General features: G+C 59.5%; 52 protein-coding genes (1 of these 52 running past the window's edge). 27 read left to right on the top strand and 25 right to left on the bottom strand.

The window, feature by feature from the left end; genetic code table 11:
• A protein-coding gene (locus tag CKW14_RS14920; RefSeq protein ID WP_095125546.1) for a retention module-containing protein crosses the window boundary here: on the top strand, positions 1–2,930 show its final stretch. It extends 5,674 nt beyond the left edge of the window; only the last 2,930 of its 8,604 coding nucleotides appear in the window; its start codon lies beyond the left edge, outside the window; it ends in the stop codon at positions 2,928–2,930.
• A gap of 139 nt (positions 2,931–3,069) precedes the next feature.
• Here CKW14_RS14920 and CKW14_RS14915 read toward each other — a convergent pair whose 3' ends face one another.
• From CKW14_RS14915 to CKW14_RS14905, 3 genes are all read right to left on the bottom strand, one after another.
• Positions 3,070–3,429: a DUF6124 family protein gene (locus tag CKW14_RS14915; RefSeq protein WP_095049306.1), complete on the bottom strand. Its 360-nt coding sequence runs from the start codon at positions 3,427–3,429 to the stop codon at positions 3,070–3,072.
• 407 nt (positions 3,430–3,836) lie between these two features.
• On the bottom strand, positions 3,837–4,232 hold the full coding sequence (locus CKW14_RS14910) for a YbaN family protein (RefSeq protein ID WP_095125545.1): 396 nt from the start codon (positions 4,230–4,232) through the stop codon (positions 3,837–3,839).
• A 10-nt stretch (positions 4,233–4,242) separates the two neighbouring features.
• Positions 4,243–4,830 (bottom strand): YecA family protein, encoded by a 588-nt coding sequence (locus CKW14_RS14905; protein ID WP_016984205.1) that lies wholly within the window; start codon positions 4,828–4,830, stop codon positions 4,243–4,245.
• Between the two features lie 377 nt (positions 4,831–5,207).
• Between CKW14_RS14905 and recQ the strand changes: the two genes are divergently transcribed.
• The 3 genes from recQ to CKW14_RS14890 all read left to right on the top strand — a co-directional run bounded on the left by recQ (position 5,208) and on the right by CKW14_RS14890 (position 10,175).
• Complete coding sequence (gene recQ / locus CKW14_RS14900; protein ID WP_093442610.1) at positions 5,208–7,337, top strand: DNA helicase RecQ; 2,130 nt, start codon at positions 5,208–5,210, stop codon at positions 7,335–7,337.
• Between the two features lie 506 nt (positions 7,338–7,843).
• The gene (locus CKW14_RS14895) at positions 7,844–8,278 is read left to right on the top strand and encodes a MarR family transcriptional regulator (RefSeq protein WP_007919713.1); all 435 of its coding nucleotides are present in this window, start codon (positions 7,844–7,846) and stop codon (positions 8,276–8,278) included.
• A gap of 127 nt (positions 8,279–8,405) precedes the next feature.
• On the top strand, positions 8,406–10,175 hold the full coding sequence (locus tag CKW14_RS14890; RefSeq protein ID WP_095125544.1) for a FimV/HubP family polar landmark protein: 1,770 nt from the start codon (positions 8,406–8,408) through the stop codon (positions 10,173–10,175).
• A gap of 141 nt (positions 10,176–10,316) precedes the next feature.
• Here the strand turns inward: CKW14_RS14890 and CKW14_RS14885 are convergent, their stop codons facing one another.
• Complete coding sequence (locus tag CKW14_RS14885) at positions 10,317–12,506, bottom strand: patatin-like phospholipase family protein (RefSeq protein WP_095050134.1); 2,190 nt, start codon at positions 12,504–12,506, stop codon at positions 10,317–10,319.
• 71 nt (positions 12,507–12,577) lie between these two features.
• Between CKW14_RS14885 and CKW14_RS14880 the strand changes: the two genes are divergently transcribed.
• Positions 12,578–12,865: a SelT/SelW/SelH family protein gene (locus CKW14_RS14880; protein WP_095050135.1), complete on the top strand. Its 288-nt coding sequence runs from the start codon at positions 12,578–12,580 to the stop codon at positions 12,863–12,865.
• Here CKW14_RS14880 and CKW14_RS14875 read toward each other — a convergent pair.
• Together CKW14_RS14875 and CKW14_RS14870 are read right to left on the bottom strand one after the other, a co-directional pair.
• Positions 12,859–13,752 (bottom strand): DMT family transporter, encoded by an 894-nt coding sequence (locus tag CKW14_RS14875; RefSeq protein ID WP_095050136.1) that lies wholly within the window; start codon positions 13,750–13,752, stop codon positions 12,859–12,861. The genes CKW14_RS14880 and CKW14_RS14875 overlap by 7 nt on opposite strands.
• Positions 13,753–13,933: 181 nt before the next feature.
• Positions 13,934–14,698, bottom strand: a complete 765-nt coding sequence (locus CKW14_RS14870) for an AraC family transcriptional regulator (protein ID WP_095125543.1) — start codon at positions 14,696–14,698, stop codon at positions 13,934–13,936.
• Between the two features lie 135 nt (positions 14,699–14,833).
• On the opposite strand from CKW14_RS14870, the gene CKW14_RS14865 reads away from it, so the two are divergent.
• Positions 14,834–15,649 carry a UDP-2,3-diacylglucosamine diphosphatase gene (locus tag CKW14_RS14865; protein WP_007919701.1) on the top strand — a complete coding sequence of 272 codons (816 nt, stop codon included), beginning with the start codon at positions 14,834–14,836 and terminating at the stop codon, positions 15,647–15,649.
• Positions 15,650–15,765: 116 nt separating this feature from the next.
• On the opposite strand, the gene CKW14_RS14860 is transcribed toward CKW14_RS14865, so the two are convergent.
• Together CKW14_RS14860 and CKW14_RS14855 are read right to left on the bottom strand one after the other, a co-directional pair.
• Positions 15,766–16,356: an HD domain-containing protein gene (locus CKW14_RS14860; protein ID WP_095125542.1), complete on the bottom strand. Its 591-nt coding sequence runs from the start codon at positions 16,354–16,356 to the stop codon at positions 15,766–15,768.
• A gap of 14 nt (positions 16,357–16,370) precedes the next feature.
• The gene (locus tag CKW14_RS14855) at positions 16,371–16,682 is read right to left on the bottom strand and encodes a DUF962 domain-containing protein (protein WP_095125541.1); all 312 of its coding nucleotides are present in this window, start codon (positions 16,680–16,682) and stop codon (positions 16,371–16,373) included.
• Positions 16,683–16,846: 164 nt separating this feature from the next.
• Here CKW14_RS14855 and CKW14_RS14850 point away from each other — a divergent pair, with 164 nt between their 5' ends.
• Positions 16,847–17,908: an AraC family transcriptional regulator gene (locus tag CKW14_RS14850; RefSeq protein ID WP_218233165.1), complete on the top strand. Its 1,062-nt coding sequence runs from the start codon at positions 16,847–16,849 to the stop codon at positions 17,906–17,908.
• Here CKW14_RS14850 and CKW14_RS14845 read toward each other — a convergent pair.
• Positions 17,865–19,319: a TrkH family potassium uptake protein gene (locus CKW14_RS14845; protein ID WP_095125539.1), complete on the bottom strand. Its 1,455-nt coding sequence runs from the start codon at positions 19,317–19,319 to the stop codon at positions 17,865–17,867. The genes CKW14_RS14850 and CKW14_RS14845 overlap by 44 nt on opposite strands.
• Before the next feature lie 121 nt (positions 19,320–19,440).
• On the opposite strand from CKW14_RS14845, the gene CKW14_RS14840 reads away from it, so the two are divergent.
• Positions 19,441–20,007 carry a nitroreductase family protein gene (locus CKW14_RS14840; RefSeq protein ID WP_095050141.1) on the top strand — a complete coding sequence of 189 codons (567 nt, stop codon included), beginning with the start codon at positions 19,441–19,443 and terminating at the stop codon, positions 20,005–20,007.
• A gap of 337 nt (positions 20,008–20,344) precedes the next feature.
• Here CKW14_RS14840 and CKW14_RS14835 read toward each other — a convergent pair whose 3' ends face one another.
• The 6 genes from CKW14_RS14835 to CKW14_RS14810 form a co-directional block, all read right to left on the bottom strand.
• Entirely contained in the window at positions 20,345–21,685 is a 1,341-nt protein-coding gene (locus CKW14_RS14835) for a cell wall metabolism sensor histidine kinase WalK (protein WP_095050142.1), read from the bottom strand.
• A gap of 175 nt (positions 21,686–21,860) precedes the next feature.
• Positions 21,861–22,310 (bottom strand): Spy/CpxP family protein refolding chaperone, encoded by a 450-nt coding sequence (locus CKW14_RS14830; RefSeq protein WP_007919681.1) that lies wholly within the window; start codon positions 22,308–22,310, stop codon positions 21,861–21,863.
• Between the two features lie 287 nt (positions 22,311–22,597).
• The gene (locus CKW14_RS14825; protein WP_095050143.1) at positions 22,598–23,275 is read right to left on the bottom strand and encodes a response regulator transcription factor; all 678 of its coding nucleotides are present in this window, start codon (positions 23,273–23,275) and stop codon (positions 22,598–22,600) included.
• 7 nt (positions 23,276–23,282) lie between these two features.
• Positions 23,283–23,693 carry a translation initiation factor 2 gene (locus tag CKW14_RS14820; RefSeq protein ID WP_095125538.1) on the bottom strand — a complete coding sequence of 137 codons (411 nt, stop codon included), beginning with the start codon at positions 23,691–23,693 and terminating at the stop codon, positions 23,283–23,285.
• A gap of 149 nt (positions 23,694–23,842) precedes the next feature.
• Complete coding sequence (locus CKW14_RS14815; RefSeq protein WP_095050144.1) at positions 23,843–24,142, bottom strand: YciI family protein; 300 nt, start codon at positions 24,140–24,142, stop codon at positions 23,843–23,845.
• Between the two features lies 1 nt (position 24,143).
• Complete coding sequence (locus tag CKW14_RS14810) at positions 24,144–24,743, bottom strand: septation protein A (RefSeq protein WP_093439529.1); 600 nt, start codon at positions 24,741–24,743, stop codon at positions 24,144–24,146.
• Positions 24,744–24,830: 87 nt separating this feature from the next.
• On the opposite strand from CKW14_RS14810, the gene CKW14_RS14805 reads away from it, so the two are divergent.
• The 6 genes from CKW14_RS14805 to rluB all read left to right on the top strand — a co-directional run bounded on the left by CKW14_RS14805 (position 24,831) and on the right by rluB (position 29,856).
• A complete protein-coding gene (locus CKW14_RS14805) occupies positions 24,831–25,694 on the top strand; it encodes a PHP domain-containing protein (protein ID WP_095125537.1) in 864 nt (287 codons plus the stop codon).
• Between the two features lie 13 nt (positions 25,695–25,707).
• Positions 25,708–26,337: an L-threonylcarbamoyladenylate synthase gene (locus tag CKW14_RS14800; RefSeq protein WP_093440143.1), complete on the top strand. Its 630-nt coding sequence runs from the start codon at positions 25,708–25,710 to the stop codon at positions 26,335–26,337.
• 123 nt (positions 26,338–26,460) lie between these two features.
• On the top strand, positions 26,461–27,159 hold the full coding sequence (locus tag CKW14_RS14795; RefSeq protein WP_172828192.1) for a ScpA family protein: 699 nt from the start codon (positions 26,461–26,463) through the stop codon (positions 27,157–27,159).
• An 11-nt stretch (positions 27,160–27,170) separates the two neighbouring features.
• Positions 27,171–28,157 (top strand): SMC-Scp complex subunit ScpB, encoded by a 987-nt coding sequence (scpB, locus tag CKW14_RS14790; protein WP_095125536.1) that lies wholly within the window; start codon positions 27,171–27,173, stop codon positions 28,155–28,157.
• Positions 28,158–28,300: 143 nt separating this feature from the next.
• Complete coding sequence (locus CKW14_RS14785; RefSeq protein ID WP_034153249.1) at positions 28,301–28,492, top strand: DUF1289 domain-containing protein; 192 nt, start codon at positions 28,301–28,303, stop codon at positions 28,490–28,492.
• Positions 28,493–28,635: 143 nt separating this feature from the next.
• Positions 28,636–29,856 (top strand): 23S rRNA pseudouridine(2605) synthase RluB, encoded by a 1,221-nt coding sequence (rluB, locus tag CKW14_RS14780; protein ID WP_095050147.1) that lies wholly within the window; start codon positions 28,636–28,638, stop codon positions 29,854–29,856.
• Between the two features lie 189 nt (positions 29,857–30,045).
• On the opposite strand, the gene CKW14_RS14775 is transcribed toward rluB, so the two are convergent.
• Together CKW14_RS14775 and CKW14_RS29955 are read right to left on the bottom strand one after the other, a co-directional pair.
• Positions 30,046–31,011 (bottom strand): leucyl aminopeptidase, encoded by a 966-nt coding sequence (locus CKW14_RS14775; RefSeq protein WP_095125535.1) that lies wholly within the window; start codon positions 31,009–31,011, stop codon positions 30,046–30,048.
• A 71-nt stretch (positions 31,012–31,082) separates the two neighbouring features.
• Positions 31,083–31,220 (bottom strand): hypothetical protein, encoded by a 138-nt coding sequence (locus CKW14_RS29955; RefSeq protein WP_003222780.1) that lies wholly within the window; start codon positions 31,218–31,220, stop codon positions 31,083–31,085.
• Positions 31,221–32,113: 893 nt separating this feature from the next.
• On the opposite strand from CKW14_RS29955, the gene CKW14_RS14770 reads away from it, so the two are divergent.
• Entirely contained in the window at positions 32,114–33,532 is a 1,419-nt protein-coding gene (locus tag CKW14_RS14770) for an amino acid permease (protein WP_095050149.1), read from the top strand.
• 67 nt (positions 33,533–33,599) lie between these two features.
• Here CKW14_RS14770 and glyA read toward each other — a convergent pair whose 3' ends face one another.
• On the bottom strand, positions 33,600–34,949 hold the full coding sequence (gene glyA, locus CKW14_RS14765) for a serine hydroxymethyltransferase (RefSeq protein ID WP_095125534.1): 1,350 nt from the start codon (positions 34,947–34,949) through the stop codon (positions 33,600–33,602).
• Positions 34,950–35,464: 515 nt separating this feature from the next.
• On the opposite strand from glyA, the gene CKW14_RS14760 reads away from it, so the two are divergent.
• Entirely contained in the window at positions 35,465–36,088 is a 624-nt protein-coding gene (locus tag CKW14_RS14760) for a helix-turn-helix transcriptional regulator (RefSeq protein ID WP_176471290.1), read from the top strand.
• Entirely contained in the window at positions 36,072–36,947 is an 876-nt protein-coding gene (locus CKW14_RS14755; protein ID WP_093439557.1) for a queuosine precursor transporter, read from the top strand. The genes CKW14_RS14760 and CKW14_RS14755 overlap by 17 nt, the downstream gene beginning before the upstream one ends.
• A gap of 54 nt (positions 36,948–37,001) precedes the next feature.
• On the opposite strand, the gene queC is transcribed toward CKW14_RS14755, so the two are convergent.
• Positions 37,002–37,700, bottom strand: coding sequence for a 7-cyano-7-deazaguanine synthase QueC (queC, locus tag CKW14_RS14750; RefSeq protein WP_095050151.1), 699 nt, complete (start codon positions 37,698–37,700; stop codon positions 37,002–37,004).
• A gap of 157 nt (positions 37,701–37,857) precedes the next feature.
• On the opposite strand from queC, the gene arfB reads away from it, so the two are divergent.
• Positions 37,858–38,271 carry an alternative ribosome rescue aminoacyl-tRNA hydrolase ArfB gene (gene arfB / locus CKW14_RS14745; RefSeq protein ID WP_095050152.1) on the top strand — a complete coding sequence of 138 codons (414 nt, stop codon included), beginning with the start codon at positions 37,858–37,860 and terminating at the stop codon, positions 38,269–38,271.
• On the opposite strand, the gene CKW14_RS14740 is transcribed toward arfB, so the two are convergent.
• The 6 genes from CKW14_RS14740 to phhA all read right to left on the bottom strand — a co-directional run bounded on the left by CKW14_RS14740 (position 38,268) and on the right by phhA (position 42,684).
• A complete protein-coding gene (locus tag CKW14_RS14740) occupies positions 38,268–39,455 on the bottom strand; it encodes an MFS transporter (RefSeq protein WP_176471293.1) in 1,188 nt (395 codons plus the stop codon). The two genes, arfB and CKW14_RS14740, sit on opposite strands and share 4 nt — an antisense overlap.
• A gap of 114 nt (positions 39,456–39,569) precedes the next feature.
• Positions 39,570–39,788, bottom strand: coding sequence for a hypothetical protein (locus CKW14_RS14735; protein ID WP_256579948.1), 219 nt, complete (start codon positions 39,786–39,788; stop codon positions 39,570–39,572).
• Positions 39,789–39,823: 35 nt separating this feature from the next.
• Positions 39,824–39,955, bottom strand: coding sequence for a hypothetical protein (locus tag CKW14_RS30190; RefSeq protein WP_256573958.1), 132 nt, complete (start codon positions 39,953–39,955; stop codon positions 39,824–39,826).
• A gap of 271 nt (positions 39,956–40,226) precedes the next feature.
• Entirely contained in the window at positions 40,227–41,420 is a 1,194-nt protein-coding gene (locus CKW14_RS14730) for an amino acid aminotransferase (RefSeq protein WP_095125533.1), read from the bottom strand.
• The gene (locus CKW14_RS14725; RefSeq protein ID WP_003222798.1) at positions 41,420–41,776 is read right to left on the bottom strand and encodes a 4a-hydroxytetrahydrobiopterin dehydratase; all 357 of its coding nucleotides are present in this window, start codon (positions 41,774–41,776) and stop codon (positions 41,420–41,422) included. The genes CKW14_RS14730 and CKW14_RS14725 overlap by 1 nt, the downstream gene beginning before the upstream one ends.
• Positions 41,777–41,892: 116 nt before the next feature.
• Entirely contained in the window at positions 41,893–42,684 is a 792-nt protein-coding gene (gene phhA, locus CKW14_RS14720; protein WP_007965510.1) for a phenylalanine 4-monooxygenase, read from the bottom strand.
• A 374-nt stretch (positions 42,685–43,058) separates the two neighbouring features.
• Between phhA and CKW14_RS14715 the strand changes: the two genes are divergently transcribed.
• The 9 genes from CKW14_RS14715 (at position 43,059) to CKW14_RS14675 (ending at position 57,017) form a co-directional block, all read left to right on the top strand.
• Positions 43,059–44,624 carry a sigma-54-dependent transcriptional regulator gene (locus CKW14_RS14715; RefSeq protein ID WP_095050155.1) on the top strand — a complete coding sequence of 522 codons (1,566 nt, stop codon included), beginning with the start codon at positions 43,059–43,061 and terminating at the stop codon, positions 44,622–44,624.
• 299 nt (positions 44,625–44,923) lie between these two features.
• On the top strand, positions 44,924–45,664 hold the full coding sequence (locus CKW14_RS14710) for a flagellar basal body rod protein FlgF (RefSeq protein WP_093439577.1): 741 nt from the start codon (positions 44,924–44,926) through the stop codon (positions 45,662–45,664).
• Between the two features lie 45 nt (positions 45,665–45,709).
• Positions 45,710–46,495: a flagellar basal-body rod protein FlgG gene (flgG, locus tag CKW14_RS14705; protein ID WP_095050156.1), complete on the top strand. Its 786-nt coding sequence runs from the start codon at positions 45,710–45,712 to the stop codon at positions 46,493–46,495.
• A 52-nt stretch (positions 46,496–46,547) separates the two neighbouring features.
• Positions 46,548–47,243 carry a flagellar basal body L-ring protein FlgH gene (gene flgH / locus CKW14_RS14700; RefSeq protein WP_038363773.1) on the top strand — a complete coding sequence of 232 codons (696 nt, stop codon included), beginning with the start codon at positions 46,548–46,550 and terminating at the stop codon, positions 47,241–47,243.
• 27 nt (positions 47,244–47,270) lie between these two features.
• Positions 47,271–48,359: a flagellar basal body P-ring protein FlgI gene (locus CKW14_RS14695; RefSeq protein WP_176091703.1), complete on the top strand. Its 1,089-nt coding sequence runs from the start codon at positions 47,271–47,273 to the stop codon at positions 48,357–48,359.
• Positions 48,360–48,370: 11 nt separating this feature from the next.
• Positions 48,371–49,663, top strand: coding sequence for a flagellar assembly peptidoglycan hydrolase FlgJ (flgJ, locus tag CKW14_RS14690; protein WP_095050157.1), 1,293 nt, complete (start codon positions 48,371–48,373; stop codon positions 49,661–49,663).
• Positions 49,664–49,687: 24 nt separating this feature from the next.
• Positions 49,688–51,733: a flagellar hook-associated protein FlgK gene (flgK, locus tag CKW14_RS14685; protein ID WP_095050158.1), complete on the top strand. Its 2,046-nt coding sequence runs from the start codon at positions 49,688–49,690 to the stop codon at positions 51,731–51,733.
• Positions 51,734–51,746: 13 nt separating this feature from the next.
• Positions 51,747–53,315, top strand: coding sequence for a flagellar hook-associated protein 3 (locus tag CKW14_RS14680; RefSeq protein ID WP_095050159.1), 1,569 nt, complete (start codon positions 51,747–51,749; stop codon positions 53,313–53,315).
• A 108-nt stretch (positions 53,316–53,423) separates the two neighbouring features.
• Complete coding sequence (locus CKW14_RS14675) at positions 53,424–57,017, top strand: glycosyltransferase (RefSeq protein WP_095125532.1); 3,594 nt, start codon at positions 53,424–53,426, stop codon at positions 57,015–57,017.
• The last annotated feature ends 654 nt before the right edge of the window (positions 57,018–57,671 follow it).

The raw sequence follows: 57,671 nt of genomic DNA, 5'->3' as shown, positions 1-57,671 counted from the left end.
ACACCGTCCGCGACAGCGACGGCGATGAAAGCACCACGACCATCACCATCAACGTCGCCGACAGCAAACTGGTGGCCTCGGTCGATCAGGACGTCACGGTCTATGAGAAAGCTCTCGATCTGAGCAAGGACGGCGCGGATCTGGCCCCCGGTACGGTCACCGGCAGCGACCCGAGCAACACCGGTGAAACCACCACCGGCACGCTGGTCGGCGCAGTCACTGGCGGCACCGGCGCGATCACCTACACCCTGGTCGGCAGCGCAACCGGCAGCTACGGGCAGATCCAGCTCAACGCCGACGGCACTTACACCTACACGCTGACATCGGCGCCGAAAACCTCGCCGAGCGCCAACGACGGGGCGAACACTCTCAGCGAAAGCTTCACCTACAAAGCCACCGATGCACTGGGCAACAGCACCACCAGCACCCTTGTGGTGAACATCGTCGATGACGTACCAAAAGCCGTGGCCTCGGATCGTTCGGTGGCGGCAGTGGAGATCGATTCGAACCTGCTCATCGTTCTCGACATCTCCGGCAGTATGGCTGACGCCTCCGGTGTGCCGGGCCTGTCGCGACTGGCGCTGGCCAAGCAGGCAATCAGTGCCTTGCTCGACAAGTACGACGACCTCGGCGACGTCAAAGTCCAGCTCGTCACCTTCAGCAGCAACGCCACCGACCGAACCTCGGTATGGGTCGATGTGGCGACCGCGAAGACGATTCTCGCCGGCCTGACGGCGGGTGGCGGCACCAACTACGACGCCGCGGTGGCGGTCATGCAAACCGCGTTCAATACCTCGGGCAAACTCACCGGGGCACAGAACGTCGGTTACTTCTTCTCCGACGGCAAACCCAACGAAGGCGACATCAACGCCGCTGACGAAGCCGCGCTGAAAAACTTCCTCGATGCCAACAACATCAAGAACTACGCGATCGGCCTCGGCAGCGGCGTGAGCAACGCCAACCTCGACCCGCTGGCCTATGACGGCATCAGTCACACCAACACCAATGCGGTGGTGGTCACCGATCTCAACCAGCTCAATTCGGTACTGTCGGGCACCGTACAGGGCGCGCCGGTCACCGGTTCGTTACTGGGCGAGGGCGGCACCTTCGGCGCCGATGGCGGCTTCATCAAATCCATCGTGGTTGACGGCACCACTTACACCTACGATCCGAAAGCTCTCAGCGGCCAAGGCTCGCTGACGCCAAGCGGCGGCACCAATCACGGGACGTTCAACACCGTGAACAACACGCTGAGCATCGCCACCAATAACGGCGGCACACTGCTGATCAACCTCGATACCGGCGACTACACCTACACCTCGCAGAAAACCACCGCTGTGGTCATCACCGAGAACATCGGCTTTACCGTCAGCGACAACGACGGCGATCTCGCCAGTTCGACGCTGACCGTGAAAGTCATCCCCAACGCGCCGCCGGTGGCGGTGGACGACCACGTCATCACCAACGTGCTGTCGGGCAACATTGTGGTGCCGGGCGAACTGCTGCTGGCCAATGACACCGATCCGAACGGCGATACGCTCAATGCCACGCCCACCAGTTTCAACACCGGCTGGGTCTCGAAAGCGGCGGACTTCACCGGCACCGGGGCGATCAACTTCACCGGCACCAACGTCAACACCGCCGCCAACCAGAACCTGGCCAACGTGCGTAATTCGTTCAGTGCCAACGCCGCGACCATGACTGCCGTACTGGTGGTCAGTGGCTATCTCGGTGCGGTGACCAACAGCAACGCCAACGATGAAGACCGCATCACCGTCAACCTGCGCCAGGGCGAAACCCTCAACCTCGATCACAACCTGGCGGCCGGTCACGTCACCATGGAGTACTCGATCAACGGTGGCGCCTACACAACCCTGGCGGACGGGCAAACCCTCACCGCGTCGGCCGATGGCGTCTATCAGATCCACATCACCAACATCGCCAATCCCAGCGGCGGCGGTAACCCCAACGCGGCGGAAAACTATCAGCTGACCATGACCCTCAACTACGCCGGGGCGCATGACATTACCCCGGACTTCCACGGCAGCTACACCGCCAACGACAACCACGGCGGCAGCGACACGGCCAATGTGAGCATCAGCTATCAGGACGGCCACACCCTCACCGGTACCTCGGGGGATGACGTGCTGGTGGCCGGCAGTGGCGACAACATCATCAACGCCGGCGACGGCAACGATGTGCTCACCGCAGGCTCGGGCAACAACGAGCTGCATGGCGGCGCCGGCAACGACTTGCTCTACAGCGGCCCGGGCAATGATCTGCTCGACGGCGGCACGGGCAGCGACACCGCCAGTTATGCCCATGCCACGGCCGGGGTCACGGTCAACCTCGGCCTGCTCGGTGCGCAAAACACCCTCGGCGCCGGCACCGACACCCTGACCGGGATCGAGAACCTCGTCGGCTCGAACTTCAACGACACCCTGACCGGCGATAACAATAACAACGTGATCAACGGCGGCCTGGGTAACGACATCCTCAACGGTGGTGGCGGTGATGACCTGCTGATCGGCGGCCTGGGCAACAACACGATGACGGGCGGGGCAGGGGCCGACACCTTCCAGTGGCTCAAGGGCAACAGCGGCCACGACCTCATCACCGACTTCACCCCCGGCACTGACAAGCTCGATTTGTCACAACTGCTGCAAGGTGAAAACGGCACCACCGCCTCACTGGATGACTACCTGCACTTCACCGTCACCGGCAGCGGCGCCTCGGTGCTCACCAGCATCGACGTCAGCGCCATGGCCGGTGCAACGCCGAACCAGACCATTGACCTGGCCGGCGTCAATCTGGCCAGCCACTACGGCGTCACGCCGGGCGCGGGCGGGGTGGTGGCCGGCGGGCATGACACGGCGACGATCATCAGCGGCATGCTGAATGATCATTCGTTGAAGGTGGATACGGTGTAAGCGGCTTTTGATTCGGGCCTGAAACGAAAAAACCCGCCGTCCCGGTTGATGGGGCGGCGGGTTTTTTCTGTCTGATGGTATGGCGTTGCTCATTCGTGATCGTTCCCACGCAGAGCGTGGGAACGATCGGTTGTCTGGCCTACTGCGGCAACTCCAGATCATCCATCACCCGATTCACCGCCAACTCCCCGAGCATGATCAATTGCGCGATCCCCAACAGCGTCCTGCGCTGCGACGCGGGTATGAGGTGGGCGAAGTCATGGGCGATGGTTCTGGCTGAGGCGAGTGTTTCGCTGGCATCGGCCAGCAGTTCTTCATTTTTGAAGTCTGCGGTCACGGCGTACATCCGGCGGGTTTTTCGGGGCGGAGGGGGGGAGCCGGGTGGGCAGAGGTAATGATCGAGGGCGCGTTCGGCGGCGTCGTTGAGCTTTTTTGAATCGAGGGATTCGTAGGGTGAGGCGAGATCGGTTTCGGGCGGGTTGGGTGTTGGTTTGATCATGGTTAAAGCCTCTAGAGTAGTGAAGCTGCCACCGTTCGCTGCTAACGAAGGAGGTGGCGGCTGTACGCGGGTTAGCAGACCAGGACTCTAGAACCCGGCGCACCGAAGTGCCCCACGCAAAGCCGCCATAACGGCGACGGACTTTGTGCGTCTAGAGAAAACCCGGGCTGCTAAACCCGATCACTGAAAAGTCAGCGACCGAACCACAATAGAACCCGCCCCCAAGGCGCACAAGCCGGCGGATTCTGGCGTAGCTGTAGGTAATTACGCAAGGCCGTGTAGCTTCGGAGAGTGTTTGCAGGTCTGGTTTAAACGTTGGTGTTTAAAGTCAAAAGATCGCAGCCTGCGGCAGCTTCTACAGAAGATCTTCATGTAGGAGCTGCCGCAGGCTGCGATCTTTTAGCGTTTCAGGATTTGCGCAGGGTCTTCTGCCGCAAAATATAAACCGTCACCAACACCGCACTGGTCAACATAAACCCCCGCGCCCACGGCAACGGCACCAGGTAGCAGGAAAACAGAATGCTCGCCCACATCAGCCCGATCGCGTAGACCTTGCCCTTGAGCGGAATGCCGTTGCCATCGAGATAATCGCGGATCCACGGGCCGAGTCGGGGATGCTCGACCAGCCATTGATAGAAACGCGCAGAGCTGCGCGCGAAGCACGCCGCGGCGAGCAGAAGGAAAGGGGTAGTGGGCAGGACGGGCAGGAAAATCCCGATCACCCCCAATGCCACGCTGAGCCAGCCGATGGCCAGCAGGAAGTAGCGCAACATCAGGGGGCGGTTGCCTATGGGGTTGTCCATAGGCCGGATCTTAGTGGTGACGTGGCTTGAGGATCGCCGGTTTTTCGTCTGGCGCCTGGCACAGCAGGTACAGCGCGGTCAGGGCTTCCGGGATCTGCACGATCATGTCGTCCATCAGGTTGGCGTCTTTGGCGATGTCTTCGAATTCCGGCTGTTCGTCGAACAGGCCCGAACCGACCATGATCGGCAGGAGCATTTCGCTGACTTCTTCTTCGGCGGTTTCGAACCAGGCCGCTTCACGCAGGAACACGCCTTCCATGAAACCGATGCACCAGCCGCGCAGTTCGGAATCATCAGGCTCGTCGCCCAGGTCCAGTTCGCATGGCAGTTCGAACTCTTCATCCGAGGCCAGTTGACGGGCGATGTGTGCCTTGAGGCCGATCAGGGTGGCTTCGATCTCTTCGCGCTGGGCGTCGCTGCTGTAATGCGGCTCTTCGGCGAACAGGGCGTCGATCCACTCACGCTCCGGTACGTCTTCAGCGCAGATCGACAGCGCGGTCAGGTAGCCGTGAGCGGCCACGTAATCCAGCGCCTCGTCATGCAGCTCGTCGGCGTCGAGGAAAACTTGCAGGCGGGTCAGTTGCTCAGCGAAGGACATTACGGGGCTACCTTGGGGAATAAACAATGCGGGAATTCTAGGCCTTCTTGCGCGCTCAAGCCAGCCGCATGGCAGATTTGACCTGTCATACCCTGCATACACCCTGTAGGAGCTGCCGAAGGCTGCGATCTTTTGATTTGCTTTTAATAAAGACATGATCAAAAGATCGCAGCCTTCGGCAGCTCCTACACAGGTATCAGCGATTGTATCGACGGGTGTCGCCCTGTGCAGGGGAGGGCTCGGGTATACTGCCGCGTTTTGCGATCCCTGCCCGCATTGCGGTTGTCGTGCAATGCGCTCTTACGTTTTGTTTAAGCAGCTCCGGCTGTTCTGAACCAGCCTGCGCAGGGATGTATCGGTAGATTTTTGGAGTTTTTATGCTCGAACAGGCTCAACGCGTCCTCAAGGACATCTTCGGCTACGACAGTTTCCGTGGCCGTCAGGGTGCAATCATTGAGCGCGTGGCCAGTGGCGGTGATGCGCTGGTGCTGATGCCTACCGGTGGCGGCAAGTCCCTGTGCTTTCAGGTGCCGGCGCTGTTGCGCGATGGCCTGGCGGTGGTGGTGTCGCCGCTGATTGCGCTGATGGACGATCAGGTCGCCACCCTCGAAGAGCTCGGTGTGGCCGCCGCCGCGCTGAACTCCACCCTGAGCGCTGAACAGCAGCGTGACCTCGCAGCGCGGATCAAGCGCGGCGAAGTGAAGATGTTGTATCTGGCGCCCGAGCGTCTGGTGCAGCCGCGCATGCTGTCGTTCCTGCAAGGCTTGAACATTGCGTTGTTCGCCATTGACGAAGCGCACTGCGTGTCGCAATGGGGTCACGATTTCCGTCCGGAATACCTGCAGCTGGGCCAGTTGGCCGAGATGTTTCCCGACGTACCGCGCATCGCCCTGACCGCCACCGCCGACAAGCGTACCCGCGAAGAAATCGTCACGCGCCTGCATCTGCAGAATGCCGAACGCTTCCTGTCGAGCTTCGACCGCCCGAACATCTTTTACCGCATCGTGCCCAAAGAGCAGCCACGCAAGCAGTTGCTGGCGTTCCTCGCTGAGCGGCGCAGCGATGCCGGCATTGTCTATTGCCTGTCGCGCAAGAAAGTCGAGGAAGTCGCGGCATTCCTCAGCGAGCAGGGCTTCCCGGCGTTGCCGTATCACGCTGGTCTGCCCAATGATCTGCGCGCCTTCAATCAGAAACGCTTCCTCAACGAGGAAGGCTTGATCATGGTCGCTACCGTGGCGTTCGGCATGGGCATCGACAAGCCCAACGTGCGTTTCGTCGCCCACCTCGACTTGCCGAAATCCCTTGAGGCGTATTACCAGGAAACCGGGCGCGGCGGTCGTGACGGTCTGCCGGCAGATGCCTGGATGGCCTACGGTCTGCAAGACGTGGTGATGCTCAAGCAGATGCTGCAGAACTCCGAAGGCGACGAGCGGCACAAGCGTCTGGAGCAACACAAGCTCGACGCCATGCTGTCGCTTTGTGAAGAGACCCGCTGCCGTCGTCAGACCCTGCTGGCGTACTTCGATGAAGACATGCCCGAGCCGTGTGGCCATTGCGACAACTGTGTCGACGGCGTGCAGACCTGGGACGCCACCGAGCCTGCACGTCAGGCCTTGTCGGCGATTTTCCGTACCGGCCAGCGTTATGGCGTAGGTCATCTGGTTGATGTGCTGTTGGGCAAGGACAACGAAAAAATCCGCAGTTTCGGCCATCAGCATCTGTCGGTGTGGGGCGTCGGCAAGGCGTTGAGCGAGAGCGAGTGGCGCTCGCTGTTCCGTCAATTGGTGGCGCGCGGTCTGGCGGATGTCGATCACGAAGGTTATGGCGGTCTGCGTTTGAATGACAGTTGCCGGCCATTGCTCAAGGGCGAGGTCACGCTGGAGCTGCGCCGCGACCTCAAACCGCAGGTTACGGCCAAAACCGCCAGCAAGAGCCCAGCCAGCCAACTGGTGCGCGGCGAAGAGCGCGAACAGTGGGAAGCCTTGCGCGCCCTGCGGCGCAAGTTGGCCGAAGAGCATGGCGTGCCGCCGTACGTTATCTTCCCCGATTCCACGTTGTTGGAAATGCTCCGCAGCCAGCCGACCTCGCTGGCGGAAATGGCCCGGGTCAGCGGTGTCGGCGCACGCAAGCTGGAGCGCTACGGTGATGCCTTCCTCGAAGTGCTCGGTGGCGAGGCCGAGGCGCCAAAAGCGGTGGCCGATGTGCGCCACGAATTGATCACCCTGGCCCGCGCCGGCATGACGCCGCTGCAGATCGCCGGACAGTTGCAGTGCTCGGAAAAAAATGTGTACACGATGCTCGCTGAGGCCATTGGCAAGCAGCAGTTGTCGCTCGAGCAAGCGCTGGACTTGCCGGAAGAGTTGATGGGCGAAGTGCAGGACGCGTTCCTTGATGGCGAGGGCGAGTTGCCATCGGTCGCTGAGGTTGCGGAGCTGTTTGCCGGACGTGTGCCGGAAGGCGTGCTTTACTGCGTGAGGGCTGCGTTGCAGTCGGAATTCGAGATGTGAAATTCGGTCTCGACCCTCACCCCAGCCCTCTCCCAGAGGGAGAGGGGGCCGACCGAGGCGTCTGAGGTTTGACATCGACCTGAAAGAACCAGTCGATTATGGATTCGGTAAAGCAGGATCAGGTCGGCGTAACCCTGAACCATCCCCCATTCAGTCCCCTCTCCCTCTGGGAGAGGGCTAGGGTGAGGGCCGTCCAATTCCGGATTCAGCAAAGCACTCCCAAGTCGCTGAATATCTAAAGCATCCCCCCATTCAGTCCCCTCTCCCTCTGGGAGAGGGCTACGGTGAGGGCCGTCCAATTCCGGATTCAGCAAAGCATTCCCAAGTCGCTGAATATCTAAAGCATCCCCCCATTCAGTCCCCTCTCCCTTTGGGAGAGGGTTAGGGTGAGGGAGCCTCAAGATGTAACGATTCAGTACAGACCGCCACTTGCCTATAACTGCAGCTCATGCTTAGCTGGCTAATAATTAGATTTTCTTTATTTTCAGTCTAACCGTGAGTGTTTTATGCCGTTAACCGATCAACACCGCTTTGGCATGCAACTGGCCCAGATGTCCCGTGGCTGGCGTGCCGAACTGGACCGCCGACTGGCCGGGCTGGGTCTGTCCCAGGCGCGCTGGCTGGTGCTGCTGCATCTGGCGCGTTTTGAAGAAGCGCCGACCCAACGCGAGCTGGCGCAGAGCGTTGGCGTCGAAGGGCCGACCCTCGCACGCTTGCTCGACAGTCTGGAAAGCCAGGGCCTGGTGCAACGCCAGTCCGTGATGGAAGACCGCCGGGCGAAAAAAATCGTCCTCTGCGCACCGGCCCTGCCGCTGATCGAACAAATCGAAACCATTGCCACACAACTGCGACACGAGTTGTTCGAAGGCGTCGACGAGGCGGATTTGAAAGTGTGCATGCGGGTTCATGGGCACATTTTGGCCAACCTGGAAAAATCTTGAGGCACATCCACGTGCCGTATCTTTGAGAGATCGCGCTGAGCCGACTATAAGAACTACTGGGCAATATCGTGTTCGTACCGGATGTGCGAACGCATAGAAGTCGGTTTTGCTTATTTAAGGGATGCTCATGCTCGCAAGTCGGCACGTGGTACTGCGCGGTGGCGCCAAATGGCTGCTGGCCGCTGGCGTATTCAGCTATTCGGCCTGGTCGATGGCTGTGGGGCTAGGTGATATCACCGTTCATTCAGGCCTCAATCAGCCGCTCAAGGCCGATATCGCGTTGGTCGATGTCGGCGGGCTGACGCAAAACGATCTGACGGTGCGCTTGGCCACGGCGGATGAATTCGCCGAGGCCGGGGTTGAGCGGGTGTTCTTCCTCAACGACCTCAAGTTCATCCCGATCCTGCATGGCAATCGCCAGATGATCCGGGTCACGTCAAGCAAACCAGTCAACGAACCCTTTCTGAATTTCCTTGTGCAGCTCAATCAGCCCAATGGCCGTTTGCTGCGTGAGTACACGGTGTTGATCGACCCTCCGGGGTCGCCGGGTATCGTGCCGGCCACCGATGAACCGGATCCGCGTGCACAATCTTCCGCGTTTCCCAGCGTCGAGCCTGTTGTCGCAGCGCCGCAGGCACCTCAGGCCAAACGCGATGCCGTGCCCGCGCCAACGCCTGCAAATCCGCCGGCCAACGATGCACTCGCCGAGCAACTGGCTGCCAGTGCGTTGCTGAATCAGCAATTGCAAAAGAGCGTCGATGAGCTGAACGCCAAACTGCAGACGCAGGATGTGCAGATTGCCGCTGGCAAGAAGCAGATTACTGAGCTGCAAACGCAATTGATCGAACTCAGGAAAGCACCGCCACCTACCGAAGTCGCTCCGGCACCTGCCCCGGTTGTGGCACCTGTTGAGTCCACAGATGACGGTTTGAACTGGCCATTGTTCGCGGGCCTGTTGCTGTTGTTGGGGGCCTTGGCCGGGCTGTTTGTGCACCGTCGACGGCAACAGTCGCAACAGGCTGATCGACCGCTGCCGCAGTTGCCGCAGAGCGAGGAACCTGAGGTAGATGAAGTCGAAAACGCAGAGTCTGTCAGGGCTCACACCTCAACCCAACACCGTGAAGAACCGGCAGCGGGCGATGTGCTGGAGGCGGTAGGAATCTATCTGGCCTACGGCCGCTTGGGCGAAGCTGCTGGGTTATTGCGCGACGCTTTGCACAAAGAGCCGGAGCGCACCGATATCGGTTTGCAGTTGCTCGAAGTCTTGGGGCGTCAGGGTGACAGCGCCGTGTATGAACAGCAGGAAAGTCAGTTGCGTGAACAGGGTGTGGATGCCCAGACGTTACAGGATGTTCGTGTTCGACATCCGAAACTGGCGGGTGCCGAACCGTTGGCCGCGGTGGCGCCCATCATTGCGGTGGCGCCTGCTGTCACTGCTCAACCGGCGCCTGAAGATGATTTCGAGTTGAATCTGGGCGAGCTGTCGATGGATTCCAGTTGGGATTTGGAAGACAGCCGCACGGCCACTACTGAGCCAGCGGCAGACACCTCGGCGCTGGGCACCAGCCTGAAAATACTGCCTCAGGATTTTGAACTGCCGGAAGCGGCCGGCGAGGACGCTGAACTTGAGTGGATCCCTGAGCCGCACGCCGAGCCGCTGGATGAAGATTTTCTCAATGAGTTTGCCGATGCCGAGCCGTCTCTGGTGTTGCAACCGTTGGACTTGCAGGCACCTGAGCCGCTACACGACGAAAACTCCGGAAAACTCGAACAGGCGCAGACCTGCATTGATGACGGTGATATCGACAGTGCGATTGCGTTGCTCAATGAGCTGCTCAAAGAGGGTGATGAACCTTTGAAGCAAACGGCGCGGACGTTGCTGGCGGGGATTCGCTAATACCCGATTGATTTGCGGTGGCGCTGATATCGTTTTCGCGAGCAGGCTCGCTCTCACATTTGAACTGTATTCGCAGAACCATTGTGGGAGCGAGCCTGCTCGCGAAGACTGACGGTCAGACAACATCAATTCCTGACCCGGTCAGAAGGTCTGGCCAAGGTTCAGATAAACCGCCTGCTCATTCGCATCATTCAACCCGTAACTGAAATTCAACGGCCCCAGCGGCGTGTCAAAACCAATGAACACGCTGGCGGCGTTGATGTAGCCACTGTCGAACTCATTGTCGTTGTTCCACGCCCGCCCACGCTCCAGCGAGGCGCCGGCATACAGCGGAAAGTCCAGCGGCAGATACGAGCGCGGCGTCAACCGACGGTAGTACACCGCGCGCATCAGGCTGACGTTTTGCCCGGAAATGGCGTCTTCACGGAACCCCGACAATTGCCGCGCGCCGCCGAGCAGAAAGCTCGACGTCACCACGTTGGCATCGTTCAGCGTACGCCCGTAGCGCCCTCCGAGAATCAGCGTGTCCGGGCCACGGCTCATGGCTTTGTCGAGTTTGAACTCCCACTGTCTATAACGCGTATCCGAACCCAGCCCCGGTTCGAACTGCATCAGCGTCAGGCTGACGTCCTTGCCTTCGTGAGGGAAGTAGACGTTATCCAGTGAGTCGTACGAATACTTCAGCGCATAGAAGCCTTCGTTGAAGTTTTCACTCGGCAGGTCCTGATCACCAATGCGCACATCGGCCTTGCCCCAGGCCTCGCCGACACCGAACCGCACTTCGCCGTTGTTGCCGATCTGGCGACCGAAGTTAAGGCCGAAACCGTAGCGCTCGACGCGGTACTGTGCGATCGGATCGTTATCGAGCACCGCCTCGACGTTCTGTGCTTCAAACGAGGCGTACGGTGCGACGAAATAGCGCGAACCGACGTCCAGTGGTTGATAGAACTCGGTATACAGCTCTTGTTTGTCACCAATCTGCGCGCGGGTCAGCCATTCCGCGCCGAGGCGGTTGATGCCGTTGATGCGGTAACTGGCCCCGAGGTTGAAGGCGCTATCGCCACGCATGTCGTCGGACAGATTGAGGCCGACCCGCAGGTAATCGGTGCCGCTGCGCTTGCCCCGAGCACTGATCACCAGTGTGTGGTCCTGGCCCTTGTGCACCACGCGGTACTGCACTTGTTCGAAGTAGTCGAGGCCATACAAGGTGCCCATGTCCGAGTGCAATCGCCCCAGGTCCAGCGGCTCGCCAATGTGCTGGCGAATGTAGTAGCGGATCACGTCGTCGTCGACTTTTGAGTCATTCTCGACGCGGATCGCGGTGATGATCGGCGTGCGCTGCCCCGGGGAACGGGCGGCAGCGAGTTCGGCGTCTTGGGATTCCTTGGGTTTGAGCACGGCGAGGCGCGCATCGAGGATGCGGGTCGCGCGGTAACCGGCGTCGATCATGTCCTGGGCTTTACCGAAATCGGTGACACCGAATGCGGCCAGCGCGGGCTGGATCAGTACATCGGAGGATTTCAGCGCGGCCAGTTGTTCTTCGGAGTTACTGCGGGTCATCAGAGTGATCGACTGGTTCAGCACATCGACCACGGTGGTCAGTTGCTTGCGGTTGCGCAGCGGTGTGCCGATGTCGACGACGATGGCCACGTCAACGCCCATTTCCCGCGCGACATCCAGCGGGATATTGTCGGTCATACCGCCGTCCACCAACAGCCGGCCGTCGAGCTCGACCGGGGCGAACACCGCCGGGATCGACATGCTGGCGCGGATCACCTGAGGCAAGTGGCCTTTGCGGAACACCACTTTTTCGCCATTGGCAATGTCGGTGGCCACAGCGCGGAACGGGATCGGCAGTTTGTCGAAGTCCCGGGTATCGCTGGTGTGGGCCAGCAGGCTTTCCAGCAGTAGCGCGAGGTTCTGGCCCTGAATCACACCCAGAGGCAGGCCGAGACTGCCGTCGTCGCGAAAGCTGAGTTTCTGTTTCACCAGAAAGTCGCGGTCATCCTGTTTGCGTCGAAACGGCACGTCCTCGCGCGGCGGGGCGTCGGACAATGCGGCTTGCCAGTCGATGTTCAGCGCGAGTTTTTCCAGCTCATCGATCTTGTAGCCCGAGGCGTACAGCCCGCCGACCACCGCGCCCATGCTGGTGCCGGCGATCGCATCGATTTTGATGCCTTGCTCTTCCAGGGCTTTGAGCACACCGATGTGCGCCAGACCACGCGCGGCGCCGCCGGACAGCACCAGGCCGACTTTCGGTCGCGGCGCGTCACTGGCGTGAACAAACAGTGGAAGCAAACCAAGCAGCAGGCAGAACAGCAGACGGCGCATTGTGAGTCTCTGGGCAAGCAATAAAGCCGGCTATTATAGCGGCGCCCTCTGTCTCAGGAGTTTCAGCGAACATGACTGTCGCAAAAGCAGAAGTTGTCATCACCTATTGCACCCAATGCCAGTGGCTGCTGCGCGCGGCGTGGCTGGCGCAGGAACTGCTCAGCACCTTTGGTGATGACCTCGGCAAAGTCTCCCTGGTACCCGGCACCGGCGGGGTATTTCACATCACCTGCGACGGCGTGCAGATCTGGGAACGCAAGGCTGATGGCGGTTTTCCCGAGGCCAAGGTGTTGAAGCAGCGGGTTCGCGATCAGATCGATCCTGACCGCGACCTCGGTCACAACGACGGCACTCAGTGAGACGCGGCCTCGGCGGCGACGGCTTTCTTGTCGGCGTGGCCTGACATCCGTGCTGACACAACGATGGCGATAATGATCAATGCGCCGCCGAGCAACATCTTCGGCGTCGGGTTTTCATTGAACAGCAGCCAGGCGACGGTGATGCCGTAGACCGGTTCCATGGCAAACACCACCGCCGCCGTGCGCGCCTTGATCACCGCCAGGCTGGCGACGAACAGGCTGTGCGCGACGCCGGTACAGAACACCCCGAGCAGGGCGATCCACAGCCAGTCGAGTGCGCGTACTTCGCTGAGTAGCGGTGCTGCAACCGGCAGCAGACACAGCGCCACCACGACGTTTTGACACAACGCCGCCTGTACCGCCGGAATCCGCCCGGAGCTGGCGCGGTTAGTCAGTGACAACAGCGAGAACAACAGCCCCGACAGCACCGACCAAAGCAAACCGATGGTCGCGCCGCTGCTCAGGTCGAAGGCTGGGGTCACCAGAATCAGGCCGATGCTGACCAACACCACCAGCACAATTTCATTGGCACGGATGCGTTCTCGGAAGATCAGCCCTTCAAGAATCACCGTGAAGGCCGGGAAACTGGCAAAGCCCAATGTTGCGATGGCGACACCGGCGATCTTCACAGACAGGAAGAAACTCACCCAGTGCCCGGCCAGCAACACGCCGCTGAGGGCGAGGCGGCGCCAGTCCACGGCCTGAAGTTTTTGCCAGCCGTGCTGACTGGCGAAACGGGCAAAAAATGCCAGGGCGAGCACGGCGAAAGCCGCGCGTCCAAAGACGATCACAGCGGGGGACGCAGCAGCGAGTTTGCCCAACACACCCGTCAGGCCAAACATCAAGGCGCCGATATGCAGAGCGCCGAGGGCGGTACGCGGAGTCATCGAAATCCTTCTATCTCAAACACAATTCTTGATCGTTCCCACGCTCTGCGTGGTAACGCCTCTAGGGACGCTCTGCGTCCAGTGACGCGGAGCGTCACGGGCTGCATTCCTTTGCTGCGCGTGGGAATGATCAGCAGTGGACACATAATGAGCCGGGGAAGGTCGAAAGTCTGTCGGCAGACTATCGTCGTTTGTCGCAGGAATCGCGCCGAAGCTGGCCGGGTGACGAACCGAACTCACGCAAGACGGCGGCCGAGAAGGCACTCTGCGAGTTGTAGCCGACGCGACTGGCAACTTCCCCGATCGGCAGGGCTGTGTCGCGTAGCAGTTGAACTGCCAGATGCAGGCGTTTACTGCGGATGTAATCCATCGGCGTCTGCCCGCATTCGGCCATGAACCGTGCATGCAGGCGCGCGCTGGACAACCCCGCCACTCGCGCCAGATCGGCGACTTGCAATGGATAAGCGGCGTACTGCTCGATGTGCGCATCCAGCGCGGCATAGGGCAAGCGGCGAGCAGCCAGTTCGCCAGGTTGCGCGTGATTGAGACTGGCCAGCAGCAACACCGCGCCTTGCTGGGCAATCAATGGATCGCTGACCGGACTGTTCGCCAGCCAACTGACCAACTGGCTTTGCCCGGAATCCAGCGACAAGCGCGCCGGTTGATCGAGCAGACGATGGCTGGCGTCGGCATGCTCGCCCAGTGAATCCGTCAGCCATTGCCCGTCCGGGATATCCAGTACCAGACAGCGGCTGCCGTTGGGACTGCCGCAGGCATGATGAGCGCCGGACGGGACCACCACAAAACTTTGCTGGCGCACCTGACTGCCACAACCCTCGACCTCGAAATCCAGCGCACCGGACAACCCGAACACCAATTGCGCGTGCTCGTGGCTGTGGACGATCAAGTCGTGGGTGTACTGACGCAAGGTGAGGATCGGTCGCATGGCAGGTGGTCTCCGAAGTGATCGCCAGTCTACACCGGCGCACGCCGGATGCGTTGTCACAGGACTGACTCATGCTTGTCATGGTCGATTAACCGAGCGCGCGCAGAGTGGCGAAAACATCGCAGAGGGTTGCCCATGACCAGCGCCGAGCTCGCCAGACCCAGCCGTAAACAACGCGTGCGCACCCTGTGGATCTCCGACGTGCATCTGGGCACGCGAGATTGTCAGGCCGAGCACTTGTCGCAATTTCTCAAGGGCTATCACGCCGACAAGATTTACCTGGTTGGCGACATCATTGACGGTTGGAAGCTGCGCGGCGGCATGTACTGGCCGCAAGCGCATACCAACGTGATCCGCCGCTTGCTGACCATGAGCAAGCGCGGCACCGAGGTGATTTACGTCACCGGCAACCACGACGAATTCCTGCGTCGTTATTCGAAGCTGATTCTGGGCAATATCCAGTTGGTCGACGAGGCCGTGCATGTCACGGCCGATGGTCGGCATCTGCTGGTGATTCACGGCGATCAGTTCGATGTGATCACCCGATATCACCGCTGGCTGGCCTTTCTCGGCGACTCCGCTTACGAATTCACCCTGACCCTCAATCGCTGGCTCAACCATTGGCGTGCGCGCTATGGCTACGGCTATTGGTCGCTGTCGGCGTACCTGAAACACAAAGTGAAGACCGCGGTGAGTTTCATCAGCGACTTTGAAGAAGCCATTGCCCATGAGTGCGTGAAGCGCGAGTTGCATGGCGTGGTGTGCGGGCACATTCACCACGCCGAAATCCGCAAGGTGGGGGAAGTGGATTACCTCAATTGCGGCGATTGGGTGGAGTCGTGCACGGCGCTGATCGAGCATTGGGACGGCACGATCGAGCTGTATCGGCTGGCGGATGCGCAGGCGCGGGAGGCGGAGCTCAAGGCGGCCAAAGTCGCCGAACTCGCATAATGCTCTGGTGATTGAGAGGGCCTCATCGCGAGCAGGCTCACTCCTACAGGGGTACGCATTTCAACTGTAGGAGTGAGCCTGCTCGCGATGAACCGCGCAGCGGTTGCCGAGGATGATTACGCTGGCGAGTGTTCCTCCATCGCCGCCTTGTAAATCGAGTTCTTCGGCTGCGCAAACAACCGCTCCATCATCGGCTCGAAAAAACTCAACGGCAGCGTGTCATAGTCAGGATCAAACGCCGCCGCATCGTATTTGGCGCAAAACTCGGCGGTCGCCTGAAACTGCGGATGCTCCCTGAACTGCTCACGAAGATGCCGATCCATGCCCAGGTGATGAAAGAAGTAATACCCCTGAAACACCCCGTGCTTCTCGACCATCCACAAATTTTCGGCACTGACGAACGGCCTGAGAATCGCCGCAGCAATGTCCGGATGGTTGTACGAACCCAAGGTGTCGCCGATGTCATGCAGCAAGGCACAAACCACATATTCCTCGTCGCGCCCGTCACGAAAGGCACGGGTGGCGGTTTGCAGCGAGTGGGTCAGGCGATCCACCGGGAAGCCGCCGAAATCGCCTTCCAGCAATTTCAGGTGGGTCATGATCCGTGCGGGCAACTGTTTGGCGTAGGCGCTGAAGTCGGCGGCGATGATCGCCCAATCTTCTTGGGTACCGTCCTTCATATGGGTGAAGCGGGCATTGGCATTCATTGGCTGACCCTCATTCAGAACGCCACGCGACCCAGAATCATGTCGCGGTACATGACGAAGTCGCCAAGCAGGCTGTACAGCGGATGCTGGAAAGTCGCCGGCCGGTTCTTTTCAAAGAAGAAGTGCCCGACCCAGGCGAAGCTGTAACCGGCCAGCGGCAAGGCCAATAACAGCAGCCAGGCGCCCTCGGCGATGGTCAGCGCGAGAATAAAAATCACCAGTGTCGTGCCGATGAAGTGCAGACGCCGGCAGGTGCTATTGCTGTGTTCGCTGAGGTAATACGGATAGAACTCAGCGAAGCTGTTGAAATGCTTGATGTTTTCCACGACCGCGTTCTCTGTGGTTATTGTTCTGGCGACGAGTTGTGCTGCGGGTAGCTTATTTGAGTCTAGAGTGATCATTGGCGTGGGCCAGTGACAATCGGCGCCACTTTAGTATCCTTCGCAAATCGGGCCGTAACATGCGGCCCATCATGTAAAAGAAAAACGCCATGAGCGAACGAACGACTTCTGCAAGCTGGGCGATGGGGATTGTCAAAGCATTGGAGATGGACGGCCTGGATTGCCGGGTTCTGTTCAAACAACTGGGGCTCGATTACACGGCTCTGGATGATCCGGATGCGCGCTTCCCGCAAGATTCCATGACCCGTCTCTGGCAACGGGCGGTCGAGTTATCTGGCAACCCCGCGATCGGCCTGAACATGGGCAAGGTGGTGCGACCGGCGTCTTTTCATGTCGCCGGCTACGCGTTGATGTCGAGCAATACCCTTGCCGAAGGCTTTCAGCGGCTGGTGCGCTATCAGCGCATCATCGCCGAGAGCGCCGATCTGAGTTTCCGATTGCTTGATGAAGGTTATGCGCTGATTCTGACCGTGCACGGTGACCATCTGCCGCCGACCCGGCAAAGCGCCGAAGCCTCGCTGGCCTGTGCGCTAGGCCTGTGCGGCTGGTTGACCGGACGCACGTTGCACCCGGTCAAAGTGCTGGTGCAGGGCGCGGAACCGGATGACCTGGAACCCTATAAACAAGCTTTCCACGCACCGCTGATGTTCAACGCGCCGTACGATGCGCTGATCTTCGAACGCGCCGACATGGAAGCGCCGCTGCCCACCGCCAACGAGGCGATGGCGCTGTTGCATGACCGGTTTGCCGGGGAATACTTGGCGCGTTTTTCCGAAAGCCGCGTGACCCACAAGGCGCGACAGGTGCTCTGCCGTTTGCTGCCGCAAGGTGAGCCGAAGCGCGATACCGTCGCGCAGACCCTGCATCTATCGCAGCGCACCTTGCAGCGCCGCTTGCAGGAGGAGGGCACGAGTTTTCAGCAACTGCTCGACGACACCCGCCGTGAACTGGCCGAGCAGTATCTGGCGCAACCGAGCATGACGCTGCTGGAAATCGCTTATCTGTTGGGGTTTGCCGACCCGAGCAACTTCTTTCGCGCGTTCCGCCGCTGGTTCGACACCACGCCCGGCGATTACCGGAGGCGGTTGTTGCAGGCGCCGGGTGCGGTCAGTGACGCCAAAAGGCCGGAATACACAGTACAAACACCGTAATGATCTCCAGTCGGCCGAGCAGCATGCCGAACGACAGGATCCACTTGGCCGCGTCCGGCAGAGTGGCGAAGTTGCCCGCCGGGCCAATGGTCTCGCCCAGGCCTGGGCCGACCCCGGACACGGTGCTGGCAGCGCCGGTCAACGCGGTCATCCAGTCGACGCCGAGCAGCGACAGGAGCAGGGCGATCACGCAGATGGTAATGGCGAAGAAGAACGAAAAGGTCAGAATCGAACGGACGATCTCTTCGTCGAGACGGTGGCCGTTGTACTTCTGTTTGATCACTGCGCGCGGGTGAATAAGTTGATTAAGGTTGGCCTTGAGCAAGATGTAGGCGACCTGGAAACGGAAGATCTTGATCCCGCCCGCCGTCGACCCGGAACAGCCTCCGACAAAACCCAGATAGAAAAACAGCATCAGCGAGAAGTTACCCCACAGGCTGTAGTCGCCGAGGGCGAAACCGGTGGTGGTGACCACCGACGTCACGTTCAGCGCCACGTGGCGTAGCGCCTCCAGCCAATGCAAATTGGTCGTCCACCAGTACCAGGTGCCGAGCACCAGCCAGGTCACCAGCAGCATACCGAGCAAACCCTGTACTTGCTGATCCTTGATCAGCGCCTTGCGGTTGCCGCGCAACGTCGCCACGTACAGGGTGAACGGCAGGCTGCCGAGAATCATGATGACGACTGCGACCCAGTGCACCGCCGGTTGCGTCCACTTGGCCAGGGATTGATCGGAGGTCGAGAACCCGCCAGTGGAGATCGCCGACATCGCGTGGTTGATCGCGTCGAACGGACTCATCCCGGCCCACCAGAACGCCAGGCTGCCAAGGATGGTGATGCCGACATACGCCGCCACAATCAGGCGCGCCACCATGTGCGAGCGGGGCATGACCTTTTCCGAGCGGTCCGAGGACTCGGTCTGGAACAGGCGCATGCCACCGATACGCAGCAGCGGCAGAATCGCCACCGCCATACCGATAAAGCCGATACCACCGATCCAGTGCAACAGCGAGCGCCACATCAGAATGCCCGGTGACATGGTGTCGAGCCCGTTGAGAACGGTCGAGCCGGTCGCGGTAATGCCCGACATGCTTTCGAAAAACGAGTCGGTGTAGCTGATGTGCTGGGTCAGCAGAAACGGCAGCGCAGCAAAAATGCACACCACCAGCCAACTGCTGACCGTCAGCAGGTACATGTCACGCGGACGCAGGTGAATGTGTTCCGGTCGGCCGGGAATCACCAGCGCGAGGCCGGCGACGAAGGTGATCATGCTCGCCCAGAGGAACGACGGCAGATCACCGGTGCGCTCGAAAATCACCAGGGTGGCCATAGGCACGACCATGGCCACGGCCAGGGTGATCAGGAAAATGCCGATGATGAAACCAATGATCCGTAAGGTCGGCAACGCCATGAAGTCCGCTCGGGCTGATGTGGGAAGGGCGCCATTCTACCCTTGGGGCAGGGCATGTAAACCGGCATCCTGTTGGCAGATACAGCTAGAATAGCCGCACACATTTTTCAGGAGGTGGCCGATGCAGGCTCTCGACGCGTTGCTCAACCGTGTTTCCGTTCCACGACTGGTCGAACCGGCCCCCACTGCCGAGCAGCGCGAAGCCCTGTTTGGCGCCGCGTTGCGCGCGCCGGATCACGGGCATTTGCAGCCGTATCGCTTCCTGACGGTCGAAGGCGCGGCGCGTGAACAGATGGGCGAGTTGTTGGCCGAGGCTGCACAGCAGCAGGAAGGCGAGGTCACCGAAGCGATGATCGACAAGGCGCGCAACGGTCCGCTGCGAGCGCCGTTGGTGGTTGTGGTGATCGCCAAATTGCAGGAACACGTTAAATATCCGAAGGCCGAGCAGTTGCTGGCGGCCGGGTGTGCGGCGCACGGGATTTTGCTGGCGGCGTATGCGCAGGGGATTGGTGCGGTGTGGCGTACGGGTGATCTGGCTTATTCGCAGCATGTGGCTAAAGGCTTGGGCCTGGCCGAAGGTGAAGAGGTGATTGCGTTCCTGTATCTCGGCACGCCGCAGAAAGAGCCGCGTGTGGCAGATAAAGTCGATCTGAGCGAGTTCGTCAGTGCCTGGCCTGGTAAAGCCTGAAGATCAAAAGCCCCTCACCCTAGCCCTCTCCCAGAGGGAGAGGTGACTGATTGGGGGATGCTGTAGAGGTACGCCGACCTGAAAGTGCTCGGCTGAATCCAGAGTCGATAACGGCTCCAGTGCATTTCGAGTTCGGAGTCGATAACGGCTCCAGTGCATTTCGAGTTCGGAGTCGATAACGGTTCCAGTGCATTTCGAACCCAGAGTCGGCGACGATTCACGTGCCTTCCTGGTCCATAATCAACTCGGTTCTTCAGGTCGATGTATGACGCAAGACACCTCGGTCGGCCCCCTCTCCCTCCGGGAGAGGGCTGGGGTGAGGGTAGCTTTTAGGCTCTTAAAGTTGCACCACCGCTCCGGGCACCAACGGCAATTCCAGGCTGGCAATAAACCCACCCTGCGGATGATTTGCCAGCGTCAAACTCCCACCATGCCGTTCCGCCGCTCGCCGCGCAATCGCCAGGCCCAAACCGTGTCCCGCTGCCGTCTGCCCCGGCGCCCGGTAAAACGGTTCGCCCAACTGGCTCAAATGTTCAGCCTGCACCCCCGGCCCATGGTCGCGCACGCTCACGATGATTTTTTCACCCTGACGTGAAGCCTGCATTTCAATCGGCTGACCTTCCGGGTTGAAGCGCTGGGCGTTGCGCAGCAGGTTATCGACGGCGCGCTCGATCATGGTCGGCCAGCCTTTCAGATTCAGCTGCGGTTCGGCATCAAGACGCACGATCTGCTCGGGCGATCCCAGTATTGCGTCCTTCTGCAAGAGGCCGAGCAACGCATTCAGATCCACCTCTTCAGCACTGGCGTTGTCGGCATCGACTCGCGCCAATACCAGTATTTCACTGATCAATGCTTCCAGCCGATCACACTCGCGGGTCAGGCGTGGCCAGAGTTTTTCCCGTTCTTCAGGATTGGCCCGTTCCGCCAGCGCCAAGGCAATGCGCAACCGCGCCAACGGTGAGCGCAATTCGTGGGAAACGTCGCGCAACAACTGCCGTTGGCTGCCTATCAGGCTCTGCAGACGCGCACCCATGCGGTTGAAGTCGGTGGCCAGCACGCCGAATTCGTCGCGGCGATTGGCCAGTTTCGCCAGGCTGTTCTGCTGATAGGTGGTCTGCCCGAGATCATGCACCGCGCCGCGCAAACGGCTGAGCGGGCGGGTGATGGAGAAGGTCACCAACAGACTGAACAGGGTCAGCACCACCAACGCGATGCCCAGCGCACTCAATGGCCAAAGCAGACTTTCGCGGTGCCAAGAGTCGAGTTCCGGATGCGGGATGCGGTAGATGAACAGGTAGGTGTCACCGGTTTTTTCGCTGGTGAATTCATCGGTCAGACGTCGCCATGGCAGGCGCCGGTCATCATTGTTCTGGCGGGCTTCGAACGCGGCTGCGCGGCGCGGGAAGGTGCCGCGAACCACCGGGTCGCCGGATTCGTTCAGCACCTGAACATCGATGTGATATTGGCGTTTGCGCTGTTCGAGGATGTCCTGAGCAGCTTCCTCGCCCTGGGCTTCGTAGGTTTGCGTCCATTCGCCGGCGAGGGTGTTGAGGCCCGGATGGCGGCTGAGGATCCACGCGTCCTGGTTGAGCATGTGCCCGAGCAGAATGGACAGCCCGGCCACCAGAGCGATGGCCAGCCAGAAGCTCGCGAGAATACGCCAGAACAATGAACGCACAGAAAATCCTCAGAACAAACGCAAATCCCTGTAGGAGTGAGCCTGCTCGCGATAGCGGTGAGTCAGACAAGTATTCGTTGACTGACACACCGCTATCGCGAGCAGGCTCACTCCTACATTGGATCGGTGGAAAAAGACCCGGCGGTGTTTAGCCGTCGGGTCCGGGGTCAGAACATTATTGCGCCTTTTGCGCCTGTTGCGCTTTCCACGCCTTGAATTCGGCCCATTCGGCGCGACGCTCGGCCTGTTTTTTCTGGATCTCGTCGAATTTCTTCTGTTGATCCGGTTTCAGCAGCGCCCGAACATCGGACTCGGCTTTCTTGTGGTTGGCGGCCATCTCGTCCTTCATGGCTTTCTGGTCAGCCGGCGAGAGTTTTTCCAGGTACTTGTCGACCACTTGCTTACGCTCGTGCATCTGCTCGCCCATGATCTTGCGGATCTGCTCGCGTTGTTCGCGGGACAGGTCGAGTTGGCTGTACGGGCCTTTGCCGTGCATGCCGTGCATCTGACCGCCGTGGCGTGGGCCGTCGAGCGGGCCACCCATCGGGCCACCGTCTTGCGGCATGGCCATGGCGACGGTTGGCAGAGCGGCAGCGAACATCAGAGCGATAAGAGTCTTGCGCATGGTGTATCTCCTTGTCTCGTTCCCGGTACGTTCCGGATGAGTTCAGATTACGGAGATCAAGGTCAGCGGCGGTCAGCACTGCGTAAAGCTTGGGTAAAGACGCTTCGCGCCCAGCCTTACACATATCCCGTTGTAGGAGCTGCGGCACGCTGCGATCTTTTGACTGTGGGACGCAGAGCGTCCCCGGCTGCATTCCCACGCAGAGCGTGGGAACGATCAGATCGCAGCCTGCGGCAGCTCCTACAGGGGGTGGCGTCGGTTACCGTTGGCCGGGGGATGTGTGCAGTTCAGAGGCTATAGAAGTAACCGCGGCTGCGCAGTGCGACGATGCGTGGGCGGCCGTCGGGATGCGGACCGATCTTCTTGCGCAGGTTGCTGACGTGCATGTCGAGGCTGCGGTCGTACAGGGTCAGCTTGCGACCGAGGGCGATCTGCGCCAGTTCCTGTTTGTCCAGCGGCTCGCCGGGTTGCTTGAGCAGGGCTTCGAGCAGGCGGCTTTCGGAAACGGTAAGGGTCAGTTCTTTCTCGTCGATGCTGACCACGCCGCGCACCGGGCTGAAACTCAGATCGCCCAGCTCAAGCTGCGTCGAGACTGCCGCCGGGTGGCTGCGGCGCAGTACGGCGCGCAGGCGAGCGGTCAGTTCTCGTGGGTCGCAGGGTTTGGCCAGATAATCGTCGGCGCCCAGTTCCAGACCGAGGATACGATCCAGCGGCTCGCCACGGGCCGAGAGCATCAGCACCGGCAGATCAGCGTGATCGTTGCGCAATTGCTTGAGCAGTTCCAGACCGCTGCCGTCGGGCAGCATCACGTCCAGCACCACCGCCGCCGGGGCCGTTTCGGCCAACGCCTTGCGCGCACTCTGGCCATCGTGGCAGGCGCGCACATGGAAGCCTTCCTGGCTCAGCCAGCTACTCAGGAGTTCGCATAACTCCTGGTCATCATCAATCAGTAACAGCTCGCTCATGACTCACTCAATTTAGCCATTGCCGACGTTTTCGGCTTGCTCCACTGGCAAAGATACCGCAGAGCAGCGCCAATAGCGCTACTCCGGCGCCCGTGACGAACCATTGCTGCTGATCAGTCAGCAGACGCGGCAGCGCGCTGGCCTGGGCTTCCTTGAGTTGCAGCTTGAGACGCTGGTTCTCCTGGCGCAACCGGGCGAGCTGTGCGCTTTCACGGGTATTGTCGGCATTTTGCAGTTGTTTGCTCAGTTCTTCCCGTTGCTGCTCGCTGGCCTTGAGGCGCTGCTGCAACTCGGTGATCTGGCTGCCGGCGCTTAACGACAATGGCGTGGAACTGCCGCCTTCGGTGGTTTCCTCACCATGGGCGGGTGCCATGATCGACAACGTGACCAACATCAGACACAACGGACCCTTGCGCATCGCGACACCTGTTTCCAAATGGATATTGGGCAGGTTGTCGGCAGGCAAACGAGAATAATGAGCGATTGAGAGCAGCAAGAACCAGGAAGGTTCATTGCGTGAGGCAGTGTCGCGAGTGATGAGGGGTAAATCCCCTCATCACCGAACGTTTAAGGCAGGACTTGCTTGAACGGCTTGACGACCACGTTGGCGTAGACACCCGCGGCGATGTACGGATCAGCATCGGCCCATGCTTGCGCAGCGCTGAGGGAATCGAATTCGGCGACGATCAGGCTGCCGGTGAAACCCGCTGCGCCCGGATCATTGCTGTCGACGGCCGGGTGCGGGCCGGCCAGTACGATGCGGCCTTCGCCCTTGAGCGCATGCAGGCGTTCCAGATGCGCAGGGCGCGCGGCCAGGCGTGCTTCCAGCGAGTTGGCGACGTCGGTGGCAATGATGGCGTAGAGCATGTCAGTCCTCGGTTTTTGGTGTTGTTGTGGTATCGGCATCGTGCAGATGACGCGACAGGTAAATGCCCTGTGCGACCAGGAATACCAAGGTCATGCCCAGGCTGCCGAACACCTTGAAGTCCACCCAGTAGCTCTGGAAGGTGAAGGCGACGAACAGGTTGGCAGCGCCGCAGAACAGGAAAAAGCCGATCCAGGCGATGTTCAGGCGGGTCCAGACCGGATCCGGAAGGGTCAGTGCGTGGCCCATGATGCGTTTGATCAGCAGGCGGTCACCGATGAAGTGGCTGCCGATGAAGGCGACGGCGAACAGCCAGTTGACCACCGGGGCTTTCCACTTGAGGAAAGTCTCGCTGTGGAAGGCCAGCGTCAGGCTGCCGAATACCAGGCAGGCAATCAGGGTCAGCCATTGGCTCTTTTCCAGCTTGCGCTGTTTGATGAACAACGCGCCGTACACCACCAGGGAACTGATGATCAGCATCGCCGTGGCGCTGTAAATACCGCCTACAGTGACTTCATGGCCAGCGATGTCGACGACCCGTGGATCAAGTTTGTAAACGATGAAGAACAGCAGAAGCGGGATGAAATCGATGAATTGTTTCACAGTGAGAGCCAGAAGCTGGATGTGGCGGCATAATAACAAACATATGGGCGCGCGATAGCGCCAGCTGATTTGAGGTTACAACTCCCCGTGAATGTTGATTTGCATTGCCATAGCACGGCCTCCGATGGCGCCCTCGCGCCTGCGGTTCTGGTTGCGCGTGCGTTCGAGAACGGCGTGCGAGTCCTGGCGTTGACTGACCACGACACCCTCGAAGGCCTCGCCGAAGCGCGCACGGCCGCCAATGAATTGGGCATGCAACTGGTCAACGGCGTCGAATTGTCCTGCACCTGGGGCGGCGCGACGATTCATGTGTTGGGCTACGGTTTCGACGTCAACGCCGCACCGTTGGTCGAAGCGATTGCCAGATTGCACGATGGGCGCTGGCTGCGGTCGGAAGAAATAAGCCGCAAACTCGCTCTCAAGGGCATGCCCGGTGCCCTCGATGGTGCCCGGCAGGTCCAGCAGGAACTGGGCGACAGCGGCAACGCCCCGGCCCGTCCGCATTTCGCCGACTGGATGGTGCGTGAAGGTTTTGTAAAGGATCGTGCCGAGGCATTCCGCAAATGGCTCGGCGCCGGCAAGCTGGGTGACGTCAAGTTGCACTGGCCGACGCTGGAAGACACCGTTGGCACACTGCGTGCCGCCGGGGCCTGGGTCAGCCTCGCGCATCCGTGGCACTACGATTTCACTCGTAGCAAGCGTCGAAAGCTGATTGCCGACTATATTCAAGCAGGCGGGCATGCGATCGAGGTGGTCAATGGCCATCAGCCTGCGGAACAGGTCGGCAGCCTGGCAATCCTTGCCCGAGAGTTCGGTCTGCTGGTCAGCGCTGGCAGTGACTTCCATGGCCCTGGCGGCTGGTCCGAGATCGGCCAGTACCGGCCGGTTCCCGAGGACCTTCCATCCCTGTGGTGTCGGTTCAAACATGACACAGATATTGCCGCCGTCTGAACAGGTAGAGAATGTGAGTCAATTTTTCCAGATTCATCCGGAAAACCCGCAAGCGCGCCTGATAAAACAGGCGGTCGAAATCATCCGCAAGGGCGGGGTGGTGGTTTATCCCACGGATTCTTCCTACGCCATCGGCTGCCAGATCGGCGACAAGACCGCGATTGAGCGCGTGCGCCGCCTGCGCCAGCTCGATGAAAAGCATAACTTCGCGCTGATCTGCAGTGACCTGTCGCAATTGGGCAACTACGCCAAGATCGACACCGGCACCTTCCGCATTCTCAAAGCGCATTTGCCGGGGCCATACACCTTCATTCTCAACGCTACCCGCGAAGTGCCGCGTCTGTTGCTGCATCCGAAGAAGCGCACCATCGGTCTGCGTGTGCCGAGCCATCCGATCGCGCTGGCGCTGCTGGCCGAACTCGGCGAGCCGCTGATGAGCGTGACCCTGATCATGCCCGGCGACGAAGACCCGCTCAGCGATCCTTACGAAATGCGCCAACTGCTTGAACACCAAGTGGACTTGATCATCGACGGCGGTTTTGGCGGCATTAAAGCCTCCACCGTGATCGACCTGACCGGCGACGACCCGGAAGTGATCCGCGTCGGTTGCGGCGACCCCGCGCCGTTCATGGTCGAGGCCTGAATGTCCGCAGTGGAAACCGTTGTCGATCCGCAGGCCGGCGCTCAGCAGGAACTGCCATTTGCCATGGTCTATGGCCAGGCAGTCATGGAGATGCCGCTGGACCTGTACATCCCGCCGGATGCGCTGGAAGTCTTTCTTGAAGCCTTCGAAGGCCCGCTCGACCTGCTGCTGTACCTGATCCGCAAACAGAACATCAACATCCTCGACATCCCGGTGGCGGAAATCACCCGCCAGTACATGGGCTATGTCGAGTTGATGCAGTCGGTGCGCCTGGAGCTGGCCGCCGAATATCTGGTGATGGCCGCGATGCTCGCCGAGATCAAGTCGCGCATGCTTCTGCCTCGGGCCGAGACTGTCGAAGACGAGGAAGACGACCCGCGCGCCGAACTGATCCGCCGCTTGCAGGAATACGAGCGTTTCAAGGCGGCCGCCGAAGGCATCGACGGCTTGAGCCGGGTTGGCCGCGATGTGATCGTGCCCAAGCTCGACGCCCCGGAAGCCCGGGCGCGCAAGCTGTTGCCGGATGTCGCGCTGGAAGAGATTTTGATGTGCATGGCCGAAGTGCTGCGCCGTGGCGATATGTTTGAAAGCCACCAGGTCAGCCGCGAGGCACTGTCCACCCGCGAGCGCATGAGCGATGTGCTGGAACGGCTCAAGGGCGGCGGTTTTGTGCCGTTCGTCGAGCTGTTCACCGCCGAGGAAGGGCGGCTGGGTGTGGTGGTGACCTTTATGGCGATCCTTGAACTGGTCAAGGAATCCTTGGTCGAGCTGGTGCAGAATGAGCCGTTCGCCGCGATCCACGTGCGAGCCCGAGCCGAATAACGAGTCGAAACATGAACCTGACTGAACCCCGCGAGCTGGCCCCCCTGCTTGAAGCCTTTCTGTTGGCCTCGGGAAAGCCGCAATCCCTTGAGCGTCTGTTTGAACTGTTTGAAGAAGGCGAACGGCCCGAGCCTGCGGTCTTCAAGAAAGCCCTGACCCTGCTGGGCAAGTCCTGCGAGGGCCGTGCTTTCGAGCTCAAGGAAGTCTCATCGGGCTATCGCTTGCAGATCCGCGAAAAGTTTTCGCCGTGGGTCGGCCGCTTGTGGGAAGAGCGCCCGCAGCGTTACTCCCGCGCCTTGCTCGAAACCATCGCGCTGATCGCCTACCGTCAGCCGATCACCCGTGGCGAGATCGAAGACGTGCGTGGCGTGGCGGTGAACAGCAATATCGTCAAGACCTTGCTGGAGCGCGAGTGGATCCGTGTTGTTGGTTACCGCGACGTGCCGGGCAAACCGGCGATGTTTGCCACCACCAAGATGTTTCTCGATCACTTCAACCTGAAGAACCTCGAAGACCTGCCGCCGCTGGCCGAATTGCGCGAAATGGAAACTGACCCGGTGCTTGATTTCGACGACGCTCCGGTGCCGCAGGGCTTGCAGGAACTGGCCGATGCCAGCGCCGAGCCGGAAGAGGAGAAGGAAGAGACCAGTTTCCATACCTTGCTGTTGGAGCTGGACAGCATGGAGGAGGGGATCAAGACCGACTTCGATGATTTGCTGCGGGATGCGGTGGATGGTGAGGCGGGCGACAGTGACGTGCCGACGAACGAGCCTGAAACCGAAGTCGCTGAGCCAGCGATTGAAGTTGAACTTGAAGCAGAGCCAGAAGCCGAACCGGAAGAGGACATTCTTGGCGTCGCCGAAGCCCGCGAAAAACTATTGGCCGCCGTCGCCGCGCTCGAACAACCCGCGCCAGAACCGGAGCTAAGCGAAGAAGAAGCCGAAGCCCGTGCCCTGGCCGAAGCCATCGAGGCCGAACGCCGCGAATTGGAAGACTGACCCGCCCTGCCAAACACCGCGATCCCCTGTAGGAGTGAGCCTGCTCGCGATAGCGGTGTATCTGTCAAGAAGATGTTGACTGACACACCGCTATCGCGAGCAGGCTCACTCCTACAAGGGATTTGTGTTTTTCGGAGACCTCGATGAGTTCCACCAAAGACCCGTGCATCAGCCTCTGCAAATTCACCGACGACATCTGTCTCGGCTGCGGCCGCAGCAAGCGCGAAATCAAAGCCTGGAAGAAACTCGACAAGGACGACAAGCGCAGCGTACTGGCCGAAGCCGCGCTGCGCCTGATCAAACTCGGTGGCGCCGGTCGGCGGAAAAAGAAATAACCTTGGCCTGATCGACTAGTCTCTGATGCGCGATGGCGCACATCCGCGTATGATTCGCGACCCTTCGCCGATCCCTTCGGCTAAGTACCCAGATTTCAATGCTTCAGGCGCCGCCTGAACAGACCACACCGGGAGGTGCCCAGATGAGCGACATCATTCAGAAAGACGACCAGGAAATCGGCCCAGCAGGCGAAAAGCTGCAGAAAGTCCTCGCCCGTATCGGCGTCGGCTCGCGCCGTGACGTGGAATCCTGGATCAGCCAGGGCCGGATCAAGGTCAATGGCAAAGACGCCACCCTCGGTCTGCGCGTCGACATGCACGACGCCATCACCATTGATGGCAAGGTGATCAAGCGCGAAGAAGCGGCCGAATCGGTCCGCCGCGTGATCATGTACAACAAACCCGATGGCGAGATCTGCACCCGTGACGACCCTGAAGGCCGTCCGACCGTGTTCGACAAGCTGCCGCGTCCGAAAGAAGGTCGCTGGATCAACATCGGTCGTCTCGACATCAACACCACCGGTCTGCTGATGTTCACCACCGACGGTGAGTTGGCCAACCGTCTGATGCACCCGTCCTACGAGATGGACCGTGAGTACGCCGTGCGCGTACGCGGTGAAGTCGACGACGAGATGATCGAGCGCCTGAAGGCCGGCGTCGTGCTGGAAGATGGCCCGGCGAAGTTCACCGACATCAAGCAGGCGCCAGGCGGTGAAGGCTTCAACCACTGGTATCACTGCGTGGTGATGGAAGGCCGTAACCGTGAGGTTCGTCGTCTGTGGGAATCGCAGGGTCTGGTGGTCAGCCGTCTGAAGCGCGTGCGTTTCGGTCCGGTGTTCCTCAACTCCGACCTGCCGATGGGGCGCTGGCGCGAAATGAGCCAGTACGAAGTCGACATCCTCAGTGCTGAAGTCGGCCTGACGCCGGTAGCGATGCCGCAACTGAACGCCAAGAGCAAAGACAAGCTTGAGCGCATGCAGCGCAAATCGTCGCGGCCGATGGCCAAGACCGAGCGCGTTCGTACGCTGCGTCCAGCCGCTGGCGCGCCGACCGGTCCGCGCCCAAGCCGTGAACCGCAGATCGAAGGCGAGCGTCCAGGTCGCAAGCCAGTAGCCCGTGACGGCGAACGCGCTCCGCGTCCGGCCAACGGTCGCACTGAGCGTGGCGAGCGTGGTGCACCTGCCGGTCGTGGCACGCCTGTGGCGGATCGTCCAGCGGACACCACCAACAAGCGCCCGGCCAAACCTGCGCCGAAGCGTCCGGGGATCAAGCTGGTTGACGGTGACAAGCCGTCGGGCAAGCGTCGTGGCGCACCGGCAGGTTCCGGTCAGCGTCCGGGGTTTGGTCGTAAAAAGCCTGAGTGATCGGGTTTAGCGCCAAATGAAAAAACGCCAACCGCAGGGTTGGCGTTTTTTTTCGTCTGGCGCACACCGATCGTTCCAACGCTCTGCGTGGGAATGCCTCAACGGACGCTCCGCGTTCGGCTCTAGAGGGACGCGGAGCGTCCCAGGCTACATTCCCACGCGGAGCGTGGGAACGATTAAATCTTGGGGCTAGAACACAAAACGCCCATCAAACACCGGCTTGTCATCCAGCGCCAAAACACCGCCGGAGAAGATCAGGTCCAGGTGATGACTGCCCTTGGCGCCACCGCCCAACCCAAGATGCAACCCACAATGCCGCTCCTCAAACCCGGCATTACGCGCATACAAATCCTTCACGCCTTCATTGGTGCCAATCCCCAACTCCTCAATCCGCCGGTTCGACGGATTGGCGTCCAGGTACTTGTTGAAGTCATGCTCCAGCCCCGGCACCTCCGTGGCGATGCGGCTGATGGTCGAGTTCTCGATCCACAGTTCCAGTGGTGATTCCAGCACACCGTACTTGCGCGCAAACGGGATGGTGCTGAGGAACGTGCCCTTGAACTTCACATGGCCGTTGATGGCCTCGCTGTGCGTGGCGATTTCGCCGGGGGCCAGGTCAAAGTTGCCGACACCGTTGATATCGGTCCACTTCTTGATGCTGCTCAGCGGCGTTTCAAACCATGAGCCGTCATCGTCCTTGAAACTCAGCGTGGTCGCGTGGGACATACGCTGGATCAGGTGACTGTTCAGTCCGGCAATCCGCTGCGGGGTGACGCTGAAGGTGTCATAGAAATAATCGCCGTAATCCTTGAACAGCAGCGACTTCTTCCAGTTCTCCGCCATCACCGCTTGCAGCGCGCGCACGAACTCCGGGCCGTCGGGGCGTGGGTTGGGCAAGGTGGAAGAGTCGTAGAAAAAAATGTACAGATCGCTGTCGGTGATTGCCGAGGTCAGCGTTGCGGTGCTGTCCAGGTCCAGACGTCGGGTGCTGAACTGGAAACGAGGATGATCGCCTGCCTGTTCGGCGAGCGCGCCGGTCAGCGCTTCGTAATCAGCCGTGTGGCCGAGCAATACCTTCGCCGAGTCGATGCCGGCAAGGGCGGGGTGGTGTTCGAGGTAGTAAAGGAAATGCGAGATCGCGCGGGGCTTATCCATGAATCCTCCCTGACTGACCGTGTAAAAAGCGGCAGGCACGACCGGCCGGATCGTGCCTGCCCGGAGATGTCTTACAGAGGCCACATCGCCGTGCCGAACGGAACTACCGCGTCGGCTTGCATCATTTCTACAGCCGCCTCGTGGGTCGGTGCTTCAAACCATTCGTCCAGTTGCAGTTCGGTATCCAAGTCTTTTTCCAGTGCTTGCATGGTCGATCTCCTAGATGACATTCACGGTTGTGACTGGCCGGTCGAGGTGGCCGGCAAGACGTGAAGAACCTAGTTCAGGGTTTTTTGTAATGCAAAAAATTATTCATTTATTTTTTAAATAGACTTTTTATTCTGTTTTTCGGCGGCAGTTTTTTTATTTGAAAACAAAAAACTAAACGGCACGTTTCATTAGCAAGCTAGCTACCGTCAATTTGCAGACGTCTGACAGATATTTCTGAAATGGAAACTCTGCGTTACGCGTCGTAAAGAAAAGTTTACAAAAAAGCCGTTAAAACCGAGTGAAACCAACCCGTCATGAGCGCTGTAAGGAAAAGCTGCCGAAGCCTGCTCCGCCGCGGGCCGGACAAGGCTCTGGCACGCTTGTTTCAGCATCGTTTGCAGGGTGATATGCGCCCCATGCCTGTCGTGCAGGTGCATAACAAGAAGGAGGCGCAATGAACGCCGTGACTGATCTCCATCTCTCTCCGTGGGACGGTTTTTTCCTCGTCCACGCCGATGGCCTGCAAAGGCCTGACTCAATTTTTGCAGCCGCTCGAGTGTCTCGAGGCGGACACACGCAATCCCGGCAACCGCCACGCTGATCCAGCGGGGTCTGGCAGCAGGGGGTTAGCGGTGTACAATGCGCCGCGTTTTAACTGTGACCCTCTGCGTAATCGCGCAAATCTCAAGGCTATCCGCCTTGTTCACTCCGTGGCGCCACAAGCGTTTCGGGGTCGATTTCGTCACAGATAAAAACAAACAGGTGACGCATGACCGTTGTAAATGAGCTGAACTCCTGGTGCCTGCGCTGGGGTTTGATCGGGGCTGCTTGAAATCGCAACCTGGCAGCAACGTCTACTGAACATCATCAAACCTTGCGTGAGACCTTTTTCATGAGTGGACAACCCTCGCAATCAGGCGAGCTGAAACGCGGCCTGAAAAATCGCCACATTCAACTGATCGCCCTCGGTGGCGCGATCGGTACCGGATTGTTCCTCGGCTCGGCCGGGGTACTGAAATCCGCCGGCCCGTCGATGATCCTCGGCTACGCCATCTGCGGCTTCATCGCCTTCATGATCATGCGCCAGCTCGGCGAGATGATTGTCGAAGAGCCGGTGGCCGGTTCCTTCAGCCATTTCGCGCACAAGTACTGGGGCGGCTTTGCCGGCTTTCTGTCGGGCTGGAACTGCTGGATTCTGTACATTCTGGTGGGCATGTCGGAGCTGACCGCGGTCGGCAAATACATCCACTACTGGGCACCGGACATCCCGACCTGGGTGTCTGCAGCGGCTTTCTTCGTGCTGATCAACGCGATCAACCTGGCCAACGTCAAAGTCTTCGGTGAGGCCGAATTCTGGTTCGCGATCATCAAGGTCGTGGCGATCGTCGGCATGATTGCGCTCGGTAGCTACCTGCTGGTCAGCGGCAACGGCGGCCCGCAAGCCTCGGTGAGCAATCTGTGGTCGCACGGTGGTTTCTTCCCGAACGGTGTGAGCGGTCTGGTGATGGCCATGGCGATCATCATGTTCTCCTTCGGCGGTCTGGAAATGCTCGGTTTCACCGCCGCTGAAGCCGACAAGCCGAAAACCGTGATCCCGAAAGCAATCAACCAGGTGATCTACCGGATCCTGATTTTCTACATCGGCGCACTGGTGATCCTGCTGTCGCTGACGCCATGGGACAGCCTGCTGGAAACCCTTAACGCGTCCGGTGATTCGTACAGTGGCAGCCCGTTCGTGCAAGTGTTCTCGATGCTCGGCAGCAACACCGCCGCGCACATCCTCAACTTCGTGGTCCTGACCGCCGCGTTGTCGGTGTACAACAGTGGCACCTACTGCAACAGCCGTATGCTGCTGGGCATGGCCGAGCAGGGCGATGCGCCGAAAGGTCTGGCGAAGATCGACAAGCGCGGCGTGCCGGTGCGGTCGATCCTGGCTTCGGCGGCAGTGACGCTGGTGGCTGTGCTGCTCAATTATCTGATCCCGCAGCACGCGCTGGAGCTGCTGATGTCGCTGGTGGTTGCGACGCTGGTGATCAACTGGGCGATGATCAGCTTCTCGCACTTCAAGTTCCGCCAGCACATGAACAAGACTCAGCAGACGCCGCTGTTCAAGGCGCTGTGGTACCCGTACGGCAACTACATCTGCCTCGCGTTCGTCGCGTTCATCCTGGGCGTGATGCTGCTGATCCCGGGCATTCAGATCTCGGTGTATGCGATTCCGGTGTGGGTCGTATTTATGTGGGTTTGCTACGTGATCAAGAACAAGCGCGGTGCGCAACAGGCCGTACCTGCGGCAGGTGCTGCCAAGTAAGCGCTGACGCAGAAACACAAAACCCGGCCTGAGTGCCGGGTTTTTTATGGGCGCAAATGTTGGACCGCTATTGATAGTCGGCGAGAGGATAGTCCCTGCACAGGGTTTCGACCTCTGAGCGAAACTGCGCGAGGAGCAGAGGTTCCAGGGTGTAATCCTGTTCGCCGAGCGGCGCTACCGTATTCAGAACCCGCACGATCAAATCGACGATCTGGCGGCTGCCGTGGACATCGACCCGGCGTTGCGCTAGAGCCGCGGTGCCGATACGCAGCCCGCTGGTGACAAGTGCCGAACGGGGATCGTCGGGTAGGCGATGTTTGTTGACGATGATCCCGCAGTGTCCCAGCGCCGCCTCCGCGATAGCCCCTGTGATGCCACCCCGCAAGCGAACCAGCACTGTGTGGTTTTCACTGCAGTCGCCGACCACCTCATAATCCTTGGCCTGAAACGCTTTGACCATTTCATCCGCCGTACTGCGGATCTGTGCCATGCAGGCATCGAATTCTGCGGACATTGCGTAACCCAGCGCGGCAGCCTTCGCTGCGATCATGTTGGCGGCGAGCGCGCCCTGCATGCGCGGGTAAACGGCTTGATCCAGCAGGCGACTGAAGGTGGTTCTCAAGCCGGGGATCTTGGTGTTGGCGTCCCGACCGCTGAGGATCACGCCACCCCGAGGTCCGGCGAGTTGCTTGTGCGTGCAGGTGACGGTGACATGTGCGGCGTCGATCGGACCTGGATGCCGTCCGGTGGCCACAAGCCCGGCGATATGCGAAATGTCGGCGAGCAGGATGGCGCCGGCTTCATCGGCAATTTCGCGAAACCGCTTGAAGTCGACTACGCGTGAATAGGCGGTGGCGCCGCAGAGGATGACGCGTGGGCGATGGGCGAGCGCCAGCAGACGCACTTTGTCGTAATCAATGAGACCGTCGGATGTCGTGCCGTACTGGATCGCCTTGTAGTAGGCGCCCGAAAACGCCGCGAGGCTGCCATGCGTGAGATGACCACCGTGTTCCACTGCCATACCCAGCAAGGTGTCGCCAGGCTCCAGCAAGGCCGTAAGGACTTGGTATATAGCGTTCGACGCTGAGTGTGGCTGCACGTTGGCGTATTGCGCGCCGAACAGTTGCCGCGCTCGGCGGATGGCCAGCGACTCGACCAGTTCGACGTTCTCGCACCCTGCACTGTGGCGCTTGCCGGACATGCCCTCTGCCGTCACGTTGACCAGCACGGAAGCAGAGGCCGCCAAGGTTCGCGGCTGGACGGCGCAGGAGGAGGAGGCCAGTGAAAGCGTGTGCTGTTGACGCGTGACTTCAGCGTCGAGAATGGCCGCCAGTTCGGCGTCTTCTGCGCGAAGATCCGCCAGGCCACGACGCAACATGTCAGCCTGGTTCTTGAGCGGTTCAGTAATGACTGCCATTGCTTGATTCCTTCCCTGGTTTTGCGAGATTTGCGCATGTCCTTGCTTGCCAGATCTGTACAGGCGAATCCGTGTTTTGACCGCTGTGAGCGCAAAACTAAACCCTGTACAGGTCCCCGTTTTTTCGTTCTTTCACTCTCGAGAATGAAGCGCCGGGTTGACGCATCATAAATTTTTCAGTGAGGAACGCCACAGAATTAATCAAAAAAATGAACATTCTTCAAAGAAAATGATTCTTTTTGTAGCCGCTGCGGGTGTAAAACGGCCATGGCATGATGCCGATTTTCAGACGCCGGGTGAAAGGCAACCGAAACTGAATAGTCAGTACAAAGGCTGAAATCATCCTGCCAGTGGGTGGGTGGCATCGCGTGAAGGCTGACTTTTTATACCGAACCCAAGGAGGGAGAATGCTATGATCCTGCGCGGCACTGACAGGGATATAACTGCAATTTCCTACCTCACTTGTGCATGTCCGGAATGATCATTCTGGGTGTGACATTGATTGCAGTTAAAAAATGGATGGCAAGCATGTGATACACAGAAGAGAAAGATCGGAGAATCTGAAAAACAACATCAAATACCTGATAAAGAGTCGCGGGGAGACGCAGTTGTCCTTGTGTCACTCCAGTGGTTTGACGCGTACCACCATCTACAACATCCTTGAAGGCAAAGTGGTCAATGTACAACAGTCCACTGTACGCAAGATTTCTGATTTCTTCGGCGTGTCTTACGAGGAAATAGAAACGATTGATTTTGAAGAGAAGGAAATCATCGAAAGCAGTATTTCGCCACAGGGGAACATGAATCCGGCGGCGGTGCCTGTCATCAAGGAAAGTATGCTGCTGCAAAGTCTGGATAAAAGAATTGGTGAACTGGCCACGATTCATCCACTGACTTACTATTTTGGCGCGTCCTTTAACCTGATTGGCGTGCTTCTGGAAAACGAAATTAGTGGCATGAACGAACCCGGCGATCTGTTGATCGTGCAGAAAGGAGCATCGACCAGCGACAGGGAAAAACTGGTGTATGACAAAATCACAGCGAAGTTATCTATAAGCCATGAAGGCAGCTTTGATACGGATCGTGTATGCGTGATCGGAGATGTAATCGAGGAACGATTTAATGGATTGCAGTGTTGAAATGGAAAACAGCAAGTACAAATTGCTGGGGTTCGAAAATGGAAAAAGCCTGGCCGTTATCATGGTCATTGCGACAGGCAAGATAATTAAAATAAAACTGAGTGAAGTGTTGAATAGTGAGATTATGGATAATCTGAATAAAATCGAAGTGAAAAACCTCTACAAGAAGTTCTACTCCCAGGGTGGGGCGCTGACGGCTTACGAAATCAATGATCGTCATGAGAGTTCCTGGATGATCTACATTATCCTGAACTTGATGTTGTTCACGCTTTATATCTTCACCAGTATTGCAGCGACTAAACCGATCTATCTGGATTACTTTGACATTGTCGTGACCCCGGGAACCTTTCTTTACCCGCTGACCTTTCTGATCGTTGACCTGTTGAACGAGACCTTTGGTCTGCGGTTGGCGCGCCGGGCAATTCTCTTTGCGTTCATCAGCAATGCGGCGATTATCATTCTATTGGCGATCACCACCCATTTGCCGGGGTTGCCGGGGTGGAAGCTCGATGGACCTTACAATGACGTGATCAGTCAATTGTCTTCTGTTCTGGTAGCGTCTTCGATATCGTTTCTGGTGTCCGAAAACATCAACTCGTATCTGTTGTGCAAGATCAAGGAACTGACCAACTCCAGATTCCTGTTCTTGCGCGTATTCTTGAGTACATTGTTTGCAGTAATCATCGACAGCTTTCTGTTCTGTTACATCGCATTCTATGGAACGATGGAGAACAGTGCGATCTTGAGCATGATCTATGTGCAGATCGCGATCAAAGTGGGTTTTGCTTTCTTTAATATCATGCCCGCTTATGGGGCGCGGTCGCTGTTCAAGAAGTATTTGACAGGAAGCCAGGTTTGATCGAATAGCAGAAGCGCTCGCTTGGATTGTCCAGGCGAGCGTTTTTTTTGTGCCTTATTTTAGTTTGAGTTTCAATTTCAAACTGTTGGTTACCTGCTCTTTGTTCTCCAGGAACTCGCTGAGGCCTTTCGCGCGAAGATTGCACGCGTCACAGTCGCCGCATCCGCTTCCAGCTATACCGTTGTAGCAGGTCAGCGTGTGATGACGAATCAGGTCAAGTTGATTGTGGTAATCAGCCAGCGCCCAGGTTTCGGCTTTGTTCAGCCACATCAGTGGCGTTTCCAGACGTAACTTGTAATCCATGCCCAGTTCAAGCGCGTTGTTCAACGCCTTGACGAACTCATCGCGGCAATCCGGGTAACCCGAGAAGTCGGTTTCGCAAACGCCGGTAATGACTGTTCGGGCTTGAACTTGATACGCATAGATAGAAGCGAGGGTCAAAAACAGAATGTTTCTTCCCGGTACGAAAGTGCTGGGCAGACTTTCTCCGGAGCTGTTGACGGTCGGCACGGGAATGTTGTCGCGGGTCAGGCTGCTGATCGCCAGTTCATTCAGCAGAGAGACATCCATTACCTTGTGAACGGTCACGCCAAGCTGTTTGCAAAGTTGCTGGGCAACTTCAATTTCCGCGTGGTGACGCTGACCATAATCAAAGGTAATGCAGTGGACTTCATCGTAGTGGGTCAGTGCATGGATCAGGCAGGTCGTAGAGTCCTGGCCACCACTGAAAACGATAACTGCCTTGTTGCTCATAAGTCTGCTTCCTGCATTAAACGGGTAAATTTAAAGGTCGCAATGGTAACTCGAAATGATGCTCGATATAAGTGCGCTGGAAGTTGCGCCCGCAGGCCGCAGGTCGCTTTGCAGCTAATCGCGGTATCCTGTGCACTCTGATTACGGACGTTTTTCCATGCTGGTGATTTCCAACAACGTGCATCTTCCCGATGCCGAGATCGAACTGACGGCCATCCGCGCGCAAGGTGCCGGTGGGCAGAACGTCAACAAGGTTTCCAGTGCGGTGCACCTGCGCTTCGACATTCCGGCCTCGTCCTTGCCCGAGTTCTACAAGGAGCGGCTACTGGCGTTGCGCGACAGTCGCATCACCAGCGATGGCGTGTTGATCATCAAGGCCCAGCAATACCGTACGCAGGAGGCCAACCGTGCCGATGCGCTTGAGCGTCTGGTCGAGCTGATCCTCAGCGCCACCAAAGTCGAAAAGAAACGCCGCCCGACCAAGCCGACCCTCGGATCGAAGAAGCGCCGGCTCGAATCGAAAACCAAGCGCGGCAGCATCAAGGCCGGGCGCGGCAAAGTGGACTTCTAGTCTTCGCGGTACTTGGCCGTGTGCTTGTACAGATACACGCTCAAGGCCAATCCGCTCAATGCAGCGAGAGCGGCGAACAGGAAGATCGAAGCAAAGCCGAAGCCTGCCGCAATCGCCCCGGCCAATGGCCCGGTGATCCCCAGCGATAAATCAATGAACAGCGAATAAGCACCGACCGCTGCGCCACGGCTTGAAGCCGGCACCAGATTCACTGCCTCCACACCCAGCGCCGGGAACACCAGCGAGAAACCAAACCCGCTCAGCGCCGCACCGGCCAGCGCCCAATGTGCGTCCGGTGCCAGCCACAACAGCAGCAGGCCCAGTGTCTCCACCGACAGGCAGGCAATCGCCACGCGAAAGCCGCCGAGGCGGTTGATCAGATTGCCGAACAGCAGGCGCGCACCGATGAAGCTGGCACCGAACAGGCTCAGGCACAGCACGGCGTTGTCCCAATGCTGTGTGGCGTAATACAGGGTGATGAAAGTGGCGATGGTGCCGAAGCCGATCGAGCCCAGCGCCAGGCCGCAACCGTGGGGAAACACTTTACCGAGCACATGCATGAACGGCAGGCGTTCACCCGCCACAATCGGTGCGGCGGTTTTCGGCCAGGCCAACGCCAGACCAAGAATCGCCAGCAAGATGATGCTGACGCCCATGCTCCACAAACCCAACTGGCCGACCAGCCACACACCGAACGGTGCGCCAACCGCCAGTGCGCCATAACTGGCGATGCCGTTCCAGGAAATCACTTTGGCGGTGTTTGCCGCGCCAACCCGGCCAATGCCCCAGCCGATCGAGCCGGAACCGACAAGGCTTTCAGCGCTGCCCAGCACCAGGCGACCGATCAACAGACTGATCAAACTGAGCATCGGCATGCTCGGTGTCCACGCCGAAATCAGCATGAACACACCGCTCAAGCCACACCCGGCCAGGCCAATCATCACTGCGCGTTTGCTGCCCTGGTTGTCGATGATCTTGCCGGCGTACGGGCGGCTGAGCAGGGTGGCGAGGTATTGCACGCTGATCACCAGACCGGCGATCACCGCACCAAAGCCCAGATCGCTGTGCACATAACCTGGCAGCACCGCGAGCGGAATGCCGATGTTCAGATAACCGATAAAGGTGAAGAGGACGATAGAAACGACTTGCAGCGTGACCGCCAGGGGGCGCTGGGGCTCGGACATAGAGGACGACATGGGTAACGATCCACAGGAACGGCAGATTAGATAGGCTGCTTATGATACCGGCGTGGAGGCTTCTGGGGCGGGAAAAGTAAAACTATTTGCCGGGAGGCCGCTTCAGGGGTTGGCCGGGGCAACCAGTTGTGTGGTGACCAGCGCCGCGAGGGCATTTTCTTCGCTGCCGAAACGGGCGAGCAGGGCGGCTTGTTTCTCGGGGGAGAGACGGTTCCAGATGTCGATCATTTTCTCGGTGGCGCCGATGAGTACGGCAGCTTGGCTTTCGGAGAATTCGTCGGTCATGGCGGGCTCGGGGTTCAGGCAGTGTGGAAAGCGCATGTTAGCGCTTTCCACACGGTCTGTACGACGGGGTCTTACTCTTCGTTGTCGGCCGGGCGGCTCTCAACGGCTTCTTTCTGCTCGGGCTGTTGGGCTCCGGCTTGCTGCGTGGTCGTCTGCTCAGGTACGTGCAGGCTTGGGAAGGGGAGATTAGGAATCTCGTGCATGGTTGCGCTCCTCGCTAAGTCTGTTGATAGATCTGGTAGATCCGCGCTTCTTGAAAGCCTGCGCAGGATACAGCAGGAAAAATGACAATCAGACTTTTAATTCAAATTAATGCGACAGATGGCCGCAGGGGAGGGCAAAACCCAAAGGTCACCACAAACAAATGTGGGAGCGAGCCTGCTCGCGAAGGCAGTGTGTCAGGCAACATTTTCGTTGAATGACACGCCGCTTTCGCGAGCAGGCTCGCTCCCACAGGGTTTTGTGTTGCAGTAACTATTTGCAGACGCTGGCGATGGCTTCTGCCAGCAAGGCGAGGCGCGTAGCGTCGATGCCGGCGACGTTCGCCCGGCCCGAGTTGACCATGTACACGCTGTGATGCTCGCGCAGTTGCTTCACTTGCTCCGGCGACAGTCCGGTGTAAGAGAACATCCCGCGTTGTACGCCAATGTGTGCGAAACGCTCGCGCAGGCCATGCGGCTCCAGCGCTTCAACCAGGCCGCTGCGCAACTGCGCGATACGCAAACGCATGGCTTCCACTTCATCGGCCCAACGGGCTTTCAGCTCTGGATCGGCGAGGATGGTCGCGACCACCGCAGCACCATGATCGGGCGGTGTCGACCACAAATTGCGGGCGATGTTGGCCAGTTGGCTGCGGATGTCGATGAGCTTTTCGGCGCTTTTCGCGCAGACGATCAGCGCACCGGTGCGGTCGCGGTACAGACCGAAGTTCTTCGAGCAGGAACTGGTAATCAGCAGCTCAGGCACCTCGGCCGCGAACAACCGGGTCGACCACGCATCCTGTTCCAGACCATCGCCAAAGCCCTGGTAGGCAAAGTCGATCAGCGGCAGCAGATTGCGGCTGCGCACCACATCGAGCACGCGCTGCCAGTCGTCATGGCTCAAGTCAAAACCGGTCGGGTTGTGGCAGCACGCGTGCAGCAGCACCACATCACCGTTCGGCACTTGGTTGAGCACCGCGAGCATGGCATCGACGTCGAGACGGTTGTCACTGCCCACGTACGGGTAGTGACTGACCTTGACCCCGGCCGTGGCGAAAATGGTTTCGTGGATCGGCCAGGTCGGGTTGCTCAGCCACACGCCTTTGCCCGGCAGGCATTGGGCGATGAAGTCGGCGGCCAGGCGCAGGGCGCCAGTGCCGCCCGGGGTCTGGGTGGCGCCGGCACGTTGTGCGGCGATCAGCTTCGAGTCGGCACCGAGCACCAACTGATTGATGACTTTGCCGAACAGCGGGTTGCCGTGGCCACCGATGTAGGTCTTGGTGTCCTGGCTTTCGACCAGCCGCGCTTCAGCGATTTTCACCGCTTCCGGGATCGGTGTCAGGCCCTGAGCGTCCTTGTAGACGCCAACGCCCAGGTCGAATTTACGCGGGTTGGTGTCCTGCGCATACGCCTCCATCAAACCGAGGATCGGGTCGCCGGGTACCCGGCCGATGGCGTCGAAGTGCATTACTTGCGTCCTTCTGCGGTCTTGGCCACTTCGTCAGTGCGCGCAGCCATGATGAAGTCGTTGCGGTGCAGGCCTTTGATCGAATGGCTCCACCAGGTCACGGTGACTTTGCCCCATTCGGTCAGCAGGCCCGGGTGATGACCTTCTGCCTCGGAGATCTCGCCGACAGCGTTGGTGAACGCCAGGGCGTGCTTGAAATTCTTGAACAGGAAAACTTTCTCCAGCTGCATGATGCTGTCGCGGACTTCGATGTTCCAGTCAGGGATCTGCTTGATCAGGATCGGCAGTTCTTCGTCGCTGACTTGTGGCGCATCGGCGCGGCAGGCTTCGCAGTGGGCTTGGTTCAAAGTGGACATGGTGTATTCCTGAATCGAGTGTGTTTTTTTTATTAAAACGTTTGAGCTGTCAATGCCGTCACGCTAAACCAAAGTGGCGGCGACGGACAGGCTCAATTGTCAGCAAAAGTCGCGGTTCACGCGGCTTTCGGTTTCGGCGGAAACTTCGGTGCGTGCAGACCCAGCTGCATGCCTTGGCGAACCATGGCCATGATGTCTTCATGGGCCACGTCGAACAGACGCTTGAGGTTCGGCAGGACAAAGTACAGCGGTTGCAGGATGTCGATGCGATACGGCGTGCGCATGGCTTCGAGCGGATCGAACGCCTGATGCTCAGGTTCGTCCGACAGCGAATAAACGGTTTCTTTTGGCGAGGACAGGATGCCGCCACCGTAAATGCGTTTGCCTTGCGGGGTGTCGACCAGGCCGAACTCGATGGTCATCCAGTACAGGCGCGCCAGATAAACACGTTCTTCCTTGGTGGCCTGCAAACCGAGTTTGCCGTAGGTGTGGGTGAATTCGGCGAACCACGGGTTGGTCAGCAGCGGGCAGTGACCAAAGATCTCGTGGAAAATGTCCGGCTCTTGCAGATAGTCCAGTTCTTCGCGGGTGCGAATGAACGTCGCCACAGGAAATTGCTTGCTGGCCAGCAATTCAAAAAAGGTCTGGAAGGGGATCAGTGCTGGCACGCGGGCGACCTGCCAACCGGTGGTCTCGCCGAGCACCTTGTTGATCTCGCCCAGTTGCGGAATGCGGTCGTGGGGCAGACCGAGTTTTTCGATACCGTCCAGGTATTCCTGGCAGGCACGCCCTTCGATCACTTTCAACTGGCGAGTGATCAGCGTGTTCCACACCGCATGTTCTTCGGCGGGGTAGTCGATAAAACCTTGCGCATCGGGCTCGCGGGCCACGTATTGCGTCTGCTTCATACTGCTCTCCTGCTAGGGGAATTCGTTCTTGTTATGTCCAGCGATGGATTCAGAATTACCTGAGAGCGAGTTGATGTGCAGCAGGTTGAATGGCCTGCTCGTGGGAAATTTCTCTTTAATTCGTAAAGTTATCGTTACGCTTTGACCGCTGGTGCGCATTTTCGGTGATTTTCAGGTTTGAAAAGCCTAGTGGCTGTCACATAATCTTGACAACTATCTGCGTGCCACTACAGAAAAGTCTGGTGCGGTCCCCCTGTAGTAGTGAGCCTGCTCGCGATAGCGGTGCATCAGTCAGCATCAATATCAACTGACCCAAAGCCATCGCGAGCAGGCTCACTCCTACAGGTTTCTCATCGTTTATTCGGGCGATTTATATGCGCATCAAAGTCCACTGCCAGAACCGCATCGGCATCCTGCGCGACATTCTTAACCTGCTGGTTGCCTACGGGATCAACGTCGCGCGCGGTGAGGTCGGCGGTGAGCATGGCAACGCGATCTATCTGCATTGCCCGAACCTGATCAACATCCAGTTCCAGGCGTTGCGCCCGAAATTCGAGGCGATCGCCGGAGTGTTTGGCGTCAAGCGGGTTGGGCTGATGCCCAGCGAGCGTCGGCACATGGAGTTGAATGCGCTGCTCGGCGCGCTGGAGTTTCCGGTGTTGTCGATCGACATGGGGGGCTCGATCGTGGCGGCCAACCGTGCGGCGGCGCAGTTGCTCGGCGTGCGGGTCGATGAAGTGCCGGGTATTCCGCTGTCGCGTTACGCCGAAGATTTCGACTTGCCGGAGTTGGTGCGCGCCAACAAATCGCGAATCAACGGCATGCGGGTCAAGGTCAAGGGCGACATCTTTCTGGCCGACATCGCGCCGCTGCAATCGGAGCACGACGACAGCGAGGCCATGGCTGGTGCGGTGTTGACCTTGCACCGCGCCGATCGCGTAGGCGAGCGCATCTACAACGTGCGCAAGCAGGAGCTGCGTGGCTTCGACAGCATCTTCCAGAGCTCGAAAGTGATGGCCGCCGTGGTGCGTGAAGCGCGGCGTATGGCGCCGCTCGACGCTCCGCTATTAATTGAGGGCGAAACCGGTACGGGCAAGGAATTGCTTGCGCGCGCCTGTCACCTCGCCAGTCCGCGTGGGCAGTCGCCGTTGATGGCGCTCAACTGCGCAGGCCTGCCGGAGTCGATGGCCGAGACTGAGTTGTTCGGTTATGGCCCGGGCGCGTTCGAAGGTGCGCGCGCCGAAGGCAAGCTCGGGCTGCTGGAATTGACGGCGGGCGGCACGCTGTTTCTTGACGGTGTCGGTGAGATGAGCCCGCGTCTTCAGGTGAAGTTGCTGCGCTTTTTGCAGGACGGTTGCTTCCGCCGGGTCGGCAGTGATGAAGAGGTTTATCTGGATGTGCGGGTCATCTGTGCGACGCAGGTCGACTTGTCGGAGCTGTGCGCGCGCGGCGAGTTTCGCCAGGATTTGTACCACCGCTTGAACGTGCTCTCGCTGCACATCCCGCCGCTGCGTGAATGCCTCGACGGACTGACGCCGCTGGTCGAGCACTTTCTCGATCAGGCCAGTCGGCAGATCGGTTGCTCGCTGCCGAAACTGGCGCCGGCGGCGATGGATCGCCTCAGTCATTACCATTGGCCGGGCAACGTGCGGCAGTTGGAAAACGTTTTGTTCCAGGCAGTTTCGCTGTGCGATGGCGGCACGGTGAAGGCCGAACATATTCGTCTGCCGGATTATGGCGTGCGTCAGCCGCTTGGCGATTTCTCGCTGGAAGGCGGGTTGGACGAGATTGTCGGGCGATTCGAAAAAGCGGTGCTGGAGCGGTTGTATTCCGAGCATCCGAGCAGTCGGCAGTTGGGTAAGCGTTTGGGGGTTTCGCATACCACCATTGCCAACAAGCTGCGTGAATACGAAGTCGGCAAAGAGTCGGGCAGCACGTGATCGTTCCCACGCTCTGCGTGGGAATGCAGCCCGGGACGCTCCGCGTCCCAAAGCGGACGCAGAGCGTCCATTGAGGTATTCCCACGCGGAGCGTGGGAACGATCATTCGAGGGATTGCCGCCAAGCGGCATAACACCGCCGGTTTTTCGACTTCGATACATTTCAAATTTCCCCTCGCCATCCCCCAAGTCCTTTGTTTGCCGGGCCTTTGTGCGCCAGAAAAAAGTTGGTCTGCAAATTGCTTATGGCTCAGCAGTACAGCGGTGGGCGGCAAACGTCCGGCATGCAGAGGAAAGAGTGTGGACAAGTACCTTTATGTGGCAATGACCGGCGCCAGCCAGAACGCACTGGCGCAGAAGGCTCATGCCAACAACCTGGCGAACATCTCCACCAACGGTTTTCAGCGCGACCTGGAGCAGGCGCGTTCGATGCCGGTGTTCGGTGACAGCTTTCCGGCGCGTGCGTTTGCCATGAGCGAACGGCCCGCCACCGACTTCACTCCGGGCTCGCTGGTGCAGACCGGTCGTGACCTCGACGTCGCTGTCACCGGCAATGGCTGGATCGCCGTGCAGAACCCGAACGGCGGCGAAAGCTACGTGCGCACCGGCAGCCTCAACGTCGACGCCCTCGGCGTATTGCGCGCCGGCAACGGCATGCCGGTGATGGGCAATGGCGGTCCGATCGCCGTGCCGCCCGAGCAGCAGATCGAAGTCGGTGAAGACGGCACCATCAGTATTCGGGCGATGGGCGAAGGCCCGCGCGTCATGGCGGAGGTCGACCGGATCAAGCTGGTCAACCCGGACATCAAGAACATGAACAAGGGCCTCGACGGCTCGATCTACACCAAGGACGGCCAGCCTGCGCCGGCCGATGCCAACGTCAAACTGGTGTCGGGTTTCCTGGAGTCGAGCAACGTCAACGCCGTTGAAGAGATGACCTCGGTGCTGGCCTTGGCCAAGCAGTTCGAGTTGCACGTCAAGATGATGAACACCGCCAAAGACGACGACCAGGCCATGGCTCGGGTCTTGCAGATCAGCTAATTATCAGAACGTCGCGCCGAAAAACAGGCGCACGAGGAGAATCGAATGCTTCCGGCTCTATGGGTTGCCAAAACCGGTCTGTCCGCCCAGGACACCAACCTGACCACCATTTCCAACAACCTGGCGAACGTGTCGACCACGGGTTTCAAACGTGATCGTGCCGAATTCCAGGACTTGCTCTACCAGATCAAGCGTCAGCCAGGCGCTCAGTCGACTCAGGACAGCGAACTGCCGTCGGGTCTGCAACTGGGTACCGGTGTGCGCATTGTCGGCACCCAGAAAAACTTCACCGCCGGCAGCCTGCAAACCACCGAGCAGCCGCTGGACATGGCCATCGACGGTCGCGGTTTCTTCCAGATCCTGCAGCCGGACGGCACCACGTCCTACACCCGTGACGGTACCTTCCACCTCGATTCCAACGGCCAGATCGTCAACGCCAGCGGTTTCGCTCTGGAACCTGCCATCGTTATCCCGAACGACGCCCAGACCTTCACCGTTGGCCGTGACGGTACTGTGTCGGTGACCATCGCCGGTAACCCGGCAGCGCAAGTGATTGGCAACCTGCAAACCGCCGACTTCATCAACCCGGCCGGTCTGCAAGCAGTGGGTAACAACCTGTTCCTGGAAACCGCCGCTTCCGGCGCGCCGCAAGTCGGCACTCCGGGTCTGGCCGGTTTCGGTACCACCCTGCAGAACACCCTGGAAACCTCCAACGTCAGCACTGTTGAAGAAATGGTCAACATGATCACCACTCAGCGCGCGTACGAGATGAACTCCAAGGTGATCTCCACCGCTGACCAGATGCTCTCGTTCGTAACGCAGAATCTGTAATCAAGTCTATGAGGCGGCCATGAGGTCGCCTGCAACACCGTGAGGTAGGGTCATGAATCGCTTTGTATCTGTTCTGGCATTGAGTGGGGTCGTCTCGCTCGCGGGCTGCGTCGCTCCGACGCCCAAGCCCAATGACCCTTACTACGCCCCGGTGTTGCCGCGCACGCCGTTGCCGGCTGCCGCCAATAATGGCTCGATCTATCAGGCCGGCTTCGAGCAGAACCTGTACAGCGACCGCAAGGCTTTCCGGGTCGGTGACATCATCACCATCACCCTGAACGAGCGCACGCAGGCGAGCAAGAACGCCAACTCGCAGATGGACAAGAACAGTGACAACAAGGTCGGTCTGACCTCGTTGTTCGGCTCCAGCCTGACCACTAACAATCCGATTGGGGGCAACGACCTGAGTCTGAACGCCGGCTATAGCGCCGACCGTTCGACCAAAGGCGACGCCAAGTCCGGGCAGAGCAACAGCCTGACCGGTTCGATCACCGTGACCGTCGCTGACGTGCTGCCCAACGGCATCATCGCCGTGCGTGGCGAGAAGTGGCTGACGCTGAACACCGGTGACGAACTGGTGCGCATCGCCGGCCTGGTGCGTGCCGATGACATCGCCACGGACAACACTGTGTCGTCGACCCGGGTCGCCGATGCACGCATCACCTACTCGGGTACCGGCGCGTTTGCCGATACGAGTCAGCCAGGCTGGTTCGACCGTTTCTTCCTCAGCCCGCTGTTCCCTTTCTAGGTGGCTACGTTGAATTTCAAGAGCCTCATGCTGGCTGCGGCGCTGATGTCCGCAGCCTTTGGTGCCCACGCCGAGCGGCTGAAAGATATCGCCAGCATTTCCGGCGTGCGTTCCAACCAGTTGATCGGTTACGGCTTGGTGGTCGGGCTTAACGGCACCGGCGACCAGACGACGCAAACCCCGTTCACCCTGCAGACCTTCAACAACATGCTCTCGCAGTTCGGCATCAAGGTGCCGCCGGGATCGGGCAACGTGCAGTTGAAAAACGTCGCGGCGGTGTCGATCAGTGCCGACTTGCCGGCGTTCGCCAAACCCGGTCAGCAGGTCGATATCACCGTGTCCTCGATCGGTAACTCCAAGAGCTTGCGTGGCGGTACGCTGTTGCTGACCCCGCTCAAGGGTATCGACGGCAACGTCTACGCAGTCGCTCAGGGCAACCTGGTGGTCGGCGGCTTCGACGCCGAAGGCCGTGACGGTTCGAAGATCACCGTCAACGTTCCGTCGGCCGGTCGTATCCCCGGCGGTGCCTCTGTGGAGCGTTCGGTGCCGAGCGGTTTCAACCAAGGCAACAGCCTGACGCTGAACCTCAACCGTTCCGACTTCACCACGGCCAAACGCATCGTCGACAAGATCAACGACATGCTTGGCCCTGGCGTTGCGCAAGCCATCGATGGCGGTTCGATCCGTGTCACTGCGCCGCTCGATCCGAGCCAGCGCGTCGACTACCTGTCGATCCTGGAAAACCTCGAAGTCGACCCGGGTCAGGCGGTGGCGAAAGTCATCATCAACTCGCGTACCGGCACCATCGTCATTGGCCAGAACGTGAAAGTGTCGCCAGCCGCCGTGACCCACGGCAGCCTGACCGTGACCATCACCGAAGACCCGATTGTCAGCCAGCCCGGCCCTCTGTCCAATGGCCAGACCGCTGTCGTGCCGCGCTCGCGGGTGAATGCCGAGCAGGAAGCCAAACCGATGTTCAAGTTCGGTCCGGGCACCACCCTCGACGAAATCGTTCGTGCGGTGAACCAGGTCGGCGCGGCGCCGGGTGACTTGATGGCGATCCTCGAAGCCTTGAAGCAGGCCGGCGCGTTGCAAGCCGACCTGATCGTGATCTGAGGCCGACCCTTATGGATATGCGCAAAAGCGGTCTGGTCAGCAGCAGCGATTCGGGTTCCTACTCGGACCTCAATCGCCTGAACCAGCTCAAGGTCGGCGACAAGAACAGCGATGCAAACCTGCGCAAGGTGGCGCAGGAATTCGAATCGCTGTTCCTTGGCGAGATGCTCAAGTCGATGCGCTCGGCGACCAACGCCTTGGGTGAAGACAATCCGCTGAACACGCCGGCGGCCAAGCAGTATCAGGAAATGTACGACCAGCAACTGGCCGTTTCCATGTCCCGCGAGGGCGGTGGTATCGGTCTGGCCGACGTGCTGATGCGCCAGATGTCGAAGAACAAACCGCTGGCGCCGGGCGAGGCCGCTGCAGCGTCCGCCGCCAAGCAGGAAGAAGCCAAGGCGAAAGCTGCTGCCGTGGCTACGCCGATTGCCGCCGGCACCGTTGCCACCAATGGCCCGTTGTCGCGGCTCAATGGCGAGCGACCGCTGTGGGCGTCGCGTTCGGTGAATGCGCCGAACACGCAACTGGCTCATCGCAACGATATGGAACTGATCAATCAGCGTCGCCTGGCTTTGCCACCAAAACTGGCCGATCGTTTGCTCGCCGGGCTGGTGCCGTCAGCCACGCCGGCAGCGGCAACGGCATTGCCGCAGCGTGCGACAACCGCTGCCACCACTGGCGCCGGCCCGCTGTACAACGGCGATTGGCTGGCCCGCGCCGAGGGCGAAAAAGCTTCGGGCGGACAGATGCAGGTCTACGGTCGCGCCATGGCGCAGATTCCACTGGCGCCGGCGAAGAAAGCTTTCAGTTCCGCCGACGAATTCGTCAACACCATGCTGCCGATGGCCAAGGAAGCGGCCGACCGCATCGGCGTCGATCCGCGTTATCTGGTGGCGCAGGCGGCGCTGGAAACCGGTTGGGGCAAGTCGGTCATGCGTGCCCAGGATGGCAGTAGCAGCCACAACCTGTTCGGCATCAAGGCGAGCAGCAACTGGAAGGGCGATTCGGCCCGGGCGATCACCAGCGAGTTTCGCAATGGCGAGATGGTCAAGGAGACGGCCGAGTTCCGTTCCTACGCCTCGTACAAGGACAGCTTCCACGATCTGGTGACTTTGCTGCAGAGCAATAATCGCTATCAAGATGTCGTGAAGTCTGCCGATAACCCAGAACAGTTTGTACGCGAGTTGCAAAAGGCCGGTTACGCCACCGACCCGAACTACGCAAGCAAGATTTCGCAGATTGCCAAGCAGATGAACAGTTTCCAAAACTACGCTGCGGCGGGTGTATCCACCACGCCTTTATAAGGCACAAGGTATAAGGTCTGAACCATGAGTTTGCTCAATATCGGGATGTCGGGACTGTCGGCCAGCCAGTCCTCTTTGGCTACGACAGGCAACAACATTGCCAACGTCGACACCGCCGGTTATTCACGTCAGCAAACCGTGCAGGGCACCAAATCCTCGCAGCAGTTCGGCACCGTGTTCATCGGTACGGGCACGACCCTGGCCGACGTGCGCCGGGTGTACAACTCGTACCTGGAAAGCCAGCTGCACACCGCTACTTCGCTCGACAGCGAATCGGCTGCTTACCTGGCGCAGGCCACACCGCTGGACTCGATGCTGTCGGACACCAACACCGGCCTGACCGGTGTGCTGCAGAAGTTCTTCACCACGATGCAGGGCGTTTCGACGTCGGCGACCGATGACACCTCCCGCCAATCGGTGCTGACCGGTGCGCAGGCGCTGACCAGTCGCTTCAATACCATCGCCAAACAGCTCAACGACCAGAACACCACCATCAACGGCAGCCTTGGCGACATGACGGCCCAGGTGAACAAACTGGCCACCTCGATTGCCAACCTGAACCAGAAAATCGGCGAGATCTCCACCAGTGGCGGTGCGCCGAACGATCTGCTCGACAGCCGCAACGAAGCCGTGCGCCAGCTCTCCGAACTGACGGGTGCACAGGTCGTCGAGCGTGGCACCAGTTTCGACGTTTACATCGGCAGCGGTCAGCCTCTGGTGATCGGCAACACCACCAACACGCTGAGCATGGTCGCGAGCAAAGACGACCCGTCGCGCATGGCCATCCAGATGGATCGCGGTTCGAGCACCATCGACATCACCTCGGCGATGAGCGGCGGTGAAATCGGCGGCCTGTTGACTTACCGCAAAGAAGTCCTCGACCCGTCGCTCAACGAGCTGGGCCGCGTGGCGCTGGTGATCGCTGATCAGGTCAACAGTCAGCAAGCCCAGGGCATCGACAAGAACGGTGACTTCGGCGCGGCCATTTTCAACAACATCAACAGTGCCGCGCTGATCAGTTCGCGCAGCATCGCGCAGTCGGGCAACAGCACCGGTTCGGGTAACCTCGATGTCACCATCAAGGACACCGGCAAGCTGACCACCAGCGATTATCAAGTGACGTTCACCAGCGCCACTGACTACACCGTCAAGCGTTCCGATGGCACCGATATGGGCGCCTTCAGTACCACGACCAATCCGCCGCCTGTGATCGACGGTTTTACCCTTGCTCTCAAGGGTGGTGCGTTGAGCGCCGGTGACAGCTTCAAAGTCACGCCGACCCGCAATGCGGCGGCGAGCATCCAGACAGTGCTCACCGATCCGAAGAAAATCGCTGCGGCCGGTCCGTTGACCGGTGTGGCCAGCGCCAACGGTCTGGGCACTTTCACCCAGCCGACGCTCAACAGCAAAATCGATATCTACAACCCGACTGCCCAGGCTGACATGCAGGCGGCGCTGAAGAACTCGACGCCGGTCAAGCTGGTGTTCGGTGCGGTCACCGGGGGCAGCCAGTCCTACACCTTTGTGGATGCCAAGGGCGGCCTCATCAGCAGCGGCACTATCGTTCCCGGTCAATCGAACACGCTGGACCTGAAAGTCGGCATCGTCGATGCCAGCGGCAACCCGGTGATGGACACCAGTGTTACGCCGAACGTGCAGAAGACATTCTCCGTACAGACCACCGTTGGCGGCACGCCGAAGTCCGGCGAAACCTTCACCATGAATCTCACCGGTGCGGCGTCTTCGGACAACCGCAACGCGCAATCGCTGGTCGCCCTGCAAACGGCGCAGACCGTCGATACCGGTTCGGCGAGCAAGGGCATCAGCCTGACTGACGCCTACAACAAGCTGGTGACCAACGTCGGTACCAAAACCGCCCAAGGCAAGTCCGACAGCGCCGCGACCTCGGCGATTCTGGATAACGCCAAAGGCGCGCGCGATTCGCTGTCCGGGGTCAACTTGGATGAAGAAACCGGCAACCTGGTCAAATATCAGCAGTACTACACAGCGTCTTCGCAGATCATCAAAGCTGCGCAGGAAACTTTCGCCACGCTGATCAACAGCCTTTAAGGAGTCGTAATTCATGCGCATTTCCACCGCCCAGTATTACGGCACGCAAGCGTCGGACTATCAGCGTAACTTCAACAAGGCCGTCGCCACCGCCAGCGAGGCGAGCAGCCTGCAGCGCATCAATACCGCCGCCGATGATCCGATCGGTGCCGGGCGCTTGCTGCAACTGGGCCAGCAGGCCGCGATGCTCGATCAGTACAAGACCAACGTCGACAGCACCAAAAGTGCATTGACCGTGCAGGAATCCACGCTGGATTCGATCACCACCGCGTTGGCCCGCGCCAAGGAACTCGCCCTGGCCGCCAACAATGGCACGGCCACCGACAAGGACCGCCAGGCTTACGCTTCGGAAATGGGCCAGATCCAACAACAAGTGTTGGGTCTGATGAACGCCAAGGATGCCAGCGGCAACTACCTGTTCTCTGGTTCGAAGACTGACACCGCGCCGTATTCGCAGAATGCCGACGGCACCTACAGCTACAACGGTGACCAGACCACGATCAATCTGGGCATCGGCGATGGCATGACGATCGGCACCAACACCACCGGTTGGGCTGCTTTCCAGCAGACCATCAATACCGCGCGTACCAACGTCGCCATGACCGCACCGGCAGTGGATGACGGTCGCGTCGTACTGTCCAACGGCACGATCGGTACCGTAGCCACTTACAACTCCAAGTTCACCGCTGGCCAGCCGTATACCGTCAGCTTCCTCAGCAGCACCCAGCTGAAAATCACCGATGCCCTTGGCAACGACGTGACGGCTGAGGCGAGCCAGAACGGTCTGGTCAGCAACAGCAGCGGTGCCAACCAGACGGTCAGCTTCCGTGGCGTCGACATGAAGCTGAACATCAACCTGAAGGCTGGTGATACCAACCCGGACGCGGTCATTGCCGGCCACAGCTTCCAGTTGTCTACCGCGCCTGACTCGTTCACTACCACGCGCAGCCCGGGTAACCCGTCGACCGCCGTGATTACCGGTTCGAGCATCACTGACCAGGCGGCGTACACTGCGGCATTCCCGCAGGGCGGCGCCGTTCTCAAGTTCACCAGCGCCACCGCATTCGATCTGTATGCTGCGCCGGTGACTGCGGACAGCAAACCGGTGTCCTCGGGCACTGTGGCCGGTAGCAACGCCACGGCGGCAGGCGTGACCTTTGCTCTGGGCAGCGCACCGGCAGCGGGTGATCAGTTCTCGATCCGCCCAAACGATCACCAGACCCAGAACGTGCTCGACACCCTCGGTCAGATGATTACTGCTCTGAATACACCGATCGATGGTGATCCGGTGGCCAAGCAGAAATTCCAGGGCGCCATGGAGGCGGGCCTCGGCAACATCGACGCGGCCAACAATCAGATCGGCACCGCGGTGACCGAGATTGGTGCCCGTGGTCAGGCGCTGGAAATGCAAGCCACCACCAATGACAGTCTGAGCACCGCGAATACCACCACGCAAGGTTCCATTCGCGATTCGGATCCGGCTGAAGTGATGACGCGACTGACCCTGCAGCAGACCATGCTGCAAGCTTCGCAGCTTGCGTTCAGCAAGATCAGCCAGTTGGGTCTGTTCAACAAGATCTGATCCTCAACGGGCGCGTAAGCGCCCGTTTACCCTGCCACTCAGTCATGTTTTTTAGCGGTATCAAGGGCTCGCTTTTCCGAGCGGGCTCGTATCGCCTGTGAGCCCGCCGTGAATTCACTCCCTCTTGTCAGTCTTGTCATTCCCGCCTTCAATCCGCGCTTCTTCGAGCGGACGCTGAACAGCGCTGTCAGCCAGAATTACGCCAATCTTGAAATCATCGTGTGCGATGACAATCGTGGCAACGAGATTGAAGACATCGTTACGCGGGTGACGGAGCAGACCGGCTTTGTCGTGCGTTACGTGCGCAACCCACGAACGCTGGGGCTGGTCGGTAACCTGAAGGCCTGCCTTGAGCAAGCCCGGGGCGAGTTCATCAAATTCCTGTGTGATGATGACCTGCTGTATTCGGCCTGTATCGAACAGCAAGCCCACGAGCTGCGGCGTGACGAAGTCAGTCTGGTGGTAGCGCAACGGTTGTTGTGGGATGCCAACGACATCATCCTGCCCGCACGTCTGGAAAACAGCTCATTGTCGCCGGCCAGTGGTTTGCTCAAAGGCGACGATGTACTGAGCATCTTTGAAAAATTCCCGGTCAACGTACTGGGTGGATTCAGTAGTGCGCTGTTTCGCCGTAGCGACGTTGTGGAGCTTTTGCCAGCCTTGACCGAGGAGGGGGCCTGCTTCGTTGCGACGCTGGATTTTGCCTTGTACGTCTGTCTGTTGCGGCGCGGCAATCTGGTGGTCTCCAACAACGTACTGAGTGCCGAGCGTCTCTACCCCGAGCGTCTGAGCGCGCAGCAACCGATGAAAGACGCGGCCGAGATCGAGCGCGAGTGGATCTCGCAAATGCTCAAGGTCCGCAGCGGCGAGTCGGCGCCGGCGCCGGGCTGGGTTCGTTATGTGCCGTTGACCAAGGCCGATGAGTCGCCTCGGGTCTGGCAGGAGCTGCCGCTGAGCCGTACCCTCGGCACCAAGCAGAGCCGTCAGGAGCTGGGGGTCGGAGTCGACAGCTTCAGTTTTGGCGAACTCTATGCACAATGGCTGGCGGTTCGGGTGTTGACCGAGGCGCAGCGCCAATGGCTGCCGGAAACCCTCGCTGGCTGGCCGCACCGACCGCGCATCGTGCCGATCATCATTGATGCCCAAGGCAGTCGCGATGGCCTGAAGCGCACCCTTGAGGCACTCGCCGCTCAGGATTACCCGCCGGAACTGGTTCTGGTGCTGTCCACGGCTTGCAGCGAGGGGAAGCTGGACGATCGGGTGTTCCACATGCCGTTGCAGGGTGACGGCCTGGAGCAGATCAACGCTCTGCTGCCGCAACTGGAAGGCGCCGACTGGTTTTATCTGTTGCAGCCAGGTGACTGCCCGGTGGCGCCAGCATTGTTGGTGATGGCCGATCGCATTGCGCACGCAAGCTCATTGACATGCCTGTACAGCGACGAAGGCAGTCTGCGCGATGGTGAGTCGGCCGAGCCTGCGTTCAAGCCGGATTTCAACCTCGACCTCATGCGCAGCTACCCTTACGTCGGGCGAGCGCTGGCGTTCCAGCGCGAACGGTTCCTGGCGCTTGGTGGTTTTACCTCGACGTTCGCCGAACTCGCGCCCCACGATGTGCTTTGGCGCATGGTTGAAAGCGATGGCCTGCAAGTGGTCGGGCACATTGCTGAAGTGTTGCTGGAGTCGAAATTCGATCTGTCGCAATGGCTCACTGATCCTGGCGTTGCGCAGCAAAGTCCGCGAATCCTCGAAGCGCATCTGCAACGCCTTGGCATCGCTCACGACATTCGCGACCGTAACGGCGGGCTGCTCAATCGTGTCGACTATCACCATGCCCGGCGCCCATTGGTGTCGGTGGTCATTGTCACGCAGGACCAGACGGCTGCCTTGCAACGCTGCGTCGAGACATTGCTGGAAAAGACCGACTACACCGAGTACGAATTGCTCTTGGTCGATAACGGCAGCGAAAGCGCTGAAGCGTTGGCTTGGCTGGACGGTATGGCGCAACTGGGCAGCGAGCGGATTCGCGTGCTGAGCTACCCGCAAAAGGGTAACGCGGCAGCGGTGCACAACTATGCCGTCAGCCAGGCGCGCGGTGAGTATGTGTTGATGCTCAACGCCTTTGCGGTGATCACCCGGAACGACTGGCTCGACGAACTGCTCAATCATGCGCAACGCCCGGAAGTCGGGGTGGTTGGCGCCAAGCTGTTCAATCCGGACGGCGGCGTGCTGCACGCCGGCCTGATTCTTGGCTTGAACGGGCCGGTCGGGTTGCCGTTCTATGGCCAGCCGATGCAGTCGGAAGGGTACATGCATCGCCTGCAGGCGGTGCATGACCTGAGTGCCGTCGGCAGTGATTGCCTGATGATTCGCAAGTCGGTGTTCGAAGCTGCCGGCGGGCTGGACGAGCAGGACCTCAAACAAACGCTCAATGTCGTGGACCTGTGTCTGCGCGTTGGCCGCGACGGTTATCTGGTGGTGCTGAACCCCAATGCGATCCTGGCTGTGGGTGCGCGGCCAAATGCGATGGCGACACCGGAGGAAGAAGCGCAGCACGCCGAGGAGAGGGACACGTTTTACCAGTGCTGGTTGCCGCTGGTGGCGCGAGACCCGGCCTACAACGTCAACCTGACGTTGCAGGGCGTGGGCGCCACCAACTTCAGTCTGGAGCCGGGACTGCGCACGGGGTGGAGTGCATTCTCCAAGGCGCAGTTGCCCAATCTGCTGGTGGTGCCGATCAACGCTTCGGCCATCGGCCATTACCGCATGAGCCAGCCGATGATCGAGCTGGAAGCGGCCAATAGGGCGGAAGGGCGTATTTGCTACGGCTTGCCGTCGATCATCGATATCGAACGTCAGTCGCCTGATGTGATCGTTCTGCAAGGGCGCTACTCGGAGCACGCCATCGATGAAATCCCACCGCTGAAAAAGTACTTCAACGCTCGACGGATCTTCGAACTCGACGACTACGTCATTGATGTTCCCCACCGCAATGCGCACATACGCAACATGCCGAGCAAGCAGGACATGGAGCGCATGGTGCGCCGCGCGATCGGGCTGTGTGATCGTGCGGTCGTATCCACCGCACCACTGGCCAACGTGCTGTCGGACATGCACCACGACATTCGTGTCGTCCCTAACATGTTGGCCAAGGACTTGTGGGGCCACCTGCGCAGCCAGCGTCGGACCTCGAAGAAACCGCGGGTCGGCTGGGGCGGCGGCACCAGTCACCACGGTGATCTGGCGGTGATCGCCGAGGTTGTTCGTGAACTGGCCAATGAAGTCGACTGGGTGTTTTTCGGCATGTGTCCGGATGATCTGCGGCCGTACATGCATGAGTTCCATGGCGTCATCGGCCTGGACGTGTACCCGGCGAAACTGGCCAGCCTCAACCTCGATCTCGCGTTGGCGCCGCTGGAGTTCCATATCTTCAACGACTGCAAGAGCAACTTGCGGCTGCTGGAATACGGCGCCTGCGGTTACCCGGTGATCTGCACGGATACCGAGGCCTATCGCGGTTATTTGCCGTGCACGCGGATCAAGACCAACAGTACGGATGAATGGCTGCAAGCGATCCGTATGCACCTGGCCGATCCTGATGCCAGTTATCGCATGGGTGATGAATTGCGTGAGGTGGTGTTGCGCGATTACGTGTTGCGCGGCGATAACTTGCGCTACTGGGAATACGGCTGGCTGGCGGATTGATCGAGCGGGGCTTGGCGGCCTTTGGGCCGACCAGGCTCTTGGGGTTTTGGGGGTATATCCGTTGCTGCGGGGGTTGCTGATTAGGGTTCCGCCCTTACGGCGGGTCACTTTTTCCAGACGCCGAAAAAGTAACCAAAAAGGCTTGCTCCTACGTGCGGCCCACTCGCTAAAGCTCGGGGTCCCTTCGCTCCGGGATCGATCCGGGGGGCATCGCCTACGGTTTGCTTCGCTGCACCTCCTCTCGATGTGTTTGGCTTCGCCAAACGGTCGCTGCGCTCCCACCCCCGGATCAATCCCTCCGCTCAGCCTTCCGACGTCGCTCGTGGATCAAGATCAAGAGCTGCAGCCGAGCTAACGCTCATCCTGTTGAGTGGTGAGGAGCGGGGCGTGGTCGGCTTTGGATTTGTGGTGGGTTTTCCCCTCACCCCAGCCCTCTCCCGAGGGAGAGGGAGCCGATTTGTGGGCTTTTCAAGGTTTGAGTTCGACTCGGTATCGCACGTCGGCGTACTTCTCGCAATTTCCTCGGTTGATCTGGTCAAACGATACTGGACACGGTTATAGGGTTTTACCCTTTTTCATGCCGCCAGGGCCTCCATGTCCACCGGAGTTCGGTAGCCATTGTGACTGTGCAGCCTGATCCGATTGTAATAATGG

This window comes from Pseudomonas sp. Irchel s3a12 (genome assembly GCF_900187485.1).
GTDB lineage: Bacteria > Pseudomonadota > Gammaproteobacteria > Pseudomonadales > Pseudomonadaceae > Aquipseudomonas > Aquipseudomonas neuropathica.
Note: the sequence above shows the minus strand (reverse complement) of the source record. Positions and strands in the feature narration are given on the sequence as shown.

Coding starts and splice junctions, on each gene's coding strand:
- CKW14_RS14915 (WP_095049306.1), bottom strand. CDS start 3,429: ATGATCAAACCAACACCCAACCCGCCCGAAACCGATCTCGCCTCACCC.
- CKW14_RS14910 (WP_095125545.1), bottom strand. CDS start 4,232: ATGGACAACCCCATAGGCAACCGCCCCCTGATGTTGCGCTACTTCCTG.
- CKW14_RS14905 (WP_016984205.1), bottom strand. CDS start 4,830: ATGTCCTTCGCTGAGCAACTGACCCGCCTGCAAGTTTTCCTCGACGCC.
- recQ (WP_093442610.1), top strand. CDS start 5,208: ATGCTCGAACAGGCTCAACGCGTCCTCAAGGACATCTTCGGCTACGAC.
- CKW14_RS14895 (WP_007919713.1), top strand. CDS start 7,844: ATGCCGTTAACCGATCAACACCGCTTTGGCATGCAACTGGCCCAGATG.
- CKW14_RS14890 (WP_095125544.1), top strand. CDS start 8,406: ATGCTCGCAAGTCGGCACGTGGTACTGCGCGGTGGCGCCAAATGGCTG.
- CKW14_RS14885 (WP_095050134.1), bottom strand. CDS start 12,506: ATGCGCCGTCTGCTGTTCTGCCTGCTGCTTGGTTTGCTTCCACTGTTT.
- CKW14_RS14880 (WP_095050135.1), top strand. CDS start 12,578: ATGACTGTCGCAAAAGCAGAAGTTGTCATCACCTATTGCACCCAATGC.
- CKW14_RS14875 (WP_095050136.1), bottom strand. CDS start 13,752: ATGACTCCGCGTACCGCCCTCGGCGCTCTGCATATCGGCGCCTTGATG.
- CKW14_RS14870 (WP_095125543.1), bottom strand. CDS start 14,698: ATGCGACCGATCCTCACCTTGCGTCAGTACACCCACGACTTGATCGTC.
- CKW14_RS14865 (WP_007919701.1), top strand. CDS start 14,834: ATGACCAGCGCCGAGCTCGCCAGACCCAGCCGTAAACAACGCGTGCGC.
- CKW14_RS14860 (WP_095125542.1), bottom strand. CDS start 16,356: ATGAATGCCAATGCCCGCTTCACCCATATGAAGGACGGTACCCAAGAA.
- CKW14_RS14850 (WP_218233165.1), top strand. CDS start 16,847: ATGAGCGAACGAACGACTTCTGCAAGCTGGGCGATGGGGATTGTCAAA.
- CKW14_RS14845 (WP_095125539.1), bottom strand. CDS start 19,319: ATGGCGTTGCCGACCTTACGGATCATTGGTTTCATCATCGGCATTTTC.
- CKW14_RS14840 (WP_095050141.1), top strand. CDS start 19,441: ATGCAGGCTCTCGACGCGTTGCTCAACCGTGTTTCCGTTCCACGACTG.
- CKW14_RS14830 (WP_007919681.1), bottom strand. CDS start 22,310: ATGCGCAAGACTCTTATCGCTCTGATGTTCGCTGCCGCTCTGCCAACC.
- CKW14_RS14825 (WP_095050143.1), bottom strand. CDS start 23,275: ATGAGCGAGCTGTTACTGATTGATGATGACCAGGAGTTATGCGAACTC.
- CKW14_RS14820 (WP_095125538.1), bottom strand. CDS start 23,693: ATGCGCAAGGGTCCGTTGTGTCTGATGTTGGTCACGTTGTCGATCATG.
- CKW14_RS14815 (WP_095050144.1), bottom strand. CDS start 24,142: ATGCTCTACGCCATCATTGCCACCGACGTCGCCAACTCGCTGGAAGCA.
- scpB (WP_095125536.1), top strand. CDS start 27,171: ATGAACCTGACTGAACCCCGCGAGCTGGCCCCCCTGCTTGAAGCCTTT.
- CKW14_RS14785 (WP_034153249.1), top strand. CDS start 28,301: ATGAGTTCCACCAAAGACCCGTGCATCAGCCTCTGCAAATTCACCGAC.
- rluB (WP_095050147.1), top strand. CDS start 28,636: ATGAGCGACATCATTCAGAAAGACGACCAGGAAATCGGCCCAGCAGGC.
- CKW14_RS14775 (WP_095125535.1), bottom strand. CDS start 31,011: ATGGATAAGCCCCGCGCGATCTCGCATTTCCTTTACTACCTCGAACAC.
- CKW14_RS29955 (WP_003222780.1), bottom strand. CDS start 31,220: ATGCAAGCACTGGAAAAAGACTTGGATACCGAACTGCAACTGGACGAA.
- CKW14_RS14770 (WP_095050149.1), top strand. CDS start 32,114: ATGAGTGGACAACCCTCGCAATCAGGCGAGCTGAAACGCGGCCTGAAA.
- glyA (WP_095125534.1), bottom strand. CDS start 34,949: ATGGCAGTCATTACTGAACCGCTCAAGAACCAGGCTGACATGTTGCGT.
- CKW14_RS14760 (WP_176471290.1), top strand. CDS start 35,465: ATGGATGGCAAGCATGTGATACACAGAAGAGAAAGATCGGAGAATCTG.
- CKW14_RS14755 (WP_093439557.1), top strand. CDS start 36,072: ATGGATTGCAGTGTTGAAATGGAAAACAGCAAGTACAAATTGCTGGGG.
- queC (WP_095050151.1), bottom strand. CDS start 37,700: ATGAGCAACAAGGCAGTTATCGTTTTCAGTGGTGGCCAGGACTCTACG.
- arfB (WP_095050152.1), top strand. CDS start 37,858: ATGCTGGTGATTTCCAACAACGTGCATCTTCCCGATGCCGAGATCGAA.
- CKW14_RS14740 (WP_176471293.1), bottom strand. CDS start 39,455: ATGTCCGAGCCCCAGCGCCCCCTGGCGGTCACGCTGCAAGTCGTTTCT.
- CKW14_RS14735 (WP_256579948.1), bottom strand. CDS start 39,788: ATGCGCTTTCCACACTGCCTGAACCCCGAGCCCGCCATGACCGACGAA.
- CKW14_RS30190 (WP_256573958.1), bottom strand. CDS start 39,955: ATGCACGAGATTCCTAATCTCCCCTTCCCAAGCCTGCACGTACCTGAG.
- CKW14_RS14730 (WP_095125533.1), bottom strand. CDS start 41,420: ATGCACTTCGACGCCATCGGCCGGGTACCCGGCGACCCGATCCTCGGT.
- CKW14_RS14725 (WP_003222798.1), bottom strand. CDS start 41,776: ATGTCCACTTTGAACCAAGCCCACTGCGAAGCCTGCCGCGCCGATGCG.
- phhA (WP_007965510.1), bottom strand. CDS start 42,684: ATGAAGCAGACGCAATACGTGGCCCGCGAGCCCGATGCGCAAGGTTTT.
- CKW14_RS14715 (WP_095050155.1), top strand. CDS start 43,059: ATGCGCATCAAAGTCCACTGCCAGAACCGCATCGGCATCCTGCGCGAC.
- flgG (WP_095050156.1), top strand. CDS start 45,710: ATGCTTCCGGCTCTATGGGTTGCCAAAACCGGTCTGTCCGCCCAGGAC.
- flgH (WP_038363773.1), top strand. CDS start 46,548: ATGAATCGCTTTGTATCTGTTCTGGCATTGAGTGGGGTCGTCTCGCTC.
- CKW14_RS14695 (WP_176091703.1), top strand. CDS start 47,271: ATGCTGGCTGCGGCGCTGATGTCCGCAGCCTTTGGTGCCCACGCCGAG.
- flgJ (WP_095050157.1), top strand. CDS start 48,371: ATGGATATGCGCAAAAGCGGTCTGGTCAGCAGCAGCGATTCGGGTTCC.
- flgK (WP_095050158.1), top strand. CDS start 49,688: ATGAGTTTGCTCAATATCGGGATGTCGGGACTGTCGGCCAGCCAGTCC.
- CKW14_RS14680 (WP_095050159.1), top strand. CDS start 51,747: ATGCGCATTTCCACCGCCCAGTATTACGGCACGCAAGCGTCGGACTAT.